The organism is Halalkalibacter flavus, assembly GCF_036663575.1.
In the GTDB taxonomy this organism is placed as follows: domain Bacteria; phylum Bacillota; class Bacilli; order Bacillales; family Bacillaceae_D; genus Halalkalibacter; species Halalkalibacter flavus.
The window spans coordinates 1-57671 of record NZ_JAWRVK010000013.1 but is presented as its reverse complement, the minus strand read 5'-3'; the positions used below and the strand labels follow the sequence as shown (position 1 = coordinate 57671).

The following is a 57671-nucleotide window of genomic DNA, read 5'->3' as shown; positions in this document are numbered from 1 at the left end:
CACATATGAACTTGCGACATTATAGGTTGGAGCCAATCAGATTAATCTGATTGGCTCCATTTCCATTATTGATTTCCTTTTTTCACCCATTCAGCTATTGTAACTGTACGCTTCGCTTGATGTTTCACAGCTGCTTCCACATCTTCAATCATTTTTCCATCCTGGCCGACTGTTACACTTACACCATATGGATTTCCGCCGGAAGTAAACTGAACTGGATCCGTGTAACCAGGTGATGCAACAATTGCACCCCAGTGATGCATTGTAGTGTAAAGATTTAAGATTGTTGCTTCTTGACCGCCGTGAGAATTTTGAGCTGAAGTCATGGCACTTACTACTTTATTTACAAGCTTCCCGTTAAACCATAATCCACCAGTTGTATCTAGGAATTGCTTCATTTGTGCTGGTATATTTCCAAAACGTGTTGGTACACTGAAAATAATCGCATCTGCCCATTCAAGGTCATCTAAAGTAACCTCAGGAACATCTTTCGTTGCTTCAACATGTGCTTTCCAACCTTCATTTTCATCAATTACATGTTGTGGAGCAAGTTCAGGTACCTTTACCACCTTCACTTCAGCTCCTGCTTCTGTTGCACCTTCTTCCGCCCATTTCGATAATTGATAGTTTGTTCCACCCATGCTGTAATAAATAACAGCTAATTTTACGTTTGACATTTTTTCCGACTCCTTTGTTTTTCCAAATAGTTTTTCGAAAATCCCCATATTAATTTCTCCTTTAGTCTTATCTATTTATTCTAGTAAGAACCACCTCCATTGAAAATTAGTCATCTTCAATGTTTCCATGTTCTTTTACTTAATTAAACGTCCTAACTCATACTTCAAATTCATTCTTCTCTAATTCGAGATAATCACGCTGATTTTGCAAAGGGTTTGTTGTTTTCTTGACCTTTAAAGAAAAGTTGACCAAGAGATAGCATTTTACTACCATTCAATACTAGGTAAACAGCGATCATCAGTAAAACAAGATCATAAGCGTACCCATCTAAAAATCCTGCTGCTAATTGTACCGTGAAAATTGCCCCAATCATGATAATCCCTATTAATGCAGAAACAATCCGTGTACCAATACCTAAGATTAAAGCAATTCCTCCAACTAATTCAATAGTAGCTACGATATAAGCCAGGCCTCCTAGTAAACCGATACTATCAAACCAGCCTACTATATTTTCAATACCTCCTTGGAACTTCGCTGCACCATGTGCTAAAAACACAATCCCTAACACTACACGTAATAAAAATGCTCCGATTTCATTTTTGTTTAACATAATTTCTCCTCCAATTTTTTTGTAATAACTGAATTTATTTTCAATTCACTTATTTTAATTTTGTATACTACCATTTAATATATTATGAATACGAGATAATTATCCCCAAAAAATTTTATAGGTCTATACCTTAAGTATGATAACCTACCTTTTTTAACTGTTGGATCCAACTCTTTTTTCATTCAAGACTATGTTGTTCCCTCTATTCTGATTGCAGCATACGTGATACGGCGGTCTTTTGGTCAAGGTTTCTCTCTATACATTTCTTCTTTCTAACTTGTTGACCACATACATTATACTACTACTAATTGATAAATCCTTCTCCACTTGTTTAATGTCTTGAATATCTATCAACTACTATCACTATTGTAAATCATCTCGAATTCGAGATAATTATATAACTACTTAATTCCTAGTGTCAACTGTTTTTATCAATTTCGTTTCAAATTGGGACTGCTCCACAATAAAGCACTTGGTGTATTCGACAATCAGAAATGGTGTTTATGGCCGTACGTTTTAGGGTGGAAAAAGAGTCTAAATATACAAAGTGTATAATATCTGCATATTTTAGGCTCTTTCATTTTATTTTGTTTGTGTAGTTGCATTAACAAGTTGGGAAAGCGCATCGTTGATCGGTGTAACTGGGCGACCAAGAACTTTCTCAAAATCATTGCTTTCCACTTCTAGTGAACCGTTTCGAATGCTTTCTTGAATTCCTACTACAATCGGAATTACAAAATCAGGTAAACCTATACCTTTCATGATCTCTGCATATTTTTCGTCACTAACATGTTGTACAGGTACTTCCTTATTCAATACATTCCCAAGAGCCGATGCCAATTCTTCTTGAGTTAAAAGAGGACCAGAAAGTTCATACACTGTATTTTCATGCCCGCTCCCAACAAGAACCGCTGCCGCTGCATCTGCATAATCTTGTTGCAACGCCCAGCCTACTTTACCTTCTCCAGCAGAAGTTACCCACGGAGCTCCTCCCATAGCACCTTGAATGCTTCCGATTTCGTTTTCTAAATACCAATTGTTACGCAAGAAAGAATATGGGATACCTGTCTTTATGATAGCTGCCTCTGTCGCTACATGAGGAGGGGCCATTAAATTATTGCTTTCTGTTGCATTTGCTAAACTTGTGTAAGCAATAAATTTTACCCCTGCACGCTCTGCTGCTTGAACGGCATTAGTATGTTGTTGAATCCTTGTTTCATTGTCACCATCGGCAGAAATAATTAATAAGCGGTCAATCCCTGCAAAAGCATTATCTAATGTTTCTGGTCGGTCAAAATCACCTTGACGAACTTCCACTCCACGAGCACGCAGTCCTTCTGCCTTCTCTGGATTTCGAACACTCACTGCCAACTCACTTGCAGGTATAGATTCCAGTAATGATTCTACAACCTTTGAACCTAATTTCCCTGTTGCTCCTGAGACTAATATTTTCATTTGTGTATTCCTCCCATTTCGTTTTACTTGTAATAATATCGATTACATGTAATTATTTTAGTTACACGTATTCAATTTGTCAACACCTGAAATGCTATTTATTTTTTTGTTTTAACTTTGGTATAATAAACGTGTAATCAAATTAATTACATGATGATATTAATATTAATTAACGGATTAGTTCATAGGGATGGTGACTGAACATGTCCATCAGCAGTCGATTCGCTGTCGGAATTCATATATTGACTCTAATTGAATTTAATAAAGAAGGAGTAACATCTTCTGAATATTTAGCTTCAAGTGTTAACACGAACCCAGCCGTGATAAGAAAACTAATGGGAATGCTAAAAAAAGCTGGTTTGATCGAGGTACATCCAGGTATTGCAGGGGCTAAACTTGCAAAGGAATTATCGAATATCACACTGTTCGACGTTTATAAGGCAGTAAATGTTGTACAGGAGAAAGAATTATTTAGCATACATGAAAGTCCACATCCTGATTGTCCCATAGGCAGGAACATCCAGAATACAATTGAACCATTATTTACAGCAGCACAATTGGCAATGGAAAAGGTTTTAAGGAATGTTACTTTAGAAGATGTTGTAAAGGATATTACTACTAAAGAAAATATCTGAGAAGCAACGGGACGGATCTAGTCTTTTATTCGTTTTGCGAAACTAAAGGGATACGCCCCCTTGCTCATACAACATATTTTTCTTTGGTATAGTTAAAACATAGAATTGCGCCTATAACAAACCAATGGCATTTAAAATTTGGGTATCTTTTAGCAATTTTTTATTCCACCTCCTCTGCTTTAAATGTCCATATTAAAACAGAGGTAAGATGATGTGGCCAACAATAAAAGGTGCATGTATCAACGTTTGGCTGATATTGTAGAAAGGAGTAGCTTAGACCTTTAGCGAACCACGGAAACCCCTGGCACCATAGTAAGAATCTGCTCCATTATGATACATAAAAACCGTGTCGTAACGACGATCACAAAAGATAGCACCGCCGAGTTTTCGAATATTAGCAGGTGTTTTCACCCAGCTTGATGTTTTCATATCGAAATTTCCAAGTTTTTGCAACTCACGGTATTCTTCTTCCGATAAAAGCTCAATACCCATGTCAGCAGCCATGTCCATCACTGTATTTTCTGGTTTATATTTTTTCCTTGACTCCAGTGCTTCCCGATCGTAACAAACACTTCGGCGACCTTTTGGACTTTCTGGTGAACAGTCATAAAAGATGTATTCGCCCCTTTTTTCATCATACCCAACCACATCCGGCTCACCGCCAGTTCTTTCCATTTCATTGAGCGACCAAAGTTTTTCCGTATTAGCTTCCAGTTTTGCTTGGACTTTAACCCATTCAAGACCTTCATGGCGGTTCATATTTTTCTCAAATCGAGCTTTCAATGCTTTGAATAATTCTTCACTTTGTTCTAGTGTCAATTCCTTACTTTTCTCTGTCATTTTGGTTCCCCTTTTTATTGTTTATTGGGTATATATTGCTTATAGCAATTCCATCCAATCATCCAAAATATAGACGATCACACTATCTATTTTAAACATCTTGTTCAAGCATTGCACCCGTTCAAGTACAATTTTTATACCGACAACATGGGCAAATATATTTTCATAAATCAGCCGTATTACTCCTTACTGTTATCAATTTCATTAAGAATTTTTGCAGGTACACCGCCAACAATAACGTTAGGCGGTACATCCTTGGTGACAACAGCACCAGCGGCGACAATCGCACCGTCACCAATGGTCACACCAGGAACAACTGTCGCGTTTGCTCCAATCCATACATTATTACCTATCACTATGGGCGCAGGATGCAGTGTGCTACGTTTGTTGGGATTAATGTCGTGGTTAAGGGTAGCCAAAACAACATTATGTCCGATGAGCACCCCATCGCCAATTGTAATGCCGCCCTGATCTTGGAAACGACATCCAGAATTGATAAAGACATTCTTTCCAACATTGATATTTTTACCACAGTCCGTATAAAAAGGAGGGAACATGGCAAATGTCTCATCCACGGGACTGCCTATTAGGTCAGAAAACAAGTTTCGAATTTCTTCCGGGGGATGATAACTTCCGTTGATCTGGGCAGTTAGTTTCAGCGCCTCCTGAGCTAGTTCATGCATCATTTGATGTACTTCTGAACCACCCTCAACTGTCTCACCACGGTTCAAATGTGCTAAAAAATCACGAATTTCCATTGATATTCACCTTCTCTTTTTCAATTTCCATTTCTATTCATTTAATTCTGCAAGCGAAATTCGATATAGCTTATCGTCATTTTCCTGTGGTGTACCGCGACCATCTGTATTATTGCTAATGAAATAAAGGAAGTCATCCTCAATGAAAATATCCCGAATTCTACCTAGTCCAGTTATTACTTCTCGTTGTTCACGTGTTTCAAGGTCAAATTCTAATACAGCAGATCCTCTTAATGCAGCAACATACAATTTACCATTATAATAGTCCATTCCAGATGGAGCCCAAGTGTCTGCCTCACCTGAAGTGAGTAGCGGTGAAACCATTCCTTCTTGTTCCTCATCGCCTTCAATAATCGGCCAGCTATAATTTTGACCAGCTTCGATTAAGTTGACCTCATCATTTGCTCTGCTGCCGTGCTCACTTGAATAGAACGTACCATCAGTCGACCAGGTAATGCCTTGGGGATTTCGGTGTCCATAACTTTACATATAGGAATCTGGAAATGGAATATCACTTGGAATGGAGCCATCAAGATTCATTCGTAAAATCTTTCCACCTAGTGAATCAAGATCTTGTGCGATACTCGGTTCAGACGCATCACCGGTTGTTGCATAAAGCATTCCATCGGGTCCGATTTTAAGCCTTCCGCCATGATGGTACGTACCACTTGGGATATGATCGAGAAGCAAACTCTCTTCCCTCCAAATGTTATCTTCCAAACGGAGGATTACAATACGGTTAAATTGTCCAAAGTCATCTACATATGTATAGATAGCATAAGCTAGATTTGATTCAGCAAAGTCGGGGGCAAGCACAAATCCTAATAATCCTGCCTCGGGAGCTGTCGAAATATCTTGCTTAAGTTCTACTCTTTGTCGTTCCACTTCTCCATTTTCCAATTTTATGATGGATCCTGGTCTTTCTGTTAAATAGAAAGTATGATCACGCTTTTCTGTTGACCAAGGAATATCAAGGTTTTCTGCAATCACTTCTAACTCTACATTCCCCTGCTCATTTGAAGCAGTTTGCTCGTTGTCTATTGCATTTTGTTGTTCTTTTGATGAACACCCAACGAGCAGGAAAACGATTAATACATATATACTTAAATTTATTTTCATCATTTATCTTATCTCCTATTGGGTTTCTATTGAGTAATGTCTTAATAGTAAGTTGGACATGAAATAAGGTCTATAAATTAAACCAACATATACTTTAATAAAAAGGATACCCAAAAAGAGGGCACTGAAAAAGGAGAAAACGCCCTTTTTCAGTGCCCTCCCCCAAAAACCAGGCTTTTAGGACACCTTAAAAATACTTTGAAAACCAATCATTGACGTAACTTACATTGTGCTAGTGTCAATTACAAATCGATACTTCACATCTGAAGCTAATACGCGTTCGTATGCCTCGTCAATTTGATCGGCCGAGATTACTTCAATTTTAGGAAGAATATTATGTTCTGCACAGAAATTTAACATCTCCTGAGTCTCACAGATCCCCCCAATCATTGACCCTGCAAATGAACGACGATGAGGGATAAGCGAGAACACATTGACTGACAATGGTTCTGCAGGCGCGCCAACGTTTACTAGAGTTCCATCTAGCGCTAACAGCGAGAAGTAAGCATTAATGTCTATTTTTGCACTTACCGTGTTAATAATCAGATCGAAAGTTCCAGCAAGTTTATTAAATGTCTCAGGATCACTTGTAGCATTGTAGTCATCAGCACCGAACTCTAGACCATCTTCTTTTTTCTTCAATGATTGAGAGAGAACGGTAACTTCTGCACCCATGGCATGTGCAATCTTGACAGCCATATGACCAAGACCGCCCATACCAACAACCGCTACTTTCTTCTCTGGTCCAGCATCCCAATGATTAAGTGGCGAATATGTAGTAATACCTGCACAAAGTAATGGTGCCGCTGCATCAAGCGGAATGTTATCTGGAATTCTAACTACAAAGTCTTCAGTTACAACTATATGTGTAGAATAGCCACCCTGAGTAGGCTCACCGTATTTATCAACTCCAGCGTATGTAGGAACATTTCCTTTTATGCAGTATTGTTCCTCTCCTTTGTGGCAGTTCTTACATTCACCACAAGAGTCAACCATACAACCGACCCCAACTCGGTCACCCATTTTATACTTTGTAACGTCAGGTCCTACAGCTGTAACCACTCCTGCAATCTCATGTCCAGGTACGAGAGGATAGTTCACTTCTCCCCATTCACCGTGAGCCGTATGGATGTCAGAATGCATATGCCTGCAAATTTAATTTCAATTAGAACATCATTCGAATCAAGATCGCGTCGTTTAATTTCAGCTGCTCGAAAGGGTTTGTCTGGACCGTCGACAGCTCGTGCTTTAGCAGTTATCATAGAAAGACCTCCAAATAATTATATTTTTCAAAAGTAAGAGAATGTGCTTGGTTCGAGCGAAATGAACTCATGATAAATTCCCCTCTGTTCATCTCCAACTTTCTCTTGCAAAACAATAATAATCCTTATAGTTAACTCTAGGTCAAGCGATTAATTAATATTTTCTTAGGATGATCCACACTCTATACAGCTTTTAATTAATCTAGCTATTTTCCCTTTAAGGTGCTTTGACACTCAGCAAATACCGTAGTAATATACCCTAATAATATCGAGTTAACTCGAGGTCTATATCATTTTAAATCGGAGGAAATAGATGAAGACATATTCTATCAGCGAAGTTGCCAAAGAATTGAATCTAACAGTATACACCTTACGTTACTACGACAAGGAGGGGCTTATACCCTTTGTGGAACGGACATCTAGCGGAGCACGGTTGTTTAAAGAATCCGATATCAGCGCTTTAAAAGTAATTGAATGTCTGAAATCTACCGGGATGCCTATTAAGAAGATTAAAAGTTTCATTGATTGGTGTTCGGATGGGGATTCCACGTTGCAAAAAAGACATGACATGTTTATGGAGCGAAAAGCCATTGTAGAAGCACAAATGGAAGAATTAAAAAAACAATGGAACTTATCGAACATAAATGCTTATATTACAAGACTGCTTTGGGTGCCGGAACAGAAGATATTCATAAAAACAATAAAATAAAGATTAACCAGTAACAGAAAACCACCTATATTTCATGATTTTTTATGAAACCAGGTGGTTCTATGTTTCCTACTACAACTTACGTATAGTAAGCTCTGATCACATGCAATTTACACTGGAAGAACTTAACAAAAAAATCAATAGGTCAAGGATGCTAAAATGGCTTCCCTATTTTCTAATTTTTTTGTTGCACTAGAGTTGACTATAACTTTTATACTTCTCTTGTAGATTAAGTCTCAACTTACATTTGGTAAAAAATGTAAGTTGAGACTTAACGGTTTTGCAAGTCAACAAATTTTTATCTTTTAATCTGCTAATATACCTCGCCATGATATGGAAAAGCTTATAGAAATATATAGAGAACTTATTGTCCGCGAACCCAGTACACTACAGCACCTGAGGCTTTGGGACAACGCCTTTAGGAAATGACTTTCTTCTCTTTTAGAGACGCTTCCTTTTTCGCAGCTTTCGAATCAACCGAAATCAAGTAAATAGCGGCTAAGACAAACACCATGCCAATGACATGAAACGATGAGAGGCTTTCTTTTAGAATCAAGGATGAGAGCAGCACAGCACTAATCGGCAAGACACCAGTTAAGACACCGGCTGTGCTTGCTGGAACTTTTTCAATTCCTTGATACATTAGAACAAAAGCAAGAACGGTGACTACCACTCCAAAATAGAAGATAAGTCCCCAATCTTTTAGTGACACTTCCGTAAGAGGAAAACTTGTCGCTTCATAGATCGCAAGCGGTAAGAAAAGAATGACGCCAAATACGCTTACCATCGTTGAGATGGCCAGGGGCGAGACTCTTTTTGAAATCGATTTTCCAAAAATAATAAACAAGGCTTCGCCAATGACAGCACCAATGATTAATAGATTTCCTAGTATGGGGGCGGCGCCGCGCTCAATGTCTGAGAACGCGCCAGATATATTAATGGCGAGTGTTCCACCTACTGCTAAAAAAATGCCGATGAACGTAAATCTTGTCAGCTTTTCTTTTAGCATGATAAATGCAATAACAGCGACAACAGCTGGCAGCGTGCTCGTAATGATACCTCCTTCCATGGCGGTTGAGTATTTTAACCCATTCAGCATAAATATACTGAATAAAAAGACACCGGATAGCGCTTGTAAAAAGAGAATCCCGATATCTTTTTTGCTGAAAGCCGGAATTCCTTCTATTTTCAGCAGCAACGGAACGAGAATGAGGGCGGCGATGAGAAACCGTAATTCGGAAGCGAGAAACACAGGAAAGCTTTCGACGAGCAATTTTCCTGCAACGACTGAGCTTCCGACGATCGCCATCGCGAAAATTATTTTTAGATGAGCCGAGATCCTTTCATTCATATCTATATTCCCTCCTATAACCTGGAATAAAATTCCTTATTCTAACCTACCATGGTAAACTGGTTGACAGTAGTACCACTTATCGCAAAGTTTGGCAGTACCAATTTTTTTATTATGAGAGGGGAAAATATGATTTGGATTCCAATTGATCAAAAACGAGACATTCCGTTCATCCGCCAAGTCTATACACAAATACGCACACAAATCTTACATGGGAATCTTCTTGCAGGAGAGAGACTGCCATCGACACGCCAGCTCGCAAACGAATTAGACGTTTCCCGCAATGTTGTGTTAGAGGCCTATGAGCAATTGATCGCTGAGGGCTATATCGAAGCACGTCACGGTTCCGGGACCTTTGTTGCTGAAGGAGCTTATTTAGAACAGCAGTATCATACGAAAAGCGATCCTTTCTATGAACGTGATGAGCTCTCTAACGAAAAAGATTTAATCGACTTTCGCTCCGGACTGCCTGACTTACAGTTCTTTCCGCGAAAGATATGGGCGAAATTGTCTTATGATGTTTGTATGAACAGCTCTCATACAGTTTTTAGCTACGGCTATCCGGAAGGACGCCCTGAACTAAGACAGGCCCTCGTCCGTTATTTAGTGAAATCACGCGGGGTCCAGTGCCAGCCTCATCAGCTTGTCATCACATCCGGTGCGACGCAAGCGTTAACGCTTGTAGCAAAGCTGCTGCTTAAAAAAGGCGATCAAATTCTGATGGAGGATCCCGTTACAAGAGATATTCAAACGATTTTTTCAACACCCGGTTCCATCCTTCATTCAATCCCTGTCGATGAACATGGAATGAGGACAGAATTAATCACCCCAGATTTTAACCCAAAATGTATCTTTGTCACCCCTTCCCATCAGTATCCATTAGGGAGCACTTTGCCGATTCAGCGCCGAATCCAGCTGATTCAATATGCAAGAGCAACTGGCTGCTACATTGTCGAGGATGATTACGATAGCGAGTTTCGTTATGAAGGGGCGCCGATCAGCTCTTTGCAAGGCTTAGATACCGATCACGTTATTTACATCGGTTCCTTTAGCAAAATACTATCGCCCGCTCTGCGTCTAGGATATCTCATCCTTCCTCCACACTTAATTAAAGAGTGCCGTAAGTTAAAATGGTTCACAGATCTGCATACTCCGTCATTAGAGCAGATCACCTTAGGATGTTTTATGGAAGAAGGATATTTAGAACGACATATCCATAAAATGAAAAAAATCTATAAAAAGAGACGCGATCATCTGGTTGAAGTAATGGAAGAACATTTTTCACATCAAGTGAAGATATTGGGACATTCGACTGGATTGCACCTTGTAGCAGAGTATCAACATAGAGTTTTTACAGAGGATTTCGTGAAGAAAATGCGCGATAACGGCATTCGAGTCTACCCAGTGGAGGATCATGCGATAAAAAAAGGAAAGCATCAAAACCAGATGATATTAGGATATGGTCATTTATGCGAGGAAGAGATTGAAGAAGGGGTTCGGAGATTAGCTGAGTGTTTGGGGTGAGGGGAAGCTGAGCAGTGTAAACACAAAAAAAGAAACTACAAATCATCAAAACAAACTCTGTAGTTTCTTAGGATTCTATACAAACGTTATCCGCTCACAAGAACTTTAGGATGAACCTTTTCAACTACTACGCTCTTTCGTGGAGTAAATATTCTAACTTGATCCACCCTCATTCAAGCTACGCTACCCTTATAATTCATGAAGGACATTTACTTTGCATTTCCGCATTGTTTTGTCCCTCATCGGCTTTATGAAGAACTTCCCAACCGCTTTTCCAACTCCTTTTGTCCCTCATAAACTAAATACACATCAGAGACAGGTTCCTTGTCCCAAGTTATTATGATCAAAGTGAAACTGGGACACCTTTCCTGTCCCCTCTGTCCCTGTCCCTCAAGGTAACAAAATTTTCATCTTTTAATCTCCCCATATACCTCCATCGTAAATTCTTTAAAAGGTGTAGAAGGCAATAAGCTGTAATTAGCATACGCCTGTTCCATTGTCTGGGAAGCCGCTTGTTTATCTCCTAACTTACGTTGACATAGAGCTTTAAATGTATCTACGACATACAATATTGATAAATCAAAAGGATGATGTACGTCTGGAATGACAACCTTATTTAACAAAAATAACGCTTCTTCATTGCGACCTAAATAATAACATGCCTTCCCCTTTTCCAAAGTAAACCATGGATCATAAAACTCGATTGTATCCGAGTCTGAAAGCAACTGGTCAATCTCTTCCAATGCCTTTTCATATTCCTTTTCTTCTGAGATGAGGTCCATGATATAAAAAAGCTTATAAAAATATATAGAGAACTGATTGTCCGCAAACTCCCCGTATTGCTTTAGCTTTTCTAAATAGAAGTTTTTCTTCTTGTCATCCCTAGAAAGCATACCCTCGCAGGCAGCAAGTCGATATAAATCATCTATACGGTAAAAGACTTTTTTTTCCTTTGAAAACTGGATCGCATTTTCCATGATCCTTATGGCTGACTGAGAATTGCCCACAGCAAAATGCAATATTGCTTCATGATAATCAAGATCAAGCCTTGTTAAAGGATCAATATAAGCAAAAGTGGTTTCAATGATCTTTCGTTCTTGTAAAAAGATCGTTAAAGCTTCGTCGTATTTGTGTTCAAGAAATTTTTGATTTACCCAAAAAATAGCAATGGAAGCCCGATTAGAAGAGATATTCAATTGATCAAACATGTTTGCTGCGGTTTCGGAAGACTCTAGCCAGTTTGCTTTCTTCTCTTTCCAAAGAGAATAGCTATATATTTCTAATAGTCGGGCTGCTTCATACCCTTGAGGGATAACATCCCATAATGGCTCGATTAGTTCAATGAGCTGTTTATATTTATTAGCCGTTTTTTGACCATCATCATTATATATTTTTTCTGCTTTTTCTAATATTCCTCGGAGTTCCTCTGAGCTGACGGCATCTAATAAATCAGAAACATCAACATCCAGTCGTTTGGCAATATAAGATAAGCTTTCCATAGATGGATTTGCTTTATTGTTTTCAATTAAGCTGAGCATCCCTTTTGATAATTCTTTGCCTGCAAGTGCTTCAAGTGTTAGCTTTTTCTGCTTCCGTAATTTCTTAATACGTTCTCCAAGCAAAATAGTCCCCCCATTCGCCCATTTGTTTAATTATATTAAACTTTCCCTTGAAAGGAAAGAGATGAGCGTGGTATGATTTGTTTAATTAAATTAAACTTTTAAAGAGAAGGTGCGAAAATGGATGATAAATGGAAAGTAAAAAGGGCGACCTATCACCTGTATACGTTTATGATTAGTAAGCTCATTTCTACATTCGGGGCTCAAATTTATACATTCGCAATCAGTTTCTACATCTTACAGATGACAGGTTCTGCTACAAGCTTTGCGACGAACTTAATCTGTAGTATTCTTCCTAGGGCCATTCTTGCCCCATTTGCTGGAGCGATTACTGATAGATACTCGAAAAAAACAATTGTTATTTTCGCTCAAATTGCCACCACTCTCACAATTGTTGGTCTTCTCATTGTAACGTTAACTTCTGGGCTTTCTTTGCTTTCCATTTATGTTACAACCATTATTTTGTCTTTGGCCTCTACGTTTTCAGGAATAGCCTTTACTTCTTCTATTACTGGATTAATTGATAAGGGACGAATTCAAAAAGCCATGTCTTTAAATCAAATGTCGATCTCATTTGCAGCAGTTGGGAGTCCCGCAATTGGGGGGATATTATATGGAACGGTATCAATGCCTGTGTTTCTTTTGATCTATATGACCGCATCCATCCTTGCTGTTATTCTTGAGTCAACGATGAACTTCCAGCTTTTCAGTCAACCGAAAGAAGAGGAAAAAGGAGAACAGAAAGAATCGATCTTAAAGAGCATAAAGCTAGGCATTAGCTATTTGAAATTGCAGCCTGTTATTGTACTTATGCTGTGGATCGGACTATTGGTAAACTTTTTGTTCGGGGCCTTTGAGGTAGGGTATTCTTATATTCTTATAGAAAAACTGAAACTAGAATCACAGCATTTCGGTTTTACACAAGGGGCATTTTCCGTGGGGATGCTATTAATGTCACTGTATTTTTCAATGAGAAAAGAAGTGAAATTTCCACTGCTTGTTTCCAAACGAGGTATCCTAGCGTTAGGTATTTTGATGGGATCCGTTTCCTTACCGTTGATTAGCACCTTAACGTATAACCTCGTATTTGCTTATTATTTGGTACTCATGTTCTGTCTCGGCTTAATCATTATCGTTATCAACACACCGTTACAAGTCATGTTACAAAACACAATCGATGACGCGTATAAAGGCCGTGTATTTTCGATTATTGAAACGATGTCCATGTCACTCATTCCATTTGGAATGGTAATGTACGGCTTTCTGTACGATATCTTTCCAGGTCAATGGGTCCTCCTTCTATCTGCGTCTTTCCTAATAATGGTTGTTCTTGTCCTTGCAAGACCACCGGTGCTGCGTAAAGCCCACCCAGAGCTTGCTGAAGAAAATGTAGGGATAGAGGAAAAGGTCAAGGAAATCAATGTAAAAATATAAAGGTTAATTTCAATTGAAAAATAGCGGTGGTCTAGTGGCCACCGCATACTATTACAAAAGTTCCCTCTGATTTACATCAATTTGCTTTTGCTGTTTTGACGGAACCTCATTCCGCTATTCCAATCAAATCCCTTGTTTTGAGTAGTTTTTGGATCCTCATTCCGTTATTTTCTTGTTTCGGGCTTATAATCCAATTGCTTTGTGGCTTTAACGGAACCAGGATCCACTTTCCCCTTTTTTGGTGCGCATTTTTTCAATTTAGCGGAATCAGGAGCCTCTTTGTCTAACCATATCCCTTTTATAGTACTCTATTAGCTAGTTACTTCAATAAAAAAGAGTAATCCCTGCTTATTCAAGGATCTCACCTGTTGCTTTTGCCGTATTCGTTCATTTAATAGATAAATTATAATGTTTTATTCTAATGGATTTTTCTTTTCATTTGGATAATCAATTGAATTAGCTATTTCAACTAACATTTCAGGAGTGACCTTTTTTGAAATCCTTTTAGGAATATTAAGCATATATTGCCAATTATCTCTTTCAAAAACGAGGGATTCGAACGATTCCGAAACGTTTATAAACTTTGCTTCATTTCCATTTTTTAGTTTATACAGTTTAACAATACGTTTATCTTTGATTGGAATTTTATGCTCTATAGATCGAACAAAGATAAAATAATGATTCTCTGGTGATTTATCATTAATAAACTCCAATTCAAGGGAATCGTTTATGTCACCATCTGCATCTGTAAACCTTCCGAAATGATGTGTAAAGCTTAGAGGCGGGAGCCTAAGCGGTAGTTTTAAGTCTTGTTTGAAATGAAGTTCAAATTCTTTAACAGCCTCTTCAACCGTTTTATAACCAATTTCAGGATAAATTTCTTCAAAAGGTCGAGACTCACTAATTGTTTTGGCGGAAGCTGTTTCACTGCTTACCCCACAAATAGAGGTACAAAAAATAAGCATCACAAGAAATATATTTTTCTTCAATTAGCATCACCCTAAGTTGTATTTGGGTATACCTTCACCCAAACATTGACAATTATTCATTTTTCATTAAATTCCTCGTGAGGAAAACAAGAAAAAGCAATGCCTTATTAAAGCATCGCAGTTTAATAGTTATAAAAATTGACTTGTCTCTACTCTAGTAGCTGCCTTCCCCTTAACCTGCTTTAACGTTGCTACTATAAGAAAACTAACAATCACTAATAAGAGCCATGAACTTAGCTTTCCTAAATGAACGAGACTCCACGCATCAGTTTGATTGGGATATTCCCAGGCTCCAAAGAATGTTGCGATATTTTCGGCTATCCATATAAAAAACCCAATGAGCACAAAAGATAGGGAGAGTGGCATACGATAACGAGTTCCATCCACCTCGTATGTGACCAATGATTTCCAAAAGACGATAATGACCAGGCCAGATAACCACCAACGAACGTCAATCCAATAATGGTGAGTGAAGAAATTCAAATAAATCGCAGCTGCAAGAGAGACAACGACTAAAAACGGTGGCCACTTTATCAACTCAACCTTCAACCTCCGCCACGCCTGGCAAAGATAACTCGCTACACTTGCGTACATAAATCCACTATACAAAGGCACTCCAAAAATTTTAAAATATCCTTCTTCTGGATAAGACCACGAGCCCATATGTACCTTGAAAAGTTCAAGAGCAAGACCAATAACGTGGAACAATGTGATCACCTTTAGCTCATCTCTTGTTTCAAGCCCAGAACTCACCATCCACCACTGCATAAGAAGGCAAATGATGAGCATCCAGTCATACCGTGGCAGGAAGGGAAGTGACATGACTTGCGTTAAAGCCAAAGAGGCAAAAATAATGACAGGAAACAAACATGATAGGGCCTGCTCCCAACCAAAACGAACGAGTTGTTTTACTGCTCTCATTTATTTTGCCTCCATTTACTCTTTAGCTTCTTCATCACTTCGATACTCTAAAATATCACCAGGCTGACAATCTAAAGCCTTACAAATGGCCTCTAAAGTTGAAAATCGAATCGCCTTTGCCTTTCCATTTTTCAAGATAGAAAGGTTAGCCATTGTTATTCCAACCCTCTCCGAAAGTTCTGTTACACTCATTTTCCTTTTAGCCAGCATCACATCAATATTGATTACAATTGCCATGATATCCACCTCAAACCGTTAAATCATTTTCTGATTTAATATTGATCGCTTCTTGTAAAAGTTTTTGGAGAACCGCAGCAAAGACCGCGATAACCGATGAAGCAAAAATAATTACTAAACCGATGACGATGATACCAGGGGCGTCGTCCATCTCTGCGATGAGATATAAAAATGGCATGCCTACCAAATAAAGGATACCGATTGTGATTGCACAGTATTTTATCATTTTTAAAGCTCTTACAGAAAAGTTAGAAAATGCTATGTTCGTGTCAATATAGTTTAAGAGCCTGAAAGCCTGATACAAAGCAGTGAAAAATGGGATCGCTGTCCCATACATAATGATTAAAAGAGGATATAGCATGTGGGCATAATCTGGATTTACTGGATGATTAGCCAACCAAGGTATGCCAAATAGACATAAACCAAGAACGGGAGCTCCAATCAGAATAACAGCTATCCTTAAAAAGAATGTTGAACCTTGCTTCATAAAAAACACCTCACATTTTTATTAATTTGATTATAATACACCATTTATTGTTTTACGATAAATAATTATTATTTTATATTATATTTTTTCTGTATTTAAATATCCTGTTAAATTTCAGACAAAGAAAAAAGCATTCCTCATGACAAGAAATACTCGATGAAACACACACTCTTTATGTTCTAACCACATACCTACTTCATCACGCTTACTGTTTAACCTACTATCTTTTCAACTACTACGCTCGTTCTTGGAGCAATATTCTAACATGATCCATCCCTCAAGCCAGACTACGCTAACCCTAAAACAACTCATGAAGGACATTTACTTTGCATTTCCGACTTGTTTTGTCGTTCATCGGCTTTATGAAGAACTTTTCAACTGCTTTTGTCGTTAATTGGGCATCAGAGACAGGTTCCTTGTCCCAATTTATATGATCAAAGTGAAACTGGGACACCTTTCAAGTCCCCTCTGTCCCTATATTCGGTTTCGAATAAAAGATAGAGTGTCTTTTTCAATTCTTTTTCGTTTAAAAACGATACCTGCATGCCCACAAGGATAAATAAGCCGTTTCGGTCTTCCCCACGACTCCCACAAGTAGGTAGCATCTTCCATGTGAATATATTGGTCATACTTTCCAGAAATCAGTAAGATGTTATCCTTGTTAATTTTAGATGCGGCTATACTCGGTTCAGTAATTTTCCAATATTGTTCTAATTCACGATAGTGAACTCCATGTCGTTCTAAGTCTTCTCGAATAAATTTTCCAGGTATGGTGTTCCATATCGAATAGGAAAGACGGTTCGAATAAAAAATGGAGATAAGCATATCCATTTGGTCTTCAAGGGTAGAAACTAGATTTGTAATAAAACCGCCTAGGCTCACACCGATAACGATGACAGGACCTTTTTTATTCTTCTTTAGCCATTGAATGAGTGTCCGCAAGTCAACAATCGTTTGTTTAACAGCTTGTAGAGTTCTTTCTATATCCGCGCTAATCATCAATTCTCCGCTATAACTAGAAATTTTTGGCTCCCGTTGAAAGTGATAAGGTAACGTGAAATAATACATATTCCACTTCATCTCCCCCATCATACGGTGATGAAAGATATTCTTAATACGGTCTAGTGAAGTTGAACGCCACCCATGAACAAAAACCACGTTAGGAGAGTCTTGATTTTCATGTAAAAAGACTTCTCCACCTAAGTAATCATTATGCGAATCATTAGATAGAATGGAACTTCTTGCACGAAATCCTCCGATGCTATAATCTTGTACCATTTCATGTATATCAATATTGAGGTCTGAAGGGTCAACCATGTAAAAGGTTTCTCGCTCCTCTACTTTAGGGATAAAATCAGTCACAGGTGAAAATTGAAATTCCTCACTTCTTTTTTTATGTAGATTATGTAAAGCGTAGTAGTCTATTATTTTTGATAAAAGCAAAATGATATGTCTCCCAACACTTCTAATTTGTACGCAATGATTTTTCTTATTTTATACATATATCCAGTTACTAGAGTTAGTATATTCAATATGTTTCATATTTTTCACTCCATTTAACAACTGCTATATGGTCGTTACTATAATAATGCTCAACGTTAATAAGCGTTATAAAATTTTTATTTGCATAAGTTCTTGCCATTGTTGAAGGGGAAAATATTATTCTGTATTTTCCTCTAAGTTCTTCCCTTACTTTTTCCGTTAATTTAGCACCTTGTTTATTATGTTCCTCTTCCATTTCAATACCATTTAGAATTAATTTATCTATATCCCAATTAATCCACTCACCGTATTTAATCGCCCATTCCATTAATTCATTTTTTAACTCATTTGAAATCGCGATATCTTCTAAATCAAAGTTGCAACCACATTGATTACACCAAATAGGGTCAGCTCCAACATCACCTTCAACTTTTAATTCATAGATTTCTTTTTGCTCACAAAAACAGTGCATATCATCCACTTCTCCTCTGACATAGCTTTTTCATTTTAATTTCACTTGGTAATTAACTATTCGTAAGTAAAATAAGTGATAGCTGTTGTTTCGTTCTCGCTCCCTTGTTTTAAGACATATCATAAAAAAACTACTAATCTTGTTAAATAAGCCTGACGAATAATATGATGCATAATCCGATAACTGCTCCAATATCTGATGCAGAACTTTTATTTTCTTTTCTCTTTTGAAGTATTGTAATCGTCTTCCCAAGAATGACTGATATTAACGCTATACTTATTACTGTATTACTAAAGGTTGAATTGAATGAAACATCAGACATCGCAACTATTAGTATCGGAATCAGTATCAATAATACAGCACTAAAATACAAGAACCATTTCAATTTATTCATTTTTATAAAAATTCCCTCCAGATTTATGCAATCAACTTTCATGCTTCTTCAACTCCATTTACTGTATTCGCCCCTACTGATGAAGCATTCGAAAAGCTGTTAAAAGAATTAAACATCACAGCAGATAAACTATTAGAAAGAGAAGATCTAAAAGAAATTCTCCTGTATCATGTGGTCCCGGGTACAGTCATGTCCGATAGCTTGAAAGACGGGATGAATGTCAAAACATTAGCAGTGAAAGAAGTGAAAATTTCACTTGACCCTATTCAAGTTAATGATACCAATGTCGTGACACCAGACATTAAAGCATCCAATGGTGTAATCCATGTTATTGATAAAGTGTTAGTGCCATAGGGATTAAAGGGACATCTATCCTTTCCCCTCTGATCTCAACCTGTCCTCTTTGTCCCTTCAACAACTTCAACAATTCTTTACCCAATTTCGCATCCCCATTCTTTCAACGCTTTGTATTTCTTCTATTCATACAACCTTAATTCCTCTTCTAGTATCTAACCATGCCTTATGTTCAAAGAGTGGGACACCTTTCCTGTCCCCCTGTTCCACCATGTTCAAGTAAAATATAACTAGAAAACGCTTACTTTAAAATGTAAAAAATGGAGAGGATGTCATGAGCGTAAATAATTTGGCTCACCGTAAGACGAACAAGACAATTAAACTGATCGATGAAACAGGGAATCCAATTGCAGGTAAAAAGGTGTCTTTAAAACAGACAAATCATAAGTTCTTATTTGGCTGCGGTATTTTTGATGCTATCGAAGTAGCTAACAAAAGTGTACCTGAAGACAGATTGGTATTTTTAGAAGAACAACTGGATAAGTTTTTAGATGTTTTTAACTCTGCTACACTACCTTTCTATTGGGCATTGTTCGAGCCTGAAAAAGGAAAACCACGCACAAACGAATTAAAAACGGCTGCGCAGTGGTTAAAAGAAAGAAATGTTACAGTGAAAGGCCATCCCCTTTGTTGGCACACCCTTACCGCTCCATGGCTCCTAGATATGAGCAATGAAGAAATTTTAAAAGCACAGTTTGATCGAATTGAACGTGATGTATCAGATTTTAAAGGGGTAATCGATACGTGGGACGTGATCAATGAAGTGGTTATCATGCCAATCTTTGATAAGTACGATAATGGGATTACTAGAATTTCTAGAGACCTTAGCCGTGTTGGAATCATTAAAGAGATGTTTGAAAAAACACGTGAATTCAACCCTAATGCTACATTATTATTAAATGACTTTAATACATCGATCAACTATGAAATCTTAATAGATGGCTGCCTCAATGCAGGTGTTACAATTGATGCCATTGGGATTCAATCCCACCAACACCAAGGCTATTGGGGCCGTGAGAAACTAGAACAAGTATTAGATCGCTTTTCATCTTTTGGTCTACCAATACACTTTACAGAAAATACGTTAACATCTGGACATCTTATGCCAGCTGACATTGTAGACCTGAATGATTACCAGGTCACAGAATGGCCATCAACACCAGAATTCGAGGAACGTCAAGCAAAAGAAGTAGAAGAAATGTATTCAATTCTATTTGAACATCCTCTCGTAGAAGCCATTACAACATGGTCATTCAGCGATGTTGGCGCATGGCTGGGTGCCCCTGCTGGCTTTCTCAGAAAAGATAATAGCCCAAAACCAGCTTATGAAGTAGTAAAGAAACTTATCAAAGAAGACTGGAATACAAATGTTATCCGTCAAACAGATGACAACGGATTCGTTTCATTTGAAGGATTCCTTGGGGAGTATGACCTTGTCTGTGGGGATAAAAAAGTAAGCTTTAAATTAGAGAAAGGTGTAGATACAGAGCAGATAATTATCTAAAAGAATACCCTCAAAAATGTCGAGAAAGGGTGTGCCCAAAAGGTCCAGTTTTGACCTTTTGGGACACACCCTTTCATCCATTTTTCCGAAAACTTTTATCCCCAGACTTTTATATAATTTTTCCCTGCTTGCAAATTAGCAAGTGGTCCTAACACACTCTTTTCTTGCCTTTGCTTTCCTAATAAATCCTTATCCAAGATTACTTCGCTTCCATCTGGATTTTCAAATTCTGCATCAACAATAAGTGTTCTTTCTAGAGTTTTGGTAGATTGAATTTCTCCTAGTAATGACTCGAAATCTTCTGGAAGCCCAATTGAAAGATAAACTTCATTTCCTTCTTCGATGATTGTTATTTCTGGATTAAAGTTATCCGCTACAGCACTTTCATTTTCTCTTTCAAACGATTCTGCACCATTATAGTATGCATTACAATTAATATATACCGGTTGCTCAACTTGATGGAATGTACGATGGTCACCACCTTCTTGATCCACTGTCTCGATGTATTCCTCAAGTGAAGTTGTATAACCTTTATAGTGAGCAGTACCAACATATTCATTTGTTAACTCTGCAGGGGTTTCTGCATAGGAACCAGCTACTTTCATAGAATCGTCGCCAATAAAGATATTATTATAGAATCGATCATCTCCACCATACACAGGAGCAAAGCCAGCTATCTCCGTACTATGTGGTACATGATATGGTGTTGCACGATCAAGCATTTTGCGTTGAACCATTTTCCCTCGAATTAGATTATTAATATATGCTCCACCTTGGGCATGGTTATCTAACGCATAGTCTGCAGTTAAAATATTGTTATCAACAATATATGGACCACTACTAACTTCAACAAACAAGTCACGGTTATTTCTATAAAACAGATTCCTGCTCACTCTTGTACCTTGTGTCTGCCAATCTAACCATGTTCCTAGCGAGCAGTCATGAATACGATTGTCATAAATTTGAACGTCAATTGCTGCGTGTAATTTAATGCCTGCAATCTCATGTCCATAAAACTCACGCTTTAATGCAATATTGTAAATGTGGTTGTTATAAATTTCACTGAATACGCAACCTAGATGACCTACCACACCATTTTGACCACAATCATAGATTGTGTTATTTCGGATGATATGGGAACCAATTTTTTCTTTACTCCAACCAATTTGTCTAGCAGAAAAGACTGACTCTAGCTGATATTGATAGCCTGGCTTATCTTTTCGAATACTGCGATAGTTATGACCCGTTGAAGCTTCTTTACCAATACTGATTGCACTACATTTTGCATCATGGATATTATTATCCTCGATAATCCATCCTTTACTCCAATTAGGCCCGATTAATCCTGGCTGATCAGCTGTTGGCGGAGTCCATGGAGTTGCCGCCTGAGCCATTTCAAAACCTCTAACCGTAATATAATTGATTCCAATTTGATCTGGATAAAAACAAGCTTTACGTACATTAATCTCTACTACTTCTTCATTAGGATTTGCTCCGTGAAAATTAGCATAGATGGTTGTATTGTATTCATCTACTTCTGCGTACCAAACATATTTTGTTTGTTCTTGATTTTGGACAGGAACAACTGACTTTGTCCAGTGGTCTAACACTTCTGTTTTCACTTCTGGATCTTTTAACTGTTCAAAAGTTTCTGCCTCATAAAAGGACATGCCATTTAAATAAACATCACCTAGATGTCTTCCTGGATTATACACAACCCAGTCCCCGAAAATCTCTTCTTTGTATGGATTAAAATCTCCGAAAAGTTCATTTCGTAATTCAACTTTCCAGACAGTTCCTTCGATCTGTTCCCAATCTTGAATTTGCTCGGATCCTTTAATGACAACTTTTTCACCATCAGCTGCCTTATATGTAATTCTTCTATATTCACTTAATCCTGCATACTTCGGTTTCACCCATTCTCGATATTCTCCTTCATGGACAATAACAGTATCTCCTGCTTGAGCAACAGAAGCCGCCTTATTGATTGTCAAGAATGGATTCTGTTTTGTTCCCTCTGCATGATCTGAACCATTTTTTGCTACATGATATTCAAAGGCCATTATACTTCCTCCTTTTTATATTAGAACTAGCTTCATTATAGGAGAAAAATTTAGTTTAGTTCTATTCAAAATATAGTATAATGTAAGACAATATTAGTGTTTGTTTTAAGGGGGCGAAGCTAGTGGGCTTTTTTGAACATCACGGAGTTGAAGAAAAAGAATTCTTTCGCTCTTCTAATCTAGTTAATTTTACCTTTCCTCTTCACTTTCACAGAGCTTATGAACTCATCATTATTAATGAAGGAGAATTACTAGTAAGTATTGACCAAAAAGAATATGTGATGAATAAAAATGATATCGCATTCATTTTTAATAACCAAATGCATGAATTTAAAACCATGGACCATTCCAACATTTCCATCGTTATCTTTTCACCTGAATTAATTGGAGATTTTTTCATGAAATATAAGGGGTATGTCCCAGAAAATAATGTGATTCACTTAAGGAAAGCCTTCGATTTAGATAAACTAGACTCTATTTATAGGCAGAAAAGTTTCCTGTATGATATTTGCGGTACATTGGTCTATAATACTGAATTTCTTCCCGTAGAACACTCAACAAAAACGGAAGTATTACATAAAATTCTCCTATATGTCGATAGGAATTATAGTGAGGATTGTACGTTAAAAGTAATAGCAAAACAATTACAATACGATTATACCTACCTGTCTAAACTTTTTATACAAATGACAAACTTGAGCTTTACTGAATACTTGAATCAATATCGAACTTCACAAGCCTGTTATCTGTTAAAAAATAGTCATCAGTCGATTAGTGAGATATCTATAAATTGCGGTTATAATAACCTGAGGTCATTCAATCGTAATTTCAAAAAATTCACAAGCCATTCACCTAGAAAATTCAGAGAACTAGCCTAGGGAAATTAACTTGAATTAATAACTCAACTCGATAAATATCAAGGCCTAGTTCATAAGAATAAAAATGTAGTTGTCAAAATACTAATTGAATGGAAAAAACACCTCTCATTTGGCTTATTATGTGTGACCAAACACACAACCAAATAGAAGAGGTGTCTCCTATAAATTGAAATCTCCTCAAGAAAATGACTAGGATTGAGCTGTTTACACTTTCTTATCGAACATGGTTAAATAAACAAGACGTTTACACTTTGCTTTTCTATAACAGCACCGCCAGAGTCTCCCCCAGCTACAATCGTCAACTCACTCATTAGCTATTTTTGAACCCACACCTTTTCCTTTAAAACCTGCCTCCACCTCCCATTCTTCATCCGTCGGTGGATAAGTTTTCTTCACTTTAAAGGAAAGAATCAACGCCACTAACGTCAATACACCAATCATCCCAAATGCGATAATGGCTCCAAATATATCAGGATTCACGATCTGAGGAACATTAGCTCCAGCCCTTTCTGCCGTTGTCATCGTTGTTACAAGTAACCCAGTTCCAATAGACGCTGACATCTGGCGCACCGTATTCGTAACCGCTGACCCATGGGGAATCAATTTTCTTGGTATTTGATTGAGCCCTGCTGTATTAACAGGCATCATCACCATCGAGAAACCAAACATACGAATCGCATACATCACAGCTAAATACAAGATGGATGTAGTTGTATCAATGAAAAGAAAAGCAAAGGTGGAGATCGTCATGATAATTAAACCAGGAATTGCCAACAACCGTGCACCATATCGGTCAAATATTCTTCCTGTAATGGGAGCCATGAAACCTGTGATCAATGCTCCAGGAAGTAAGACAATTCCCGCCTCTACTGCCGTAAATCCACGCATATTGTGCATATACAATGGAATCAGTGTCTCAAGCCCGATGAGACCCAAGAAGCCGATACTGCAAATGATGGTAGAAAGAGTAAACATACGCGCCTTAAAAACACGGAATTCCAGCATCGGATGGGACAATCCAAGCTGGCGCTTAATGAAAAAGTAGATCATTAACACTCCAAGGGCTAGGAAGAATATCGTTTGTGGACTCCCCCAGCCATTGTTCCCTGCACTAGTGAACCCGTACAAAAGTCCCCCGAAACCAAAAGTAGATAACACAATCGAAAACGGATCGACTTTCGGGTTTTTTAGCTCAGTCACATTCCTCATACTAAAATATGCTAACACCAACATCAGCAGCGCTAAAGGGATAATTCCATAAAATAAATAGCGCCACTCATAATTCGTGATCACCCATCCAGACAACGTCGGCCCGATCGCTGGTGCAAATGAGATCACAAGACCAATATACCCCATAGCTGCTCCCCGTCGTTCTACAGGGAAAATAAATAAAAACACCGTCTGCATTAATGGAATCATGACCCCTGCTCCAATCGACTGAATAATCCTGCCTGTAAGTAAGATAGGAAAATTTGTCGCCATGGCCGCGATTACAGTTCCAATCGTGAAGATTGCCATTGCCGATAAGAAAAGCTGTCTTGTCGTAAATTTTTCAATTAAAAAAGCAGAAATAGGTACCATGATGCCCATCACAAGCATAAAAACGGTCGTTAGCCATTGCCCCGTATTTGCCGTGATGTTCATTTCTACCATCAGCGGCGGAATCGCTGTAATCATGAGTGTTTGGTTCAAAACAGCAATAAACGACCCTATGAGTAATAATCCAGCAATCAATACTTTACTATAACTCTCTTTATTTTCCATATAAAAAACCCCTAATTAATCAAATCTTCAACCTTTATAAACTCAGTTTAAGTGGCTAGTTTTTTATTTACTTAACAACGTTCGCACTCCTTTATATATGGTCCCTGTATATAAGTATATCTCAACTATTATATTTCGCAACACGAAATATAGACCTTTTTTTAAAGGGTCATCATGGACAGATTCTGAATTGAACCTAGAAAGTTTGACACCTTCCCTGTCCCGATTCCTCAAAAAAAGTACCAACTATTCTATAAATAGTAAATAGAAAGTTGGCACTTTTCATAGTTGTGGTATAAATGGTAAGAAAATCTTGCTAGGAAAATTGCTATAGAGGGCTGCGCGTTGAAAATCTAATAGTGATAGAACTATGGATTCACTTTAAGCTTCGAAAAGAAGGGATTGTAAGATAAGGTTAACTTAAACAGCCTTACTCCAATGGAATATCAGAGTAAGGCTGCTTTTCACCTCGCTTACGAAGTTACTCTTTCTTTATTAGCTACAAAATGCAACGGATTTTGTACGTTACCAAATTCAGATGCATGTGGGCGATCGTCATCATCTTCGTAGCCATACTCAATCATTCTATTACGGTTTAAGCATAGCTTCGTGTAAGACGGTTTCAGCAAATCAAACAGTTGGAACCTTTCTTTAAGTTCTGGAAACCGACTTTGGTATGCGAGGATTGTTTCTCTTAGTAAGAGCCAAAATCTTTCCTCATCATACTCATAATAAGTATCCAAAATATCTGCTAAGTAACGGAAATGGCAGACAAAAAGCCCCGTAAAAATAAATTGACATAACCCTTCTGCCCCTTCACTGCGAAGAATAGGCTTTAAATCCTCCGGTAACTGTTGTAGTTCAGGAAGGGGCTCGTCACTAACATTGACATCATCAACGAAGTCTTTCATCGCTAAACGATGTGGGACATAATCCTTTAACACTAAAACAGTATTTTGTCCATGCGGCGAAAACACCGTTCCATATTGATAAAGATAATGCAGCAGCGGCGGCAATGTTACGCTAAATAACCTTTCTATCCACTCAACAACCGATAATTTCGACCGTTCAATTAAGGATGCCACAAATGGCTTGCCTGCTTTATCAACATAAAGCAAGGATGCCAATGTGATCGGACGTTCTCCTTCTTCCAAAAATGAGTAGATGCTCTCACGCCAAATACTACCTAGCATTTCTAGACATTGATAAGGTGCTCCCACAAGCTTTGAATAATATGGATGGTCATAGTTTACACTAGCCACTTCTCCCGGCAAGATCAATCGGCATTCATCGCGTAAAAATGAGTCCTGATCACGGATGCTGTGAATATATTCGGTGATGATTGGTGCGACAACGGTTCGTTCTCCAGGTAGACCACGGTACACTAACGTATTTAAAATACTCATTGGTAATTTAACGTGATGTTTGCCTTTGTCACTTGTATTCACAAACGTCCGAATCGACTGCTGCGGAAGATAATTATCATCTCCCTCCCCAAGAGGAATGATTCGTTTTTGAGCGATATCCTCTGGGAAATACTGAATGATAGTATTATTCCACTGCCATTCATGGATTGGTAGAAAAATGTAATCTACAGATTCTACCTCTTTCCTTTTTAAAAGCTCCAAGAAATACTCTAGCTTTTCTTTCCCTAACTCTGCTTGAAGTAACGTTTTATAATCTACTGTTGAAACAGAATGAAAGGTAGCATAATCCTTATGAACGGCTACCCATGAAAGCTTCACTTGCTTTTTTTGTTCTGGTGAATAAGAAAGATAGTCTTGATAATCAAATCCAATTCGTCCTTTGTTGTATGTAATCCATGGATGCCCTTCCATCTCTCCTTCTAATTCTCCATAATCCATAGCGACTAGCTCTTCCACACTTAGCTGCTCTTTTTTCTGTAAAATATGGGCATCTGCTAATAAGGTGTTGTTATATTCTTTAATAAGATGGGCTGTTGTCAAAGACTTCATCCCGACTGTTTTTTGAATATCTAAAATAAATTGAATCGGTTTATTGCCTTTTTCCCATTCTCCATTTCTCAAGCAACGAATCGTTTCTGAGTCAATTTTATAGCTGTCCATTAAACGGCTTTTTCCTTCAAATTGATAGCGGACTTCTTGACCCCTCTCCTTGTCTTTGAGGACAAGCTGATAAACGGTGCAACGTTCTGTTTCTTCAATAACCTCAGGATGGATAATCTCCTCGTACATAAATTCTGAGATCATTTTTGCTACTAAGTTTAGACTAACTTGATCCCAAATTGCAGGCTTCAATATTTCTTGTATATAGTTACGATTTTGCATAATTTCACTCTCCAATATTTTTAATTATTATTACGCAGCATCTATATCCTTAACTAGTGGCTTTCGGACTTTAAAAATCATTAGACGTGCTGCAAACAGTGTAAGCAAACAAATGACTCCAGCAAAAACTAAAGGCGTTGCTAAGCTATATGAATGAACGGACATTGAAGCGAGCAATGGTGCGACGAGCAAACCTGCATTTTGAAACGATGAAGCGATCGTATAGTTAACCTGTAGCTGATTGCTACTTTTCTGAAATAAGTAAAGTTCAAGTGCAGATTGTGCAATCGCAAGAAAAAAACCGTAAAAAACTCTTCCAATACATAAAACAAGTAAACTACTAGTCATTCCCTGTAACACAAGACTTATAGCTAAGACTCCTATAGCGAACGAAAAAACAAATGAAAGTCTCTCCGGTGAACAGACTTTTCGAATAGTTGGATAAGCAATGATCGCCATTACACTTGGAATCATAAATAAAATACTACTCTCAACTAACGAAAGCTGAAAATCAGTAATCGTATACGTTGCAAAGTAAGGACGGATCATATTGTTCGCTGTATGAAAGGCAAAGATGATCAGACCGATTGTCACTAAAAAACGGAATTGCTTTTTTCCTGACTGAACCACATGTTTAGTAGGTACCGTTTTTTTCCTTGATGATAGTGTTCGAAATGTTATGCAACAAAAAAACCAAATGACGACCTCTATCACAGCTAACCCGTAAAATAAAAGCAACGGATCTTCAAGTTTGATGATCCATGCTCCTGATAACGTCCCTAAGATGATCGCTCCATGAAAGAGCATATGGTACGTTCCAACAACCCGAGATCGTTTCCCCTCTCCGTTTAGCTCAATCAATAAAGGATAAATGAGAAAAAAGCTGCTTTTTCCGATTAACAGGAAAACTGTAAACAATAAAAATTGCTGTTCACCTTGTGCTGCTGCCATTCCAACTAACATGACAGCTGACATCCATTGCCCAACATACAACAAGTGCTTCACTTCAAAATATTTGGAAAGTACCCCCCAAACCGAAACGGCGATGACAACTGTTAAACGAGCGATAAAAATGTAAAAAGCCGTATATCCCAAATCATTAATTCCAAATACTTTGTCAAAGAACTGAGGATAAAAGGGTGACAATGCCACATCTGTATACACGAAATAGAAAATTAAGAAACATAACATGGTTTGGATCGCTTTGAAAGAAGTCATTTACAAAACTCCAAATTGCTGAAAAACCGTACGCTTCGAAATAGGATACACGTTCCGATTCGCGAGTTGATTTATAATGATGGAATTCCGGTAAGCCCCGAGTCCCAAGTCTGGTGCCCCGACTCCATGGGTATGCATCTCTCCATTTTGAATAAAAATTTTATTGGCAATATCTTCGTTAAGCGTAAGCTGATAATTTTCCTCTACAAGATACCGCCCTTTTTCATCCCACCGAATAAGCGAGTGCAGATCAGTTAGAAACCTCGGAATAGAATGCTGGTAGCCTGTAGCTGCTATGACAATCTCACTTTCATGTGTAAAGGTTTGCCCCTGCTCCCATTGACTGCATCGCAACTGATACTTCGTACTTACGCCATCGTCGATTTCCTTCACATCTGCTACTTCTGTTTTCGCAAGCAAACGAACAAGAGGAGTCTTTCCTCCGACAGAATATTCATAGAGGGCATCATAAATATCGGAAATCGTCGTTGCGCTAATTCCTTTATACAGCAAGTCTTGTTTCGGGAGCTGCTCGTCTTTTTTTTCTTGTGGTAATTGATAGAAATAACTCGTATAATCCGGTGAAAAATGCTCTAAACCAAGCTTTGAGTATTCCATTGAAAAAAAGCCTTTTGACCGCGTAAACCAATCCAATTGATAGTGATAAAGGTGCTGTTCTCTTAACAGTTCAAGAAAGACTTCAGCCGCGCTTTGTCCCGAACCGACAACCGTAATCGAATCTGCCTGACGTAATCGCTCGCGATTTTGTAAAAATTCAGCCGAATGAAACAGATTTTCTCTAGAGTGACCAGACATGCTATCTGGAATATACGGTGCACTGCCAATCCCAATGACAAGATGACGAGAATAATAGTAGTCAACATCCCCTGTTTCCATGTCCTCTGTTTCGACTTTAAAGTACCCGTTATGACTGTCTAGTTCGCCTTCAAACCAGCTCACTTCAGCAAAATCCATTTGCCACTGAATCGCTGTCACTTTTTTGCCAAAGCAGCAGTTTGTTACTTGTTCTGAAATCCACTTACAATAATGGTTATACTCCCTTCTTGGGATGTGAAATCGTTCAAGAAAATAGAACTTATACAACCGTTCATGCTCATGTAAATAATTGAGAAAACTGAACCGGCTCTTCGGATTAGCCATCGTGACAACATCCGCGAAAAACGGGACTTGAAGGGTCGTTTCCTCAATAAGAAGCCCCCCGTGCCACTCAAAATGAGGCTTCTGTTCAAAAAATAGCGACTTTACTTCTGTGCTTTCTTCCGCTAACGCCGCTAAGCCGAGATTAAAAGGACCAATCCCAACACCAATGACATCATACATGTAGTTGCTCACTGAAGTTGACATCCTTCCACCTCCTAAAAAAGCTTGTCCGCTCACAAAACATGAGCAATCCACGTTTGTTAGGTAGCTCGATTTCCTTTTGGGGTTCAAAGCCGCATTTTTCAAAAATATGAATCATCTTTTCATTACGAATATCGGGCTCAGCGACAATTTTTCCCGTCGCCTCATGCTGAAACAAAAAGGCCGTCATCGTCCGCAAAAATGGCAACGCTAATCCTTTCCCTAAAAATTTTTCAGGGCCAAACAATAGGTGAATCCCTTGATCTTCGTCACCAACCTGATAGTAATCTGCAATAATGTCATCTTTGGCCCAGTAACATTCCCAATAGCTCATCGGTTCACCGTTGACAAAGCCAATATACAAAGTCTGATGACGATCATCTAAAAGCTTTTGTAAATGCGCTTTATAGTCAGAAAGAGGAATGTTTTGCTTCCAAAATGGAATGACATGGGCTTGATGATGCCAATGGTGTAAGCGCTCCAAATCCTCTTTTAGCTTGACTTGCCGAAATGAGATCTCATAACGAGTCTCTTGATCAATAAGCTTCACTCGTAACCAACTCCTTTCGTGCCAAAGGATTATCGATGTCAACGTACACCGATTGCGTTTCGAGTGAACCCGTTAGCTCATCCATGTCATGAAAACGAGTTAGTAAGTTTGCTTTGCACGGCAGCTTTTCATAGGTAAGTAAGCTAGTAATGAGCTGTGATGAACTTTCTGCTGGGACTTCAATTTGTTCTAATACTTTCTTGATCTCAACGAGTAGCTTCCTTTCATCAATAAGGTTGCCTACACCAAACGCGTTAACTAAGCCAAGCAAATGATTATAGTAAAAATAGTACCGTAAACGCTCATCTGCAATCGCATCTGAACAAACGGTGTTACTCTTCTCGCTAATCCCTGGCAAAAGCTGATTAAGCCTCTCATAATAAGACTCGCAAAAATAGTATCCTTGATTATCTCGATAAAAGAACCGATCGGGATAACCGTCTCGTAACTGGACCACACTATTTTGTTGATGTGCCTCAAGCGCAATCCCATACGTTAAGTAAAGCCACATAATTGGCTTCAAGGATCGATCGAGGTAACGGCGGAACCAATCCACACTCACTTCTTCGGTTGATCGCCCTTCCTTTTCCGCTAATTGTTTGATAATCTCTGCTAGTCTTGACGTCTGTCCATCAATTGAATCCTGACATAGCGCAGCAATTGGAGTGGCATTATATGCATCTTGTACAGAAAATGGGTTTTCTCTTAAAATCACCTCAAAGCCAGATTCTTGTTCCCCCTCAATGTGAACGGTCATAAAAGCGGGATCACATATAACTTTGAAATTGGGGTGATGGTTTCTCAAGTCCTCACCGATCTTTCCATCGAGCAGTCTCTTAACCTCTCCCCCTCTTTCAAGCTCCATATTCTTATTAACACGTACAGAATTTGTGATTTTCACGTTTAACGAAAACTTCAACATATACGTTTCTTCCGGATGATACACGGTCCGAATAGAAGAAGTGGGATAAAAAGCGCGTCCCTCCCTTCCAACATCCTCGATTAATCCTTGCTCGATCAGTGTTTGAACCTTTGGTTTCCGCATAAGAAATTCGGCTTGCCACGGGTGAGTCGGAAGTAGGGCATACTCATCTGCTTGACAATACTTCCTTTTAAAGCCACTTGTTACATGAGGATCTTCTAGTAATTGTTCTTTTACAAGCTGAATAGCTGTGTCTTTTAAGGCTGATCCATGCTTAATTATCGACGAATGAACACGGAAATAATGTAATTGGAACTGTCCTTTCAGTTCTGGTGAATAAAGAGGAGCATCCTTTTCAGATATACCCTGACGACTCTTCGGTGTTGGGTGTAATAAGTGACCAAATAATAATGCTTGCTCTGCTTCAATGAAACTCATATCAGGATCATAGAGGTGATCTTGATCTTGATCGCGCACCTGAATAAATTGTTCGATATTTTTGCAGCTTAACATGACTCGCGTCAGCAATTCGTCATGATTTTCTAACTCACTAGCTGCAGTCCCTGCTTTCACGTCCAACTCTTTGATGATGAATCTTGTTAGCTTGACATAATCAAGTTCAATTAGTTGATTACTGTCAAATGAAAGAGAATAATAGATTGGAAACGAAAAAATATGTCGCCCTGTAATCGACCAATATTTTAATGGAATATACAAGTGAGTGCCTTGGCTTGGTAATTCGCAATCAATGATTTGTTTTACTTCCTGACGATCTACTAGTCTGCTAGCTAAGGCATCGGGTGCATTCTTCTTTTCGATTAGCTTATAATTGGCCGTTTCTCTTATATAGCAATTCAAGAAGCATTGCATCGTTGCTTGTTCGGCAATATGTTTATAATTCATTTCATCCATCCTCTCCTATATACGAGCTTCTACTTGAATCAAATGTTTGATTTGGCTTACAATCGATTGAATATCCTCTATCGTTGTACGAGGATTTAATAGCGTTAATTTTAAGTAAACAGATTCGTTAACTCGGGTTCGTGCCAAAACGGAGTGGCCTTGTTCCAAAAGTTTGGTACGAATCAATCCGTTTAATCGATTGAGCCATTCCGAATCGTTTGATTTCTCCATTCCTTGAGGGCGGTACCGAAAAACAACGGCATTGATTTGAGGTTCGTTCAATAGCTCAAAATCAGGTTCCTCATTAATCACCTTTGCAGTTTCCTGAGCTAGACTAATCGTATAATCAATCATGTCAGCAAACGTTTTTCGACCAAGAGCATGGAAAGAGACAAACAGCTTTAATGCATCAAAGCGCCTCGTCGTTTGAATCGACTTCGTTACTAAGTTTGGAATGCCCGTCTCCTCATCGTCCTCAGGGTTTAAATAATCAGCATGTAGCTTGATAAAATCAAAGTTTGACCTGTCCTTTACGAGAAAAGCACCACAACTAATCGGCTGATAAAACAACTTATGAAAATCGACTGTTAGCGAGTCAGCGAGATCAATTCCGGTTAATTTATGTTTGTGACGCTCACTAAGCATAAGTGCACCTCCATAAGCAGCATCAACGTGAAACCACATTTGATAGCGTTTAGCTCGACTTGCTACCTCCGCTAGAGGATCGATACTTCCAAAGTCCGTTGTCCCTGCTGTTGCTACGACGGCAAATGGCAGTAAGCCTTGTTCGACTGCTTCTTTTACGCAACGATCTAAATCGTTTACGCACATTCGATGGCAGCTATCAGTCTCCACGGAAACGACAGCCTGCTCTCCTAATCCAAGTAAAAAGGCAGACTGACGAACGGTAAAGTGCGCATCTTTGGAGCAGAAGATTCTTAATTTACTAGCTTCTACCGGTAGTCCGTCTCTTTGTGCATCCCAATTCAACTGTTTTTTTAAGTAACGGTCCCGAGCTAGAAGTAATCCCATGAAATTAGATTGTGTCCCCCCGCTTGTAAAGACCCCGTCTGCTCGATCGCATTTTAAAAATAAATCGCTTAACCATCGAACCATCTTTTCTTCCACAACAGTAGCCGAGGCACTTTGATCCCATGAATCCATTGATTGATTCGTTCCACTGATTAACACTTCAGCAGCAAGAGCAGCACTTAAAGGCGGACAATGAAGATGAGCAAGGCATGTTGGATTAGATACAACAACCGAATGCTTCAAGATGGTTTCCCCAATTTTTTTGAATAATGTTTCAACGGGGGATTCCTCCTCAGGTAAAATGTCACTAAACGTTTGACTAAAAAGTTTCGTGAATTCTTTATGCGGCAATCCACTGTATGGCTTGTCATTCCGAGAAAACTGATCAACGAACCCCCCTTGTGCCCACCTCATTGCTTTAGCATAGTAATCAATGCTTTCCTCTTTGCTATGCAAAAAGTAACGATCAAACCTTTGCTTCGTTATTGATTGTTCTGTCGCCCTTTCTAATAGACCTACTTGATTCATTGCCATCCTTACACCTCCTGAATTAAGCGCCCTTTCATCGACGCTTCCGCATGCCTAATGGCTTCTAAAAAAATCTCACTAACAGTATCAATTTCTTCAGCTGTAATAATCAAAGGTGGCAAGAAGCGAACGACACTACTATGACGACCACCAAGCTCAAGAATCAATCCACGTTTGAAACACTCTTGCTGAATACGACTCGCCAATTTCGGATGAGCTCGCTCATTTTGCCCTATTTTGTTGACAGCAAGTTGTTTGTCAACAATTTCAACCCCGATCATCAGTCCACGACCTCTTACTTCCCCGATGCAATTTGTTTCAGCTTGAATATCATGTAACTGTGACATGAAACGAGTACCGACTTCTTCTGCATGTTCAGATAAACCATTTTCTTTTACAAATTTAATCGTTGCTGTTCCGGCTGAAAAGGCCATCTGATTGCCACGGAACGTTCCCGCATGTGCACCAGGGTTCCACTTATCTAAATCTTCCTGATAGACAACAACCGCTAAAGGAAGCGAACCGCCAATTGCTTTTGAGAGAACGACTACATCTGGTGTTATTCCTGAATGTTCGAAAGCAAATAACTTTCCTGTCCTTCCTAAGCCGGTTTGAATTTCATCGATAATAAGAGGGATCCCTTTTTCTTTTGTCATTCTTCTTATTTCCTGTACCCACCTATCTGGTGCTGGAATCGCTCCCCCTTCGCCCTGAACAATTTCCATAATCATTCCTGCTGGAGGAACAATGCCACCCTCAGGATCATGCAAAAGCTGTTCAATATAGGTTTGACCTATTTCTACCCCTTCTTTTCCCCCGATACCAAACGGGCAGCGATAATCATATGGAAACGGCAAGAAATGTACATCCGGCATTAGACCAGGGATCTGCTTCTTCGGTCCCAAATTCCCCATCAAGCTAAGAGAGCCGTGGGTCATTCCGTGATAACCACCTTGAAAAGCCAACATGCTTCTATTACCCGTTGCCGTTTTCACTAACTTCAAGGCTGCTTCTACAGCATCTGAGCCAGACGGACCACAAAATTGGATTCGAGCTTTTTTAGCAAACTCTTCAGGAAAACTTGAAAACAATTCTTCCACAAACTCTTCTTTTACCGGTGTTGTTAAATCTAATGTATGTAATGGCAGCTTATCATCCAACACTCTCTTAATCGCTTCTATGACAACAGGATGATTGTGTCCTAACGCTAATGTTCCAGCACCACCTAAGCAGTCGATATACACTTTCCCCTCCACATCTTTTACATAAATCCCATTTGCTTCACGAATTGCAATGGGAATACGACGTGGATAAGAACGAGCATTTGACTCACGATTAGCTTGGGAATCAAGATATTGTTCATTTTTTAAGTTGCCCTGCATTTGTTTCCCCACTTTCTTGTTTAAAATCTTATCTTAAATAACAATTAACAATATCGATAATGATTATCAATATCATTAATTGTTGTTGTGTGAATCTTATTAAAAATGATAATCATTGTCAATTACATTTTTGAATTTTAGTCTTTTCGTCCCGTTTGATATTCTATTGCCCTTACAGGCTATTAAAAAGCTATGTTTATATTGAATTCATAGCCATTTCGAAGCAGATCACTCTATTACTCAATAAGAAATATAGGTAGATAAGGTTGTAGTTTTGTAACTATTAAATAGTTCTTATAGAGCAAAGCTGAAAAAGTTATCTAGAATAATTTTTAATGTTTTTGCATATAGAAGGATTGAGCTAAAGACTAAAAACCTTGGCAACAATGCTGGAAAGTTTAAAATAAAAAAAGAAAGAGATTAAGAAATTAAAGTACTTATTGTACTAGCAAAAAGTACAGATTATAGATGATTGGAGGAAAAGCATGCTTGAGAAAGCAATCGTTATTGGTGGAGGTATTGCTGGAAAACTAGTTGCTAAAGCCTTGTCCTCTTCCTTTCAACAAGTGATTATCTTGGAAGCAGGTCAAGAATGGAAAGAAAAAACACCTAGAAAATGGGTCCCACAAAGTTATCATCCTCATGTCTTACTGAAAGGAGGAGAAGAAGCAATTGAGAAATTATTCCCACAGTTCATCGCTGAATTAACTGATGATGGAAGTATTTTAAATGATTTTACTAGAGATTTGAAATGGCATCATTTTGGTTTCTGGAAACAACAATTTTCAGGAGAATTAATAATGGTTCAACAAAGTCGACCTATGCTTGAGTGGCATTTACAAAAACGTATTGATCAAGTTCTCAATATTTCTACTAGATACGAAACAGTGGCAAAACAACTGCTAAGAGACCGTATGCACAACAAATTATCTGGAGTGCGAGTAAGATCCCTTAAAACAAGAACAGAAGAAGAACTTTATGCAGATCTGGTTGTTGATACCAGTGGATTTGGTTCAAAGAGTATAGACTGGTTGAAAACATATGATATAGAGGTTAAAGAGGAAAAGGTGTGGATTCAACTATTCTATGCTTCTAGATTATATCGTCTAAAAAACCAAGAACAGCCAGATTGGTGTAACACCCTTATTTCTCCAAGTTATCCTGACAATCCTTATGGGGCATATATCCAAACGATTGAAGAAAATCGTTTCTCTGTGACTTTTAGTGGTTACGTCAATGAAAGCCCGCCGCAAACAAATGAAGAATTTATCTCTTACGCAAAAAGATTGCCCGTCCCTGACGTGCTTCATTTTCTTGAACAAGCAGAGCCTGTTTCAGAGATTAAAGTACATAAAATTCCCTATCAAGTACGCCGGCGCTTCGACCTAGTAAGACATATCCCAGATGTTTTTTTGGTAATTGGAGACGCTCACTGTCGCTTTGATCCTGTTTTCGGGCAAGGAATTTCTGTCGCTGCGATGGAAGCTGTAGAGTTACAAAGATGTCTTCAACAAGTTACGCACCTCGACAAAGGTTTTACTCAAACATGTCAAAAAAGAATTTCAAAGTTGATTGCAACCCCGTGGAACATGGCTATCACAGAAGCATTTCGACATCCTAATATTAAAGGGAATAGGCCTTTTGGACAGCCGATTAAACAGTGGTACAGTAAAAGAATATATCAACTTTCAGCTTTTGACCCAGAAATTTATATCCGATTGGTTAGAGTCATGAATTTAATCCGTCCCCCTTTTCATCTATTCCATCCCAAAGTATTGTTCAAAGTATTCACCAGTCAGCAGAAATAGATTGTGTTAAAGGAACAACTTGTTAAAATTTAAACATATTTTAAAAGATCAAACCTGTTTTTGAACGGACATTATTGGGACACTATCCTCTGTAATGTGTCCATTAAACATTTCCTTTTTTAAGGAATAATAGCCCTTTTGTATGTCAATACGTCTTTTCTTTCATTTAATCTAAAGATCAAACCTTTAGAAAGGAAGATGAAAATGGGCATAAGGAGCGCACGGGCTTATGTGACAACTCTTGATGATGATACTGTATCCGTAATCAACACAGCGACGAATACCGTGGTTGATACGATTACTGTTTGGAACTCACCGATTGTTATTGCCATTACACCGCCAATATTTTAACTTGAAATGAAATGATATTAACTAATATGGTCATGAATCCTTTTGAAAGGGGTGTGTTAAATGAAAAAAGAAGACATCCAAGCACGTATAGAAAAAACACTCAAGAAAAATCCAAAAATTAGTAACATCGACCTTGCCAAGGAATGCAAAGTTCCAGTTATACTTGTTCGTATATTTAGGAGAAAAGTCGAATAATAACTTTGGGACAAGAGGGGTTCAATACCGCTGTCCCCTCTTGTCCCATAAGCTATCCATTGTATACTTTCCGTAATTTTTCTATATCAATCTTCTTCATTTGAAGCATCTCTTGCATAACTCTTCCTGATTTTTATTTATTGGGATCTTTTAAGAATTCTGATAAAGCTGTTGGGACAACTTGCCACGATAAACCATACTTATCTTTTAACCAACCACATTGCTCTGCTTCTGGTACAGCGGAAAGCTTTTCCCAGTAGTGATCAACCTCTTCTTTCGTCTCACAATTCACAATAAATGAAATGGCTTCATTGAATGAAAATTTATGATCTTGAGCGCTATCCATTGCGGCAAATCGATATCCTCCAAGCATGAAATCTCCAAACATAACCGACCCTTCCTTGTCCGGAAGCTGATTTGCACCATATCGGAATATACCTCCAACCTTCGAATCTTCGAATATGGATACGTAGAAATGAATAGCCTCTTCGGCTTTGCCACATTTGTCACCGACAAACAGCAAAGACGGTAAAATCATTTGCTCTTCTACGTCATTAGCAAAAATGAGCTGCCACGACACACCATACTTATCCTCTAGCCAACCATATCTTTCACTAAATGGATATGTATCAAGTGGCATCAACACGTTGCCTCCATCAATCAACTCTGACCAAAGCTCATCTACCTCATCTTTCGTCGGGCAATTTACGATAAATGAGATCGCCGGTGTAAAAGTAAAATGCGATCCACCATTTAATGCTAAGAATTTCTGGCCGTTAAGTTCAAATTCTACTGTCATGGCACTACCTTCGGGCTGTCCTGATGGTTTTGCTGTATCTTTGCTATGACGAGCAATTTGTCCAACCTTTGAATTTCCAAAAATAGACGTATAAAAATTCACTGCTTCTTCGGCATTATTGTCATACCATAAACAGGGAGTAATTTTTTGCACAGTTAATCCTTCCTTTTCTATTTTTTTGCATAATTATATAACATTATTTATCCAACTTTATTAATCATTATTCTCACTCATCCCCTGTGACATCCTTGAATGATTGGTATCATTTCATATAACGATATTCCATCAGACTATTCAAAATAGAGAGTTCTTGTAATATATCCTCTCCAACATTCGTTTCTAGTACCTTTTTTCTCTCTAATTCTTTATCTACCAATCTTTTTACTGATAACACATCTGTTCCATTTATGAGTACATCTTCTTTTGAATTAAAATGTTGATGTGCGACAAGTTGCATACCGAAGGAGTTGTATAATAAAGTGTATCCAGCAATCCCTGTTGTTGATTGATACGCCTTAGAAAAGCCGCCATCAATGACAATCATCTTTCCATTTGCTTTAATTGGATTTTCTCCGTCAATTTCTTTAACCGGTGTATGGCCATTTATGATATGACCTTGATCAGGGTTAAGGTCAAATTCTGCTAGGATTTTGCTGCATATTTCTTCATTTTCACGTAAATGGTAGTATGGATTCTTTCTCTCTTTATGGGTTTTTTTATCCTTAATGAAATACCTTTCAAAGGTCGTCATTTCCCTTTTCCCAAATAGTGATGAATATTCTCCTGTCCATAAATACCAAACCATATCTTTCGCAAGATCATCTGTCTCTTCAGGATGAGCAAAAGCATGTCGTAAATAATATTCAAACGTATCAAGTAATTCACGACCAGCATAGGTTTGATTTTCAATGACCATTTTTTCCATATTGCCTTCTTCATCTAAAGGAATGCAGCCGTGTATTAATAAGTTTCCGTTATATCTTAAATAAAGACTGCCTTTTTTCATAAGAAAATTCATATGTCTAGCTAACTTTTCAGAATGCTGCACAGAAAATAACAGTTTGTCCATCACGTGCTCTTCTTCCTCTAACAGTTGATCGGGTTGTTCCGGATTCACCGTCGCAAAGCAAGTATTTTCTAGTGGGTATGTTTCCCCATGAATCGTTATTTCGTTTCTGTCATAATCAATTTTCTCAAGTAGAAGCCTTTCCGACATCTTGAAGTCCGGGCGTCTCTTTATAATAGGACTTTCAAGTTTGAACTGAATCATGGCAATGGCTTGATGAATTTTCGTAATTTGTAATTGTTCTTCCTCAGATACTTTTTTATCTGAATGTACTTTTGGTCTAAAGACTGGATTGTCGTTATAATATTTTTCCGCAAGATTTAGAAGTGGTCGGAGATTGATTCCATACACATCTTCAATAATGTCTAAATTGTCGTAGCGAGCACAGATACGAATAATGTTAGCAAGACAAACTTTGGATCCAGAAAAAGCCCCTAGCCATAGGACATCATGATTCCCCCATTGAATATCAACGGAATGATAATTGATGAGAGTATCCATAATTTTATCAGGTTCAGGTCCTCGATCATAAATATCTCCCACTACATGAAGATGGTCAACAACCAATTGCTGAGTCGTATAAGCAAGACCGATAATGAGCTTATCAGCTTGACCTAGTGAAATAATTTGCTGGACAATTTTTGTATAATACGGTTCCTTATTTGTGTATTCATCGGTTTTGTATAGAAGTTCTTCTACAATATAAACAAATTGATCAGGCAATGCTTTTCGTAATTTCGAGCGAGTATATTTAGAAGACGCATAAGAAATAAGATTAATCATACGCTCAATGATGACTGTGTACCATTGATGTAATTCTCTTTCATTATCAAAATCATTCTTAATTAACTTTATTTTTTCTTCAGGATAATAAACTAATGTTGCAAATTCTTTAATCTCTTTTTCAGTTAATACCTTTTTATAAAGGTCTTCTATTTTCCCTTTTACATTCCCCGAACCATTTCTTAACACATGTTGAAAGGCTTGATACTCCCCGTGTAAATCACTAACAAAATGTTCTGTACCCTTTGGTAGATTAAGAATGGCTTCTAGATTAATAATTTCAGTGACCACTTTTTCTTCGCAATCATATTTTTGGGCCAACAAATCTAAATATTTTGAGTTCACAATTATGTATCCCCTTCCAAATTCTTCGTTGTTTTATGTAAAAAAGATTGCAAATAATTATAGGAAAAAGCTTAAATCGAAATTAGATTTATATTTTCATAGTCTTGTTACCTTTAAATATAACATTTCGATAAGTTTCTACTATTATATCACAGACAATGGGACAGTCCTACTGTCCCTATAACATAAAATTAACAGTACAATTTTCTACGTCCACGGTGAAATCCTAGCCATCTTTTATGAAACGAAGAACGGTTCCCGCGTTTCTTTTGGAACCGTCCCCTTATTTCACTTCTCCTCTTAAGACTCTAACAGCTTTTCATTCTTGCTTTGTATGCTACTAACCTGTGTTGTTAACATTACACCTAAAATCACTATTAATGCACCGATTATTTGCATACCTGAGATAGATTCCCCTAGCCAAAGGTAGGCCCCTAGCATTGTAAAAACGGGTAGCAAATTTAAAAACACTGATGCTTGTGAGGCACCTAAAGATGCAACCGCCTGATTAAAGAAAATCAAAGCAATAAATGATGGGAAGATGCCCATAAATAAGAGACTCATAACATACGACGGTGTAGCTGCCAGTACTGGCAATCCTGTTATAAACCACTCAATGAGGACAAATGGAAGTAAGACAAAAACTGAAATACCTGTCATGACAAGAATAGAACCAAAAGGGGGAAATAGATGTATGTATTGCTTAACAACTATCGAATAGATTGCCCAACATATAATCGCTCCAATCATGAGTACATCACCTACATTCCAATTCATCAAAAGAAAGTTTGTAATTTTCCCATCAATTACAACCCACACCGCCCCAATTATTGAAATCAGAACACCACTCCATTGAATTCCTTGCAGTCTCTCTTTAAGTAGTAATGCACTTAATACCACAGTCAAGGCCGGAATGACTGTCTCAAGAACCGCAACATTTGAAGCCGTCGTAAATTGCAACGCCCCGTAAATGAACGTATTAAAAAACGTGACACCTGTTAAGGTCATAAGTAAGAGTGGCTTTTTATATTTCAAAAATGTTGAGCGGTGCTTCCATGCACTGTGAAACCCAATAGGGAACAATCCTACAAATGCAATCAATAAACGAAAAAATGCAATTGTAAATGGGGATAATTCATTAATAAATTTACCAACTAGGATATTTCCTGAATACATAATCACAACCAAAATCATTAATATGTATGAATTCATACAATATAGATCCTTTCTATGTAGTTTAAGTAAAAAATACAAGTATGGAGTAATCTATTACATTCTAACTTTACCATATCCCTTTGAATAGTAAGGAAACAAAGAGAACGTATTTTCCCTGATGAAGGCCTTTTCCCTTGCACATCTACCTTGATTTGTTCTTCATCGGCTTTATGAAAACCATTTCCCCTGAACTTTTATTTTGTTTTGTCCTTCATCGGCTTTATGAAGGACTTTTCCCCTGCATTTCTGTTTTATTTTGTTCTTTATTGACTTTGGAATCCTCTCTCTCTCACAATCTCATTAAAGCACATCCGCTTCCCTAGACTATAAAAAACGACGAAAAAACAAGAATTTAATTGAATTCGTTAGATACAATCGCTTTCAATCCGTTTTATCGCTCTATACCACCTATTGTTTCCGTTTTCACCGATATTGAAAGGTTGACAATGAAAAAGTTATAATATTAATGAAAAATAAAGAGGAGGGTTCCGTAATGAAGAAATTCCTTAAGAAATTGATTCAAGCGAATATTGATCTTTATTCTGAACTAGCTGAAATATACTCTCGCACTTACAAATAAGATCTAATTAGATTCTTCTTCTCTAATTAGATCTTTTTTTTGCGTTATTTTTAAAAATAATAGGTAGTCTTTTTATCTATTCATAAGCTTACAGATTCTTTATCCCTATCACAGCATTAAGCATTCCCCCTTGTTGTGCCCTTACCACTTTTCTTCAAATCCTATTTCCCGTCTTATTAAATGTGGTCAGCAATTGTAGGATATTCATTGGACAACTTTACAGCCGGATATGTATCAGCCATTTGGTTAAGTTGGGGTGGGAATCTGGTAATGATTGAACTGTGGATTCGTTTTAGGCTTCGTAAAGGAAGTAAGGCCTAAGGGAAGAGTAACTTATATTTTTAAAAATATTTCGGCCAAATTAAATGCTGTTTCCCCTCCTTAATTTTAAATGCTAATGGACACCCTTACTATTTTTTTTCAAAAAAAATAGATCCCTTACAATATCAAAGGGATCTACACTCTACCACACTAACTCAAATCGCACCCGTAATCCACGCCACAATCGCCATGACAATCGTTGTTCCAAACGCCCACTTAAAAATAAACTTCTGATGATCTCCAAGCTCTACCCTAGCTAGACCAATCAAGAGAAACGTTGCGGCGGTTAACGGACTTAGCGGGAACCCAGTTGTCATTTGTCCTAAAATAGAAGCTCGCGCCATTTCAATCGAAGCGACTCCATACATTTCAGCAGATTGACTTAAGACCGGCAGCACTCCAAAATAATACGCATCCGGTGTAAAAAGAAGACTGATCGGCATACTAATCACGGCTACTAGTAGAGCCATTGATCCGCCTACCCCTTCAGGAATAATGTTAACCATCGCCAAGGCCATTGCTTCAATCATCCCTGTTCCTCCTAAGATCCCTGTGAAAATTCCTGCTGCAAATATAATAGAAACAACCGTTACCATACCAAGTGCCTGACTTCTGACTTGCTCTTGTTGATCGTCAGGTTTTGGATAGTTAATGAGCAAGGCGACAGCAAATGCAACCATAAAAACAATCGGCAATGGCAGCCATACTTTTATTAACGCCACAATAGCTAAAATTGTAATTGCTAAGTTAACAAAAAATAATTTTGGTCTGCGCATTTTGCGGTCTTCATCGGATAGTTCTTGTTGATAGTTGTATTCGAAGTCGTGCACTCCTAAACGTTTTCTTTCTCGTTTTCCAAGAATATATGCGACAAATAATACCCAAATGATCCCTGCAATCATCGCTGGAATAAGAGGAGAGAAAATCGCACTTGGGTCTAATCCTAACGCACTTCCTGCTCGTGCCGCCGGTCCTCCCCATGGCATCATGTTCATAATCCCTGCACCTAAAGCAACAACACCTGCTAAAACTAAACGGCTCATTTTCAATTTTTCATATAATGGCAAGAGAGCTGGAATCGTAATTAAAAACGTTGATGCCCCAGAACCGTCTAAGTGTGTAACCATTGCAATAACTGCTGTTCCAACTACAATTTTTAATGGATCACCTTTAACCATTTTTAGCACTCTAGATATGATCGGGTCAAATAAGCCTGCATTGTTCATGACACCGAAAAATAGGATGGCAAACCCTAACATGATTCCCGTTGGCGCTACACTTTGAATCCCTTCAAGCATCAAAGGGCCGATTTCTGCACCAAAGCCTCCTATTAAGGCAAATACTAACGGAACAATAATTAATGCCACAATGACCGAAACCTTTTTCGTTAAAATTAAGAATAAAAATACCGCAATTGTTAAAAATCCCAACGTCGCTAACATATGATTCCTCCTTACAAAGATGTTTTTCGAAGCGCTTACATTTTATGGCCTACCTTGCAATTAAGAAGGTAGATTAACTTCCATTTCTAACAACGCGCTGCTTAAGCTCTTCCCATGAGTATCTAACGCAAGCGATGTCGTGACCCCTCCTAGCAAACTATTCTTGCAAACAAAATTGTATGCTTTAATCGATGCCACATCATAGCGTATGACTTCCCCATCGATAATATCTTTTAAATGCTCTTTCACTTTTTCAGCAGTTACGACTTTGCCGAGCCATTCATAATCTTCTTCTTTATATGGAATGAGTGATAAGTTAGAAGTGTTTCCTTTATCCCCTGCCCTGCTATGTGCGACTTCGTATAGTTTCATTGACTTACTGTTCATGTTGGAACACCTCCACGTTTACCTGTTTATCAACGACTTCTCTTTCCAGTAACGTCGATACAACACCTACACATTCAGAAATTTTCTTCCTTGCTCCTCCGCCTCCGTAGGGACCATTCGTATAGAGGGCTTCTACTTCATTTCCTAATCGTTTGGCAAGTTCTTGATTTTCACATAACGCCGCAGCACGGAGTCTGACCTCATACGGGTGATGTGTACCAAAACTTATGCGGTGCACCGAAGAACACCCGATTAAATCAACCCGCATATCTGGGATCTCTTTAGATAGCCGTCTTCTTAAAATCTCTTCAGCCATCTTTCCTCTTTCCACAGCTGTAGTTCCAGCATAAGAGATTTCACCTTCACTTAAATAACCTGCATGATAACCAATCGATACCTTATAACTGCTTGGTTTCTTTTGCCCTGATCCTCCAGAAACCTTCACTTCGTTTTCGCCAACTTCAATGAGTTTTACATTAGAAAAATCTGCTGTAACATCTGGGGTTAAATAGTGAGCAGGATCATGTACTTCATATAATAATTGTTCTTTCACAGTCATCAGATTCACAGCTCCACCAGAGTCTGGTGTCTTAGAAATGACTGCTGTGCCATCTTCCTGAATTATGGCGTATGGGAATCCTAATTCAGCTACGTTTGGTACTTCTTTCACCCCTGAGTCTGCAAAGTAACCCCCAGTAATTTGCCCTGCGCATTCTAGTAAGTGACCAATAACCGTTCCTTGACCTAGCCTCTCATAGTCATCTATCGACCAGTTGTAGTAATCAATCATCGTGGCAAGAAAGAGTGATGGATCAGCTACTCTACCTGTGATGATGATATCGGCACTAGTGGTTAAGGCTGGAAGCAATGCCTCGACACCTAAATAGGCATTTGCTGAAATGGTTTGATAGTCTTTCACTGTGTTTCTGTTTTCTAAAATCTCTTGGTCCGTTTGGAGTTCTTTTACGACATCATCGCCAGTCACGACGGCAACCTTGCATGAGATATTTAGTTCTTTAGCAATTTCAATTACTTTTTTTGCTGCTGCTGTTGGATTAGCTGCCCCCATATTGGTAATGATTCGGAAACGCTTTTCATTCAGTACTGGAAGCAATGCATGCATTCTGTCAATCAATAATGGATCATATCCTTTTGTAGGATCCTTTTGCTTTTCTTTTTGCGCAATCGCAATCGTTCGTTCCGCTAAGCATTCTAACACTAAGTAATCTAAATCTACTTTTTGCGCTAACTCCACAGCTGGTTCAAGGCGATCCCCTGAAAAGCCAGCTCCACTTCCTATCTTTAACATGACAATTCACCTCATTTTTCCTTACTACATTCTTTTCTACTTTGTAGGCTTCTTCTGTTTTTCTTCAATCGTGTTTTCGCATACTTTGTTGTTTTTATGGGGTACTTGTTCTCCACATGTTCGTTTCATTGCGAGAGAAAACGTTTCTTCACAGCAACAATCTTTACAAAACAGCTTTCTTTAAGGTATTTCTTTCTAACAAAACCCTAATTCTATCACCAATCTTCCTTGTTGCATTTCTCTTAATCTAAATGCAACAACTGTGCCAAAATAAAAAACGCTTTGTGTAAGCGTTTTTACCGGAGAGGTTTCTAAGTTTTTAGAATTCCAATTTTGGTATCACTTTATTTTTTCCGTTTAAATCACTGGTTGAATCTAGATTTCTAAAAAATTAGAAATATCAAAGCGCAATTCTAACTTTTTAGAAATCGGCAATATTATACTTTTTCATTTTGTTATAAAGAGTGGCTAATGAAACTCCCAATGCTTCCGCTGCTCTTTTTTTGTTATCAAGCCCTGGCCCATACGTTGTTAAAGCCTCTGTTATCACTCTTCGTTCCGTCTCGTCAACAGCTTTTTTTAAAGAATAGCTATTTGTCCTATTGTTAGGGACAGTCGTATCGTGATTGTGAAACGCACTTGGTAGATGTTCAGGTAAAATGTCTCCCCCATCCGTCATACAAATCGCATAATCAATCGTATTTTTCAATTCTCTCACATTTCCAACCCAGTCATAAGCTTGAAGAATAGGCAGAGTAGATTCATGCAATCGGTAGAAACTCTCTTTGCCTGGATGAATGTCATGCTTGCTTAAAATGAAATCAACAATTTTAGGAATATCCTGCTTTCGTTCTCTGAGCGGGAGTATCTCAAGATGCAACACATTCAAACGGTAAAATAAGTCCTCACGAAACAGATTTTTTTCAATGAGCTGTTGAAGATCACGGTTCGTTGCTGCAATAACCCGCACATCTATTTGTCTTTCTCTTGCTTCCCCCACTCTTCGTATTGTGTTTTCCTGTAAGACACGCAACAGCTTTGCCTGCAGCTCGTAAGATAATTCTCCGATCTCGTCTAGAAAAATCGTCCCTGAATTGGCTATTTCAAATAGTCCTAGTTTCCCACCTTTTTTCGCACTCGTAAAAGTTCCTTCTGAATAGCCAAATAGCTCACTTTCGATTAGCGATGCCGGGATCGTTGCACAGTTCACTGGAATAAACGGTTGATCGGCACGGGAACTGGCATTATGAATGGCTTGAGCAAACAGCTCTTTTCCCGTTCCACTTTCACCGATGATTAACACCGGCAAATGAGACTCTGCTGCTTTTTTTCCTAAGTAGGCAACTTCTTTTAATCCGCCTTCCGTACCGATAATCTGATCAAACGTGTATTTAGCTTGATACAAAGATCCCATCTGCTCTTTTAACTGCGAAAGTTTCTGCTTGTTTTTCTCTAATTCTTTTGAAAGCTTATGTACTTCCGTTAACCCTTTACAAATGGAAACGGCTCCAATGATTTCTCCGTTTAAGACAATGGGAGCCATATCGACTACATATTCAACATTGCCTTCTTGACGATACACACCTATCCGTTCCTTCCCGTCTTTTAACGTCTCAACCAATTGAGCTTTCGGCCGAACAGACCGAAGTGGTTTGCCAATAATGTCTTCAGGTTCTACTCCAGTAATTCGGGTGTACTCTGGATTAATTAATCTTACAATTTCACCTGAGTCTATTACGAGTACCCCATCGTGAATGGAATGGATAGCAGCTTTGAACCATTCTAGTTGGTCTTTAAGGGATAGGTCTTTTAGGTTTTCGTAAGGCATTGTGGAACCTCCTCATAAATTTATCTTTAACCACGTCACAAAAAAATTTTTCTCTAATGTCTACCCCTTATTTTATCAGGGAAATCCTAATTTTTTCACTTGATCTTTTCAAAAGAGGCATATTGACAGAGTAAATTTTCTCGTATTACACTATGTAAACGCTAACAGAGAGTTCTAGTTTTGGAAAAATTCTAGAATAAAAGGAGGATTTTAACACTTAATATTCTTAATATTCCAAATACAACACTCCTGTTTTTTCTGTGTTACACCTTTTAAAACTCTCACCTTTTAAAACTCTCACCTTTTAAAACTCTCACCTTTTAAAACTGATTTTGGAGGAGATATTATGGAAAATGGCAGACTGAAATTATTTGTCGGAAGTTCGTTACTAACCGTCTCTTTTTTCTTGCTCTTTGCTATGACGACTATGGCGAGCAATAACCAAAATAACGGGACCGTAGCCCCACCTGTTGCTTCTCATGAATCAGGTCAATACTACAAACAACAGGTTGTGGCGCTAGATTCTACTACACCTGGTACACAAATCTATTATACGACTGATGGCAGTCTCCCTACGAACAATAGCAATTTGTACTCTGAACCAATTGAAGTCAGTGAAAATGTAACCATTAAAGCCGTAGCTGTACGTGGCAACGGGAATGGCAAGGCACTAAGTAAAAGTAATGGAAATAATCATAGTGAAGCAGTAACATTCACATATGAATTTTTGACTAGAGAAGATATTGCTGATCAATTTCTAGAATTTAAATATAATAATATGCCATACCGTCTTTATGTTCCGCAAAACTACGACTCTTCTGTTTCGTACCCTCTCGTTTTATTCCTACATGGCGGTGGAGAACGTGGAACAGACAATGTAAAGCAACTAACTGCTAATGATGGTGCGGTAATCTGGGCTGCCCCTGAAAATCAAGCGAAAAATCCAGCTTTCGTCCTTGCTCCACAGGCAAGAAACCAACATGACGGCGGCTTCGGCATAACGAGAAATTCTGATAACTTTGTAGATTTAGCTAGAGTCTTTGAATTTTCTGAAGACCTAGGCACAGCTTACGAGATTCTTCAAAAAGTATTAGCAGAATACAACATTGATTCAAATCGCCTTTATTCAACAGGTCTCTCCCAAGGTGGATATGGAACGTTCAACTTAAATATTAAGTATCCTGATCTCTTTGCAGCAATGGTCCCAATTGCTGGGGGAGGAAATCCAGAAACTGCACATGTTTTAAAAGACAAACCTCTTTGGGCATTCCATGCTGAAGACGATGACATTATTGCGGTTTCACATACGAGAGATGCGATTGTGGCTATAAAAGAGGCTGGAGGGAATCCGATTTATACTGAATATCCTACTGAATTGGGACATAACCACTTTTCTTGGGTTCCAGCTTATGATAACCAAGACATGATTGATTGGATGTTTGAACAGGTTAAGCGTTAAGGATAAAAACAACAAACCCCTCCCGTGACTAGGGGGGATTTGCTCTTCGGCTGAAAGCCTTTGTTACTGACCAAACCCTAAATGGCCCTGTACTATTTGGACCTATCCTCTTTTTTCAGTTCCCATATGTTGCAAGGAAAATTGTTAAACATAGAAAATGAGCTAGTACGATTCATGCGGTAAATACGTCACGCCTCTCTATCTAAACTCATGTTTTGGCAAAGATGAAGTTATTCTTTACAAGAAAATTCCCATCAGTAATAGATAAGCAACTAGGTATCCAACAATACATATAAAAAAACATTAACTATAGATACCCAGTACAGAATTAGTACAAAATTCCCAATAGTGAAAACATGTTCAATTTCTTCATATAATTCTTTTCGCTTTATCCCAAACATTATGATTCCAAATCAACTGGTGAGTGAATGTTGTCTTTATAAAGATCAAAATACAGCTGATTATTTGTACCACGCACACAATAGGAAACTTCCTTTAATTTCAACCCTCGTTGGGATAGCTCTGCATCTAACCAATCTTTTGTAAGATGATTTTGTGTAAAATTTTTTTCTACTATTTGTCCATCCATAACGAGCTCTATCGGGAAAAAGGATTTGTTAGGACTAAAAATCCCTATATCTTTTTTTGTTGTACTCCGATGCGGTAACTTTTTTAATACTGAAATATGACCATCTGTTTCCATGAGTGCATATTCGACTTCATCAATATCAAAAATATCCTTTTCTCTCAATGCCTGATTTAGAGAATCCATTGTAAATTTTAACTTCTTTAAATTTCCCTCCAGTATTAATCCATCTTGAATAATTACTGTCGGTTCTCCAGAAAGTAACGCTCGAATATTTCTATTTTTTAATGAAAGTAAAGTAGAAAGAAAAAGTATTCCTACAAAAGATAGCAAAGCAACAATAATATATTTAATACTAATGGCTAAGTTAAATGTTAAATTCCCAGCAATAGCCCCTAACATTATAGTGGCAATAAAATCATGGTATGTCATTTGAGAAATGGTTTGCTTCCCTAGTAAATGGGCAATAGAGATAAGCATTACAAATGCTAAGAAGCATCGAAATATGATTTCAAGTGTCTGAAACATTAAACTAACCCCTTAGTGAATTTTATAAGTAGTAATCTTATCTTAAAACAAACATCTCAAAAGTATCCGCGCTATATTAGGGACATCAGGGACTGGTTCCTTGTCCAAACGTCATATGTAAAGAGAAACTGGGACACCTCCCCGCCCCACTATCCATTCAACAAACCGCGAAATATCAATAATCCAGGGGAGTTAATTAGATATAATCGCTTTCAAGTCATTTTTTCGATCATTTTCGCTTATTGTTTCCGTTTTCACCAATATTGAGAGGTTGTTGACAACGAAAGAGTTATAATCCATTTAACATTTAGAGAGGAGAAACGAGATGGTGAATTTTTTAAAGAGATTGATTCAAGCACAGATTGACCTTTATGCTGAACTAGCTGAAGTATATGCACGTTCTAACAGATAAGATCTAATTAGATGCTAATTCTAATTAGATTTTTTTGTGTTATTTCCCTCACAAGTTGACCCTAACACTGAACTAGAACTGCTTTTGAAAGATGCAGTTAAAGATCATAAACACAAGACGTAGACTTAGCTGCACTCCGGCATTGGTTTCCGTACCCAACTATTTAATAACTCTCTCTATTTTTTCTTAAAACGGCGGCCACTATAAGAATGAGTAAAGGCAACACATAAGATACAGCCTTCCATAATGGTTCAATGACCGTCACATAATTTATCCTCCAGGCTTGACCTAACGATATTAGGAGCATAGAAAAAAGAAAGCAGACGAGTGCAAGCGGAAAAATCAGAATCCGGTTGTCTTTAATATTGAACAAATAGATGATCGTTATATTCAGAATATATAACGAGATGACTCCTTTCAAGTAGTTAGTAATAATAAGCGAATAGCCCATTAGTAACTCTACTCTTTGAATCACTTCATATATTTCGATGGTACGCGCCACTGCAAACATCGAGAAAGGCATTTCACCGGCGACCGGTCCAAATATCATGATTGTGCTTATCGTGACAATGGCGATAAAAATATGATTAACAAACAGTGCAAGGAACATCCCCTTTTTCAGAAGCTGGTTTTCTTTACTACGTACGTAAGGAAGTAACATCGCAAAAAGAATAAGCTCCGTAATTGGAACACCAAAATAAAAATAAGTGCCGAGAAGAACCGGTTTAAAGCCGTCCGGTAGAACAGGAACGAGGTATTCAGGTTGGTAATTAGCGCTCGCTAAAATGACCACGACCATGATAAATAAGATGACAGTTAACATGAGTATCGTAAACATTCGTGAGATTTTTTCTATACCCGAACGAACCGTCAACGCAACAACAACAAAAGTCAAAAGATTAAAAACGTAAATCGGTGTCTCCCGCATCATCGCAGTGGTCATAAATACACCGACATCAAGTATAATTCCAGATGTACTGTTCAACTGAATGAAAATAAAGGGAACAGCCAAAATCATTGTTATCCATTTTCCTACCAGTTGACGACTATATTCGATCAAGTTCATTTGTGGAAATTTCTGGTATAAAAACAGCACGCCGGCTAAAAGTCCCACCCCGCCTACAAGCGAAAGCAAAACGGATAACCAGGCCCCGTTTTGCGCAAATCCGATTAACTGTGACGGAATCGAAAGAATATTAGAACCTGTAATAAAGATAAAAAACAGTGAGCATAGTTCGCTCGCACTGAGCTGTTGTTGATCTTTCACGGAATGCACCTCCTAAGTGGTGTGTAGCCTGTTAAGGTACTTCCAAAAATTCCACGAGCTGGTTTGCTAAATTTCCAAAAACGGCCTCGAATACTGTATGTAAAAAAGGCCATTCTAAATCGAAAACAAAAATAATACTTTGATATAAGGCAATTATCATTAAAAGCGTGTATACAAAAACGGTTCTGCCTCTCCATTCCTTCAACTTAGGAACGTCATAAACTAAAATGGCTGTATAGATGATCACCAGAATCACCATTTTTATCATCCTCTTTTAAATCCTCCCTGCTGCTCGTCTTGACTCAGACAGCAGATGTCTATTCAGAAAACACAGGTTTTCCACTTGTCGTTCCATGTGTAATAATTCGAATTTTTACTTCGAACTCAAAATCGCTGTCAGCAAACCGTTGATCCCAGTTGTTCTTCCAACTTTTCCATAATGCAGGATCTTGCGAATATACTTTGTTTCCTAGGTCAATGGCGTCAAATTGTTTCTCTTGAAGCAAGGTAACTGTCTCTTTTAATTCCTTTTTTAATTCCTGTTCTAGTCTTTCTACAAATTCATTTTCTTTTTCCGGTTTATCTGTATTGGAACACTTTAGTTCTTGTAAAGCAACTTCCATTTTGTTCGATACTTGAACGATTAGCGAGTCGTCCTTGATCACAGGCTGTAATGTCGTTTGTGACGAAACAACTTCAACTACTTCGATGTTATCAGGCTCAGTTTGACATGGAAGTAGTTGAAACATCCCGCCTTGATATTCATTTCGAATAATTTGTAAACTGGCGATGTTTCCAGGTGGCAAGTGACCAATCAATTTGTCTTTTTTCAAAAGGAAAATTCCGGCCACACTTGTGGATGGTGTTTCATGTTTTTCTTCTATATATACTTGAGGGATAAAACTATTTCCTACCTCACTTCTCATCTGCAAAATTAGCGTTAACAGGGTTGTTTTTATTGTTTTATTGCTAAACTTTGCAGACGCTTCTTCATTTACCAACATTTGTTGTCCAGGGGTCATTTCCATCCATGGTTCTTTTTCAAGATAGTCAGCAGCTTTCCCCTTGCTAATCATAATAGATGAAGTAATACGTGGTTCATGATCTCTATAAAAAAATTCGAGGATCTCTGCAATCCCTTTGTTACGTGCTAGTTCCTCACCAATCACAATGGAGCGTAAATGCCCCCAATGGGCTTTGCGACCGATATGAATAGGGATATCCCGAAGAGCTTGTACAACGGTATCATCAGTTGTTCTAACGTTATGGTATATTTTCCCTTTATTTCCTATGCCATCCTGAGGAGATGGAGTATATACTTGAGTAGTTAACATCACTTTTCCTTCTTCTGTTTCATCCAGAGCAACACCCATGACAAATGCTCTACGATTTAGTTCCAAAGCATCCGAACATCCAGTCAATAACAATAGCAACGAGAAACTTAAGTATATACATATCAATTTGTGCATTTTCATCATCTTTCTTGAGTAAATATTGCTAATTTGTCTTAAATGCGTGAATGTCGTTTTCGAGGAGTGCGTAATAAGTTTTTTAGAGGTGCGCGAATAATCACATCCCGCCACTGTTCAGGTCTAAACGGCCCGACAGGTGTCAAATAAGGCTGTCCCAAAGAACGTAAATTCAACAAATGCAGCCAGAGCAGGATAAGTGCAATCATTAAGCCAAATCCGCCTAATAAAGCTGAAAACAACATCAACGGAAGCTGTAAAATGCGCAACGCAAAGGCAAAATTGTACTGCGGCAGTGCAAAGGAAGAAATTCCAGTCAAGGCGACGACAATGACCATAATCGGTGAAGCAATAGCTGCTTGAATGGCTGCTTCCCCTATGACAAGCGCTCCAACAATACTAACAGCAGCACCGACAGGACGTGGCAACCGAACCCCCGCTTCACGTAGCAATTCAAACGCAAATAACATTAAAAATGCTTCTATGAATACCGGGAAAGGAATGCCTTCGCGAGTGTTTAGTATTGTCAGCAACAGAACGGTCGGAATCAGCTCTGGATGAAAGACGGATAAAGCAATGTAAAGACTAGGAAGTATCAGGGCAATCCCAAAAGCAACTATTCTCATACAACGTACAAAACTTGAATAGGCAGTTCGCTGATAATAATCTTCACTCGATTGTAGTAACTCTACAAATAAACCGGGGCAAATTAGTATTGACCCTGTCCCATCAACGAGGACTACAATTTTTCCGTCCAACAAAGCTGCAACAGCTGTATCAGGACGTTCAGTATACCGGTGTTGCGGAAACGGAGAGTATGTGGAATCTTCAATCAGTTCCTCAATATAGGATGTTTCTAGGATCTCCCCTTCGTTCAGCTTACCAATACGCCTTTTAAATTCAGCCAGCACGTCAGGATTGACAATTCCATCTAAATAACCATAAGCAACCTTTGTGTTCGTCTCTCCTTTCAGTGAAAAAGTTTTGATTATAAATCGTGGCGATGGCAACCGTCCTCGGATCATTCCTAAATTCTTCTCCAAATTTTCAATGGTGCCTTCACGTGGTCCTTTCACAACGTGTTCGCTGACCGGTTCAGTCACCTGTCTTCTTTCAACGCCTAATGCCTTATAACTTATCGCTTTATCCCATTTATTAAAAAAAATTACCAGATGCCCTGAAACTACTTTCTCAATGATCTTCTCGAAATCTTTTAGAAGGCGGTGGGATTGGGCGGAGACGCCATTTTTCTCGAAAAAAGACATTACATCCTCAGGCGTAATCATCGTTCCAGGACCTACTTCGTTCGTCACCAAATCTTGTAGCGATTCTTTCATATAGTTGACTTCTTTGTGTTGAATAAGTGTATCAAAATAGATGGAGAAAGCAGTATGCTCCATCTCTGGGCCGTAACGCCAGTCAAGGATGACAAAATCATCACTTTGAGAAAATGTCTCTTTAACACGCTGCAAGTTGTCAGATAGATTTGAAGAGATCGGGATTGGCTGTGCATCATTTTTAATAAGATTGGTATTGACTTGATTGTGATTAGATTCACGAGTAAACCTTTTGCTTTTCCCCATTCTTTTTCTCATAAGAAGCTTCCTTCCCTTTTGCTTTACCCCTATTTTTTTCCAGAACATTTTAAAATATACACAAAATACCATTATGTTGCCGCCGATACCCCAATCCACATAAAAAAAATGAGTCCTAATTAATTTTTGGACTCATTTTTACCTTATATAACAAATACTTCATATAATATTCTATTAATATATGCCAATAGATTCATATTAGTTAAACCCTAAATTTCACACGCTCCCATTAATCCTTGCAAAAAATACTTTTGCACAAACATAAAGAAAATAAATAACGCTATGCCTCCAACTATGATGTAAATTCCCCGATCATCATCCCGATCCCAACTTTTAATGGTCATGCAGGTGTGTTTTGAATTAGAACAATCGATAAGTCCTGGCAATCATGGAGATAATATGATTCTAAAGAAGGTCCCATATAAGCCACAAACATCTATTCTTCTGATTACATGTTTTTATAGATTTCTCCTCATTACTAATTCGCCTTTTTTTCAGGAGTATTATCAATTGTTTCTAGTTCACTTTTTTTTCCAGCGAGCCAAGTCGCTTCAATTTCTTCAAGTGATTTATTCTTTGTTTCTGGAACAAATTTCAATACAAAGAAAAAGGCTAACGTACTAATAAGGCCGTAAATAAGGAAAGATCCTGTACCTAAAGCATCATTTAGCGGTGGAAATGTAGATGATGCTGTTAAATTAGCTCCCCAGCTTAATGTGACAGCAATTGCAACAGCCTGACCTCTAATCTTATTAGGGAATACCTCTGAGACATATACCCAAGTAACAGGTCCCCAAGTCATCTGAAATACAGCTACAAACCCTAAAATGAATATCAACGTACTAATTCCTTGGATACCCATTAAGAAAAGGGATGCCACTGCAATTAAACATATTGCACATCCTGCAGAACCCAAAAGCAGTAAGAACTTTCTTCCTTTCCTATCAATGAGCTTTATAGTTAGTAATGAAACAACAACCCCTATAGCTCCCACGAAAATAGTTTGCAACATGGATGTTGACGGATCAGCACCAAGGTTTTCAAAGATTCGCGGCGCATAATACATAATAATATTTATACCGATAATTTGTTGAAAAATCGCCACTGCCATACCTACGAATAAAACTAGCTTTCCATAATGGAAAAGGCTTACTTTTTCTGTTGACGTGTTTATAGAATGTTTGATTTGTTGAAGGGTTTCGCTAGCTACTTGTTTAGATCCATTGATCTTTTCTAATAAGCTATATGCTTTATCATAGTCATGTTTAAGAGCAATATATCTAGGTGTTTCCGGAATAAATAACAGCAGGAAGAAAAACAATGCAGCTGGAATCAATTCTGAAGCAAACATCAATCTCCATCCAATTTCATTGATCCACTCTCTCGTTTGACCTAATGATATGAGCCAGTTGACAATGTATACAACAGTTTGCCCCAATACAACAGACATACTATATAAAACGACCATTCTCCCTCTGATATTCTGAGGACTCATTTCACTAATATAAATTGGTGCGATCGCTGAAGCTAAACCTACTCCAATTCCACCTAATATTCTATAAATATTAAAAGTGATCAACAATGCAAGGCTAGGTTCACCTAAAGTGAAGAATAGTAACTCTGGGTAAGCTGAGCCTAGTGCTGATAGAAAAAATAATACAGCAGCTATAATGAGTGTATTACGTCGTCCTATTCTATTGGACAACAATCCAGAAATGATTGCCCCTATAATACACCCGACCAATGCACTAGATACAGTAAGACCGTGAGCGAATGAACTTAATCCTAAACTATCTACTAGGTAAAATTGTATCGATTGTTCTGCCCCTGCAATAACCGCTGTATCGTAACCGAAAAGAAGTCCACCTAAAGACGCCACTGCTGCTACAAATAAAATGTAATATCGTTTGTTATTTTTCATAAAAGTGAAGGAACTTCCTTCAACCCCCCCTTATTTATTTCAATGATATAGTTCGCTTTCTCAACATTAACGATCTAATGCTAGCTTCCTAAATTAATTCTTCCTTTATTAAACGAAAAAGTATTTATATAGATGATGTCACTAGTGTTGCATAAATACTGACTGAATTTTCAGTTTTAAAGCTCTTCCTGTTTAGAGCCAAAAAAGTAAATACCCAATCAAAGGTGGTTCCATCCATTTGGAAAAATATTTACAATTAG

47 protein-coding genes and 3 pseudogenes (1 of these 50 running past the window's edge) are annotated in these 57671 nt (G+C 38.1%); 11 read left to right on the top strand and 39 right to left on the bottom strand.

Annotated features, from left to right (window positions below; translation table 11 throughout):
* The 4 genes from SAY88_RS10675 to SAY88_RS10660 form a co-directional block, all read right to left on the bottom strand.
* Positions 1-36: the beginning of a TRAP transporter large permease subunit gene (locus SAY88_RS10675; protein ID WP_332631691.1), read on the bottom strand. Its footprint begins 150 nt before the window's first position; the window shows 36 of its 186 coding nt (coding positions 1-36); the start codon lies at positions 34-36; the stop codon falls past the left edge of the window.
* A gap of 29 nt (positions 37-65) precedes the next feature.
* Positions 66-725, bottom strand: coding sequence for an NAD(P)H:quinone oxidoreductase type IV (wrbA, locus tag SAY88_RS10670; RefSeq protein ID WP_332631690.1), 660 nt, complete (start codon positions 723-725; stop codon positions 66-68).
* 146 nt (positions 726-871) lie between these two features.
* The gene (locus tag SAY88_RS10665; protein ID WP_332631688.1) at positions 872-1288 is read right to left on the bottom strand and encodes a DoxX family protein; all 417 of its coding nucleotides are present in this window, start codon (positions 1286-1288) and stop codon (positions 872-874) included.
* Between the two features lie 582 nt (positions 1289-1870).
* Positions 1871-2743, bottom strand: coding sequence for an SDR family oxidoreductase (locus tag SAY88_RS10660; RefSeq protein WP_332631687.1), 873 nt, complete (start codon positions 2741-2743; stop codon positions 1871-1873).
* Positions 2744-2946: 203 nt separating this feature from the next.
* On the opposite strand from SAY88_RS10660, the gene SAY88_RS10655 reads away from it, so the two are divergent.
* The gene (locus tag SAY88_RS10655; RefSeq protein WP_332631686.1) at positions 2947-3378 is read left to right on the top strand and encodes an Rrf2 family transcriptional regulator; all 432 of its coding nucleotides are present in this window, start codon (positions 2947-2949) and stop codon (positions 3376-3378) included.
* A gap of 273 nt (positions 3379-3651) precedes the next feature.
* On the opposite strand, the gene SAY88_RS10650 is transcribed toward SAY88_RS10655, so the two are convergent.
* The 4 genes and pseudogenes from SAY88_RS10650 to SAY88_RS10635 all read right to left on the bottom strand — a co-directional run bounded on the left by SAY88_RS10650 (position 3652) and on the right by SAY88_RS10635 (position 7357).
* Complete coding sequence (locus tag SAY88_RS10650; RefSeq protein ID WP_332631685.1) at positions 3652-4218, bottom strand: DUF4256 domain-containing protein; 567 nt, start codon at positions 4216-4218, stop codon at positions 3652-3654.
* A gap of 179 nt (positions 4219-4397) precedes the next feature.
* The gene (locus SAY88_RS10645) at positions 4398-4976 is read right to left on the bottom strand and encodes a sugar O-acetyltransferase (RefSeq protein WP_332631684.1); all 579 of its coding nucleotides are present in this window, start codon (positions 4974-4976) and stop codon (positions 4398-4400) included.
* A 33-nt stretch (positions 4977-5009) separates the two neighbouring features.
* Positions 5010-6095: pseudogene (locus SAY88_RS10640) on the bottom strand (PQQ-dependent sugar dehydrogenase).
* Between the two features lie 222 nt (positions 6096-6317).
* Positions 6318-7357 (bottom strand): annotated as a pseudogene (locus tag SAY88_RS10635) (NAD(P)-dependent alcohol dehydrogenase).
* Between the two features lie 313 nt (positions 7358-7670).
* Here SAY88_RS10635 and SAY88_RS10630 point away from each other — a divergent pair.
* Positions 7671-8080 (top strand): annotated as a pseudogene (locus SAY88_RS10630) (MerR family transcriptional regulator).
* Between the two features lie 404 nt (positions 8081-8484).
* On the opposite strand, the gene SAY88_RS10625 reads toward SAY88_RS10630, so the two are convergent.
* Positions 8485-9417 (bottom strand): DMT family transporter, encoded by a 933-nt coding sequence (locus SAY88_RS10625; protein ID WP_332631683.1) that lies wholly within the window; start codon positions 9415-9417, stop codon positions 8485-8487.
* A gap of 129 nt (positions 9418-9546) precedes the next feature.
* On the opposite strand from SAY88_RS10625, the gene pdxR reads away from it, so the two are divergent.
* Positions 9547-10941, top strand: a complete 1395-nt coding sequence (gene pdxR / locus SAY88_RS10620; RefSeq protein WP_332631682.1) for a MocR-like pyridoxine biosynthesis transcription factor PdxR — start codon at positions 9547-9549, stop codon at positions 10939-10941.
* Between the two features lie 407 nt (positions 10942-11348).
* Here pdxR and SAY88_RS10615 read toward each other — a convergent pair whose 3' ends face one another.
* Positions 11349-12563, bottom strand: a complete 1215-nt coding sequence (locus SAY88_RS10615; protein ID WP_332631681.1) for a helix-turn-helix transcriptional regulator — start codon at positions 12561-12563, stop codon at positions 11349-11351.
* 117 nt (positions 12564-12680) lie between these two features.
* Here SAY88_RS10615 and SAY88_RS10610 point away from each other — a divergent pair, with 117 nt between their 5' ends.
* On the top strand, positions 12681-13994 hold the full coding sequence (locus SAY88_RS10610) for an MFS transporter (protein WP_332631680.1): 1314 nt from the start codon (positions 12681-12683) through the stop codon (positions 13992-13994).
* Positions 13995-14407: 413 nt separating this feature from the next.
* Here SAY88_RS10610 and SAY88_RS10605 read toward each other — a convergent pair whose 3' ends face one another.
* The 7 genes from SAY88_RS10605 to SAY88_RS10575 all read right to left on the bottom strand — a co-directional run bounded on the left by SAY88_RS10605 (position 14408) and on the right by SAY88_RS10575 (position 18582).
* Positions 14408-14983: a hypothetical protein gene (locus tag SAY88_RS10605; RefSeq protein WP_332631679.1), complete on the bottom strand. Its 576-nt coding sequence runs from the start codon at positions 14981-14983 to the stop codon at positions 14408-14410.
* A gap of 129 nt (positions 14984-15112) precedes the next feature.
* Positions 15113-15904, bottom strand: coding sequence for a DUF817 domain-containing protein (locus SAY88_RS10600; RefSeq protein ID WP_332631677.1), 792 nt, complete (start codon positions 15902-15904; stop codon positions 15113-15115).
* Between the two features lie 15 nt (positions 15905-15919).
* Positions 15920-16141, bottom strand: a complete 222-nt coding sequence (locus tag SAY88_RS10595; protein WP_332631675.1) for a helix-turn-helix domain-containing protein — start codon at positions 16139-16141, stop codon at positions 15920-15922.
* 10 nt (positions 16142-16151) lie between these two features.
* Entirely contained in the window at positions 16152-16628 is a 477-nt protein-coding gene (locus SAY88_RS10590) for a DUF2975 domain-containing protein (protein ID WP_332631674.1), read from the bottom strand.
* 298 nt (positions 16629-16926) lie between these two features.
* Complete coding sequence (locus SAY88_RS10585; protein WP_332631673.1) at positions 16927-17082, bottom strand: hypothetical protein; 156 nt, start codon at positions 17080-17082, stop codon at positions 16927-16929.
* 20 nt (positions 17083-17102) lie between these two features.
* On the bottom strand, positions 17103-18071 hold the full coding sequence (locus SAY88_RS10580) for an alpha/beta hydrolase family protein (RefSeq protein ID WP_332631671.1): 969 nt from the start codon (positions 18069-18071) through the stop codon (positions 17103-17105).
* Positions 18072-18156: 85 nt separating this feature from the next.
* Complete coding sequence (locus SAY88_RS10575; protein ID WP_488803296.1) at positions 18157-18582, bottom strand: hypothetical protein; 426 nt, start codon at positions 18580-18582, stop codon at positions 18157-18159.
* 367 nt (positions 18583-18949) lie between these two features.
* On the opposite strand from SAY88_RS10575, the gene SAY88_RS10570 reads away from it, so the two are divergent.
* Both SAY88_RS10570 and SAY88_RS10565 read left to right on the top strand, forming a co-directional pair.
* Positions 18950-19330: a fasciclin domain-containing protein gene (locus SAY88_RS10570; RefSeq protein ID WP_332631762.1), complete on the top strand. Its 381-nt coding sequence runs from the start codon at positions 18950-18952 to the stop codon at positions 19328-19330.
* 274 nt (positions 19331-19604) lie between these two features.
* Positions 19605-20834: an endo-1,4-beta-xylanase gene (locus tag SAY88_RS10565; RefSeq protein WP_332631667.1), complete on the top strand. Its 1230-nt coding sequence runs from the start codon at positions 19605-19607 to the stop codon at positions 20832-20834.
* A 95-nt stretch (positions 20835-20929) separates the two neighbouring features.
* On the opposite strand, the gene SAY88_RS10560 is transcribed toward SAY88_RS10565, so the two are convergent.
* Positions 20930-22897 carry a right-handed parallel beta-helix repeat-containing protein gene (locus tag SAY88_RS10560; RefSeq protein ID WP_332631666.1) on the bottom strand — a complete coding sequence of 656 codons (1968 nt, stop codon included), beginning with the start codon at positions 22895-22897 and terminating at the stop codon, positions 20930-20932.
* A 122-nt stretch (positions 22898-23019) separates the two neighbouring features.
* On the opposite strand from SAY88_RS10560, the gene SAY88_RS10555 reads away from it, so the two are divergent.
* Complete coding sequence (locus SAY88_RS10555; RefSeq protein ID WP_332631664.1) at positions 23020-23775, top strand: AraC family transcriptional regulator; 756 nt, start codon at positions 23020-23022, stop codon at positions 23773-23775.
* Between the two features lie 303 nt (positions 23776-24078).
* Here SAY88_RS10555 and SAY88_RS10550 read toward each other — a convergent pair whose 3' ends face one another.
* From SAY88_RS10550 to SAY88_RS10515, 8 genes are all read right to left on the bottom strand, one after another.
* On the bottom strand, positions 24079-25539 hold the full coding sequence (locus tag SAY88_RS10550; RefSeq protein WP_332631662.1) for an MDR family MFS transporter: 1461 nt from the start codon (positions 25537-25539) through the stop codon (positions 24079-24081).
* A gap of 473 nt (positions 25540-26012) precedes the next feature.
* Positions 26013-27848: an IucA/IucC family protein gene (locus tag SAY88_RS10545; protein WP_332631660.1), complete on the bottom strand. Its 1836-nt coding sequence runs from the start codon at positions 27846-27848 to the stop codon at positions 26013-26015.
* Positions 27849-27878: 30 nt separating this feature from the next.
* Positions 27879-29066 (bottom strand): MFS transporter, encoded by a 1188-nt coding sequence (locus SAY88_RS10540; RefSeq protein ID WP_332631659.1) that lies wholly within the window; start codon positions 29064-29066, stop codon positions 27879-27881.
* The gene (locus SAY88_RS10535; protein ID WP_332631657.1) at positions 29067-30431 is read right to left on the bottom strand and encodes a lysine N(6)-hydroxylase/L-ornithine N(5)-oxygenase family protein; all 1365 of its coding nucleotides are present in this window, start codon (positions 30429-30431) and stop codon (positions 29067-29069) included.
* A complete protein-coding gene (locus SAY88_RS10530) occupies positions 30400-30978 on the bottom strand; it encodes a GNAT family N-acetyltransferase (protein WP_332631654.1) in 579 nt (192 codons plus the stop codon). The genes SAY88_RS10535 and SAY88_RS10530 overlap by 32 nt, the downstream gene beginning before the upstream one ends.
* A complete protein-coding gene (locus tag SAY88_RS10525) occupies positions 30965-32812 on the bottom strand; it encodes an IucA/IucC family protein (protein ID WP_431308856.1) in 1848 nt (615 codons plus the stop codon). Before SAY88_RS10525 ends, SAY88_RS10530 begins: the two co-directional genes overlap by 14 nt.
* A gap of 6 nt (positions 32813-32818) precedes the next feature.
* The gene (locus tag SAY88_RS10520) at positions 32819-34369 is read right to left on the bottom strand and encodes a pyridoxal phosphate-dependent decarboxylase family protein (protein WP_332631650.1); all 1551 of its coding nucleotides are present in this window, start codon (positions 34367-34369) and stop codon (positions 32819-32821) included.
* A 2-nt stretch (positions 34370-34371) separates the two neighbouring features.
* Positions 34372-35745, bottom strand: a complete 1374-nt coding sequence (locus SAY88_RS10515; RefSeq protein ID WP_332631648.1) for an aspartate aminotransferase family protein — start codon at positions 35743-35745, stop codon at positions 34372-34374.
* 485 nt (positions 35746-36230) lie between these two features.
* Here SAY88_RS10515 and SAY88_RS10510 point away from each other — a divergent pair, with 485 nt between their 5' ends.
* The 3 genes from SAY88_RS10510 (at position 36231) to SAY88_RS10500 (ending at position 38099) form a co-directional block, all read left to right on the top strand.
* The gene (locus SAY88_RS10510) at positions 36231-37553 is read left to right on the top strand and encodes an FAD-dependent oxidoreductase (protein ID WP_332631646.1); all 1323 of its coding nucleotides are present in this window, start codon (positions 36231-36233) and stop codon (positions 37551-37553) included.
* Positions 37554-37757: 204 nt separating this feature from the next.
* Positions 37758-37904 (top strand): hypothetical protein, encoded by a 147-nt coding sequence (locus SAY88_RS10505; RefSeq protein WP_332631644.1) that lies wholly within the window; start codon positions 37758-37760, stop codon positions 37902-37904.
* A 60-nt stretch (positions 37905-37964) separates the two neighbouring features.
* Positions 37965-38099, top strand: coding sequence for a hypothetical protein (locus SAY88_RS10500; protein ID WP_332631642.1), 135 nt, complete (start codon positions 37965-37967; stop codon positions 38097-38099).
* A gap of 133 nt (positions 38100-38232) precedes the next feature.
* On the opposite strand, the gene SAY88_RS10495 is transcribed toward SAY88_RS10500, so the two are convergent.
* The 7 genes from SAY88_RS10495 to SAY88_RS10465 all read right to left on the bottom strand — a co-directional run bounded on the left by SAY88_RS10495 (position 38233) and on the right by SAY88_RS10465 (position 48174).
* The gene (locus SAY88_RS10495) at positions 38233-39051 is read right to left on the bottom strand and encodes a VOC family protein (protein ID WP_332631641.1); all 819 of its coding nucleotides are present in this window, start codon (positions 39049-39051) and stop codon (positions 38233-38235) included.
* A gap of 109 nt (positions 39052-39160) precedes the next feature.
* Positions 39161-41092 (bottom strand): fructose-1,6-bisphosphatase, encoded by a 1932-nt coding sequence (gene fbp / locus SAY88_RS10490; protein ID WP_332631640.1) that lies wholly within the window; start codon positions 41090-41092, stop codon positions 39161-39163.
* Positions 41093-41392: 300 nt separating this feature from the next.
* Positions 41393-42304, bottom strand: a complete 912-nt coding sequence (locus tag SAY88_RS10485; RefSeq protein WP_332631638.1) for a DMT family transporter — start codon at positions 42302-42304, stop codon at positions 41393-41395.
* Between the two features lie 1059 nt (positions 42305-43363).
* Positions 43364-44650: a CitMHS family transporter gene (locus SAY88_RS10480; protein WP_332631636.1), complete on the bottom strand. Its 1287-nt coding sequence runs from the start codon at positions 44648-44650 to the stop codon at positions 43364-43366.
* A gap of 60 nt (positions 44651-44710) precedes the next feature.
* Entirely contained in the window at positions 44711-45037 is a 327-nt protein-coding gene (locus SAY88_RS10475) for an AtuA-related protein (protein WP_332631635.1), read from the bottom strand.
* Positions 45027-46346: an acyclic terpene utilization AtuA family protein gene (locus tag SAY88_RS10470; protein WP_332631633.1), complete on the bottom strand. Its 1320-nt coding sequence runs from the start codon at positions 46344-46346 to the stop codon at positions 45027-45029. Before SAY88_RS10470 ends, SAY88_RS10475 begins: the two co-directional genes overlap by 11 nt.
* Positions 46347-46767: 421 nt before the next feature.
* Entirely contained in the window at positions 46768-48174 is a 1407-nt protein-coding gene (locus SAY88_RS10465; protein ID WP_332631632.1) for a sigma-54 interaction domain-containing protein, read from the bottom strand.
* Positions 48175-48520: 346 nt separating this feature from the next.
* On the opposite strand from SAY88_RS10465, the gene SAY88_RS10460 reads away from it, so the two are divergent.
* A complete protein-coding gene (locus SAY88_RS10460) occupies positions 48521-49633 on the top strand; it encodes a chitobiase/beta-hexosaminidase C-terminal domain-containing protein (RefSeq protein WP_332631631.1) in 1113 nt (370 codons plus the stop codon).
* A gap of 400 nt (positions 49634-50033) precedes the next feature.
* Here the strand turns inward: SAY88_RS10460 and SAY88_RS10455 are convergent, their stop codons facing one another.
* The 6 genes from SAY88_RS10455 to SAY88_RS10430 form a co-directional block, all read right to left on the bottom strand.
* A complete protein-coding gene (locus SAY88_RS10455) occupies positions 50034-50747 on the bottom strand; it encodes a DUF421 domain-containing protein (RefSeq protein ID WP_332631630.1) in 714 nt (237 codons plus the stop codon).
* A 575-nt stretch (positions 50748-51322) separates the two neighbouring features.
* Positions 51323-52426 (bottom strand): GerAB/ArcD/ProY family transporter, encoded by a 1104-nt coding sequence (locus SAY88_RS10450; protein WP_332631629.1) that lies wholly within the window; start codon positions 52424-52426, stop codon positions 51323-51325.
* Positions 52427-52457: 31 nt separating this feature from the next.
* Positions 52458-52694 (bottom strand): hypothetical protein, encoded by a 237-nt coding sequence (locus SAY88_RS10445; protein ID WP_332631628.1) that lies wholly within the window; start codon positions 52692-52694, stop codon positions 52458-52460.
* A gap of 49 nt (positions 52695-52743) precedes the next feature.
* The gene (locus tag SAY88_RS10440; RefSeq protein WP_332631626.1) at positions 52744-53895 is read right to left on the bottom strand and encodes a Ger(x)C family spore germination protein; all 1152 of its coding nucleotides are present in this window, start codon (positions 53893-53895) and stop codon (positions 52744-52746) included.
* Positions 53896-53933: 38 nt separating this feature from the next.
* On the bottom strand, positions 53934-55490 hold the full coding sequence (locus SAY88_RS10435) for a spore germination protein (protein ID WP_332631624.1): 1557 nt from the start codon (positions 55488-55490) through the stop codon (positions 53934-53936).
* A gap of 478 nt (positions 55491-55968) precedes the next feature.
* Positions 55969-57411 carry a sugar porter family MFS transporter gene (locus SAY88_RS10430; RefSeq protein WP_332631622.1) on the bottom strand — a complete coding sequence of 481 codons (1443 nt, stop codon included), beginning with the start codon at positions 57409-57411 and terminating at the stop codon, positions 55969-55971.
* Between the last annotated feature and the right edge of the window lie 260 nt (positions 57412-57671).

What these genes read in the sequence shown, in the direction of transcription:
- wrbA (WP_332631690.1), bottom strand. Translation starts at nt 725, where the DNA reads ATGGGGATTTTCGAAAAACTATTTGGAAAAACAAAGGAGTCGGAAAAA.
- SAY88_RS10665 (WP_332631688.1), bottom strand. Translation starts at nt 1,288, where the DNA reads ATGTTAAACAAAAATGAAATCGGAGCATTTTTATTACGTGTAGTGTTA.
- SAY88_RS10660 (WP_332631687.1), bottom strand. Translation starts at nt 2,743, where the DNA reads ATGAAAATATTAGTCTCAGGAGCAACAGGGAAATTAGGTTCAAAGGTT.
- SAY88_RS10655 (WP_332631686.1), top strand. Translation starts at nt 2,947, where the DNA reads ATGTCCATCAGCAGTCGATTCGCTGTCGGAATTCATATATTGACTCTA.
- SAY88_RS10650 (WP_332631685.1), bottom strand. Translation starts at nt 4,218, where the DNA reads ATGACAGAGAAAAGTAAGGAATTGACACTAGAACAAAGTGAAGAATTA.
- SAY88_RS10645 (WP_332631684.1), bottom strand. Translation starts at nt 4,976, where the DNA reads ATGGAAATTCGTGATTTTTTAGCACATTTGAACCGTGGTGAGACAGTT.
- SAY88_RS10625 (WP_332631683.1), bottom strand. Translation starts at nt 9,417, where the DNA reads ATGAATGAAAGGATCTCGGCTCATCTAAAAATAATTTTCGCGATGGCG.
- pdxR (WP_332631682.1), top strand. Translation starts at nt 9,547, where the DNA reads ATGATTTGGATTCCAATTGATCAAAAACGAGACATTCCGTTCATCCGC.
- SAY88_RS10610 (WP_332631680.1), top strand. Translation starts at nt 12,681, where the DNA reads ATGGATGATAAATGGAAAGTAAAAAGGGCGACCTATCACCTGTATACG.
- SAY88_RS10600 (WP_332631677.1), bottom strand. Translation starts at nt 15,904, where the DNA reads ATGAGAGCAGTAAAACAACTCGTTCGTTTTGGTTGGGAGCAGGCCCTA.
- SAY88_RS10595 (WP_332631675.1), bottom strand. Translation starts at nt 16,141, where the DNA reads ATGGCAATTGTAATCAATATTGATGTGATGCTGGCTAAAAGGAAAATG.
- SAY88_RS10590 (WP_332631674.1), bottom strand. Translation starts at nt 16,628, where the DNA reads ATGAAGCAAGGTTCAACATTCTTTTTAAGGATAGCTGTTATTCTGATT.
- SAY88_RS10575 (WP_488803296.1), bottom strand. Translation starts at nt 18,582, where the DNA reads ATGCACTGTTTTTGTGAGCAAAAAGAAATCTATGAATTAAAAGTTGAA.
- SAY88_RS10565 (WP_332631667.1), top strand. Translation starts at nt 19,605, where the DNA reads ATGAGCGTAAATAATTTGGCTCACCGTAAGACGAACAAGACAATTAAA.
- SAY88_RS10560 (WP_332631666.1), bottom strand. Translation starts at nt 22,897, where the DNA reads ATGGCCTTTGAATATCATGTAGCAAAAAATGGTTCAGATCATGCAGAG.
- SAY88_RS10550 (WP_332631662.1), bottom strand. Translation starts at nt 25,539, where the DNA reads ATGGAAAATAAAGAGAGTTATAGTAAAGTATTGATTGCTGGATTATTA.
- SAY88_RS10545 (WP_332631660.1), bottom strand. Translation starts at nt 27,848, where the DNA reads ATGCAAAATCGTAACTATATACAAGAAATATTGAAGCCTGCAATTTGG.
- SAY88_RS10540 (WP_332631659.1), bottom strand. Translation starts at nt 29,066, where the DNA reads ATGACTTCTTTCAAAGCGATCCAAACCATGTTATGTTTCTTAATTTTC.
- SAY88_RS10535 (WP_332631657.1), bottom strand. Translation starts at nt 30,431, where the DNA reads ATGTCAACTTCAGTGAGCAACTACATGTATGATGTCATTGGTGTTGGG.
- SAY88_RS10525 (WP_431308856.1), bottom strand. Translation starts at nt 32,812, where the DNA reads ATGGATGAAATGAATTATAAACATATTGCCGAACAAGCAACGATGCAA.
- SAY88_RS10520 (WP_332631650.1), bottom strand. Translation starts at nt 34,369, where the DNA reads ATGGCAATGAATCAAGTAGGTCTATTAGAAAGGGCGACAGAACAATCA.
- SAY88_RS10515 (WP_332631648.1), bottom strand. Translation starts at nt 35,745, where the DNA reads ATGCAGGGCAACTTAAAAAATGAACAATATCTTGATTCCCAAGCTAAT.
- SAY88_RS10510 (WP_332631646.1), top strand. Translation starts at nt 36,231, where the DNA reads ATGCTTGAGAAAGCAATCGTTATTGGTGGAGGTATTGCTGGAAAACTA.
- SAY88_RS10505 (WP_332631644.1), top strand. Translation starts at nt 37,758, where the DNA reads ATGGGCATAAGGAGCGCACGGGCTTATGTGACAACTCTTGATGATGAT.
- SAY88_RS10500 (WP_332631642.1), top strand. Translation starts at nt 37,965, where the DNA reads ATGAAAAAAGAAGACATCCAAGCACGTATAGAAAAAACACTCAAGAAA.
- SAY88_RS10485 (WP_332631638.1), bottom strand. Translation starts at nt 42,304, where the DNA reads ATGAATTCATACATATTAATGATTTTGGTTGTGATTATGTATTCAGGA.
- SAY88_RS10480 (WP_332631636.1), bottom strand. Translation starts at nt 44,650, where the DNA reads ATGTTAGCGACGTTGGGATTTTTAACAATTGCGGTATTTTTATTCTTA.
- SAY88_RS10475 (WP_332631635.1), bottom strand. Translation starts at nt 45,037, where the DNA reads ATGAACAGTAAGTCAATGAAACTATACGAAGTCGCACATAGCAGGGCA.
- SAY88_RS10470 (WP_332631633.1), bottom strand. Translation starts at nt 46,346, where the DNA reads ATGTTAAAGATAGGAAGTGGAGCTGGCTTTTCAGGGGATCGCCTTGAA.
- SAY88_RS10465 (WP_332631632.1), bottom strand. Translation starts at nt 48,174, where the DNA reads ATGCCTTACGAAAACCTAAAAGACCTATCCCTTAAAGACCAACTAGAA.
- SAY88_RS10460 (WP_332631631.1), top strand. Translation starts at nt 48,521, where the DNA reads ATGGAAAATGGCAGACTGAAATTATTTGTCGGAAGTTCGTTACTAACC.
- SAY88_RS10455 (WP_332631630.1), bottom strand. Translation starts at nt 50,747, where the DNA reads ATGTTTCAGACACTTGAAATCATATTTCGATGCTTCTTAGCATTTGTA.
- SAY88_RS10445 (WP_332631628.1), bottom strand. Translation starts at nt 52,694, where the DNA reads ATGATAAAAATGGTGATTCTGGTGATCATCTATACAGCCATTTTAGTT.
- SAY88_RS10440 (WP_332631626.1), bottom strand. Translation starts at nt 53,895, where the DNA reads ATGCACAAATTGATATGTATATACTTAAGTTTCTCGTTGCTATTGTTA.
- SAY88_RS10435 (WP_332631624.1), bottom strand. Translation starts at nt 55,490, where the DNA reads ATGAGAAAAAGAATGGGGAAAAGCAAAAGGTTTACTCGTGAATCTAAT.
- SAY88_RS10430 (WP_332631622.1), bottom strand. Translation starts at nt 57,411, where the DNA reads ATGAAAAATAACAAACGATATTACATTTTATTTGTAGCAGCAGTGGCG.